The sequence below is a fragment of the Pseudomonas sp. NPDC089534 genome (assembly GCF_044749305.1).
Classification (GTDB): domain Bacteria; phylum Pseudomonadota; class Gammaproteobacteria; order Pseudomonadales; family Pseudomonadaceae; genus Aquipseudomonas; species Aquipseudomonas ekonensis.
The window spans coordinates 38487-85211 of sequence record NZ_JBIVHR010000016.1 but is presented as its reverse complement, the minus strand read 5'-3'; the positions used below and the strand labels follow the sequence as shown (position 1 = coordinate 85211).

The window sequence follows — 46725 nt, the reverse complement described above, 5'->3', positions numbered from 1 at the left end:
CCGTCGGCTGACAGGCCGCCATCGCCAGCAGGCTGGCTCCCACAGGAAACGCAGCAGCCCGAAACACCGCAATCCCCTGTGGGAGCGAGCCTGCTCGCGAGAGGCCGGCACAGCCAACATCGTTGTCGGCTGATAGGCCGCCATCGCCAGCAGGCTGGCTCCCACAGGAAACGCAGCAACCCAAAAATTCCAACAATGCCAAGAGGTGTCGCCATGCGTCCGTTGAAATCCTTGATCCCCGCCGCCCTCGCGCTGCTGTGCAGCGCCGTGGCCCAGGCCCAACCCCAGGTCAGCGTCTACAACTGGACCGACTACATCGGCGAGACCACCCTCGCCGACTTCCAGGCCAGCAGCGGGATCAAGGTGATCTACGACGTCTTCGACTCCAACGAAACCCTGGAAGGCAAACTGCTCGCCGGCCGCACCGGCTATGACGTGGTGGTGCCCTCCAACCACTTCCTGGCCCGCCAGGTGAAGGCCGGCGCGTTCCTCAAGCTCGACCGTTCGCAGTTGCCGAACTGGAAGAACCTCGACCCCAAACTGCTGGCCCTGCTGGAAAAGAACGACGCCGGCAACGAACACTCCGTGCCCTATCTGTGGGGCACCAACGGCATCGGCTACAACGTCGACAAGGTCAAGCAGGTGCTGGGCGTCGACCACATCGACTCCTGGGCCGTGCTGTTCGAACCGGAGAACCTGAAGAAACTCACCCAGTGCGGCGTGTCGATGATGGACTCGGCCGACGAAGTCTTCCCCGCCGTCCTCAACTACATGGGCCTGGATCCGCGCAGCGAAAGCCCGGAGGACTACAAGAAGGCCGAAGAGAAGCTGCTGAGCATCCGCCCCTACATCACCTACTTCCACTCCTCCAAATACGTGTCGGACCTGGCCAACGGCGACATCTGCGTGGCCTTCGGCTATTCCGGCGACGTGTTCCAGGCCGCCAACCGCGCCAAGGAGGCCAAGAACGGCGTGAACATCGCCTACGCGATCCCCAAGGAAGGCGCCAACCTGTGGTTCGACCTGCTGGCCATCCCCGCCGACGCCAGCAACCCGAAAGAGGCCCACGCCTTCATCAATTACCTGCTCGACCCGCAGGTGATCGCCAAGGTCAGCGCCTCGGTCGGCTACGCCAACCCCAACCCTGCGGCCAAGCCGTACATGGACGCTGAGCTGGTCAACAACCCTGAGGTCTACCCGTCCCAGGCGGTGCTCGACAAGCTCTACATCTCCTCTACCCCGCCCCAGTCGATCATGCGTCTGATGACCCGGTCCTGGAGCAAAGTGAAGTCGAACAAATGAATCAGTACACCCAGGAACACACCCGCTCCTACTACGCTGCCTCCGCCCGCGCGGCCACGCCCTACCCGGTGCTGGACGCGGACATCAGCGTCGACGTCTGCGTGATCGGCGGCGGCTTCACCGGCGTCAACACCGCCATCGAACTGGCGCAGCGCGGCCTCTCGGTGGTGCTGCTGGAGGGCCGGCGGATCGGCTGGGGCGCCAGCGGGCGCAACGGCGGGCAATTGATCCGCGGCATCGGCCACGACGTCGAAGGCTTCGCCCGCCACGTCGGCAGCGACGGCGTGCGCTACCTGCAACAGGCCGGGGTCGACTCGGTGGAGCTGGTGCGCCGGCGCATCGCCGAGCACGGCATCGAATGCGACCTGCGCTGGGGCTTCTGCGAGTTGGCCAACACCGCCGCGCAGTTCGAGGCGTTCAAGGCTGAGCAAGACAGCCTGGCGAAGTCAGGCTATGCCCATGAAACGCGGTTGGTGGCGCCGGAACAGATCCGCCGGCAGGTGGTGAACGCCGGGGTCTACCAGGGCGGCCTGATCGACATGGGCTCGGGGCACCTGCACCCGCTGGACCTGGTGCAGGGCGAAGCCCGGGTGGCCGCTGCTCTGGGGGTGCGGATTTTCGAGCAGAGCCAGGTGCAGGAGATCGTCCACGGCGACACCGTGCAGGTGCGCTGCGCGACCGGCACCGTGCGCGCCGGCCGCCTGGTGCTGGGCTGCAACGCGCACCTGGACGAGCTCGAACAGAAGCTCAGCGGCAAGGTCCTGCCCGCCGGCAGCTACATCATCGCCACCGAGCCCCTGTCGCCGGAGCGCGCCGCCGAACTGATCCCGCAGAACCTGGCGCTGTGCGACCAGAAAGTCGGCCTCGACTACTACCGGCTCTCGGCGGACCGCCGCCTGCTGTTCGGCGGCGCCTGCCACTATTCCGGGCGAGATCCGGCGGACATCGCCGCGTACATGCGGCCGAAGATGCTCAAGGTGTTCCCGCAACTGGCCGATGTGCGCATCGATTACCAGTGGGGCGGCAAGATCGGCATCACCGCCAACCGTTTCCCGCAGGTCGGCCGGCTCAGGCAGCACCCGAACGTGTACTACGCCCAGGGCTATTCCGGCCATGGCCTGAACGTCACCCACTGGTGCGCCAAACTGCTCGGCGAAGCGATCCATGCCGGCCACAGCCAGGGCATGGACGTGTTCAGCGGCGTGCCGCACATGACCTTCCCCGGCGGCCCGGCCCTGCGCTCGCCGCTGCTGGCGCTGGGCATGTTCTGGTATCGCCTGCGGGAAATCCTCGGCTAGGGCCACGGCACCTTCCATTTGCTCTCTCGCAAAGCACTTCTATATTGATGAAGTGCTTTTGCGTTCCTGACGCTCATTGCCAAACACACCCCCCGGAGGTCATGGATGGAGACGTCAGCCGCGAGCCCGCCGCCCGTACCCGGCTCCGCCCCGGTCAAGACCCGGCGCTTCAACGTGTCGCTGGTGTGGATCGTGCCGATCGTCGCGGTGCTGGTGGGCATCTCGCTGGTGGTGCACAACCTGATGCAGGAAGGCCCGACCATCACCGTCTCGTTCAAGACCGGCAGCGGCCTCACCGCCAACAAGACCGAAGTCAAATACCGCAACGTGGTGATCGGCCACGTGACCGACGTCGAGCTGAGCAACGACCAGAAAAGCGTCAACGCCACCCTCAAGCTGTCCAAGCAGGCCGAGACTTTCACCCGCAAGGACTCGCAGTTCTGGGTGGTGCGCCCGCGCATCGGCGCCGGCGGCGTGTCGGGCATCGACACCCTGCTCTCCGGCGACTACATCGGCGCCGACATCGGTCAGTCCGACAGCCGCGCCAAGCGTTTCACCGGGCTTGAGAACCCACCGCCGATCACCTACGGCGAGCCGGGCAAGCGTTTCAACCTGCACACCCAGGACCTGGGTTCCCTGGACATCGGCTCGCCGGTCTATTACCGCAAGATCCCGGTCGGCCAGGTCGTCGCCTACGCGCTGGACGCCGACGGCAAAGGCGTGACCGTCGAGGTGTTCATCCACGCGCCCAACGATGCCTACGTCACCGAAAACACCCGGTTCTGGAACGCCAGCGGCGTCGATGTGAACGTCGGCGCCAACGGTTTCGCGGTCAAGACCGAGTCGCTGTCCACCCTGCTGGTCGGCGGCGTCGCCTTCCGGGCACCGGAGTACAGCCCCAACGACGTGGCGGCCGAAGAGCTCAAGACCTTCGACCTGTTCGACGACCAGCAGACCGCCCTCGCCCCGCCCAACGGCAAGCCGCAGTACCTGAGCCTGCGGTTCGACCAGGCGCTGCGCGGGCTCAAGGTCGATGCGCCGGTGGAATTCCTCGGCATGGAAGTGGGCCGGGTGGTGAGCGTCAACCTGGACTTCGACGAAAAGAAACGCAGCTTCCCGGTCAACGTCGGCATCGTGATCTACCCGCAGCGCCTGGGTCAGGCCCACATCAAGATGCTCAAGGTGCTCAAGCACAATCCTGAAGACGAAGCCGCCGCCGTGCGCCTGATCGGCACCTTCGTCGAGAACGGCCTGCGCGCCCAGGCCCGCAGCGGCAACCTGCTGACCGGCCAGCTGTACATCGCCCTGGACTTCTATCCGAAGGCCGAGAAGGTCGCGTTCGACCCGACCCTGCGCCCCGTCGCGATCCCGACCATCCCCGGCAGCCTCGAACAGCTGCAGGAGAAGCTTGAGGCCGTGATCGACAAGCTCAACAAGCTGCCGGTGGAACGGATCGCCGGCAACCTCGACAGCAATCTGGTGGAGCTGCGCAAAGGCCTGACCCAGTTCAACGCCAAGACCCTGCCCGGCGTGCAGACCACCCTCGCCGACGTCAGCAAGACCCTGCAATCGGCCAGTTCGACCCTGGCCGAAGACTCACCGCAGCGCGAGCAACTGACCCGCACGCTGGATGAACTCGGACGCATGTCGCGCTCGCTGCGCGAACTCTCGGATTACCTGGGCCGACACCCCGAATCCCTGATCCGCGGACGTCCCGACAATGCCGCGCCGCTGGACCTGCAAGGGCCGCCGCGCAATTGACGAGCACAGGAGCCGTCCCATGGCCTCACCGCTGAAAACCGCCGTGTTCGCCGCATGCCTGCTGCTCGGCGCCTGCCGCAGCGACCCGATCAGCTTTCATACCCTGACCCCGGCGCAACCGGTCGCCGGCCGGTCCGGCCCGGACATCACCCTGGAAGGCGTCAGCGTGCCGCCGCAGGTCGACCGGCCGCAGATCGTCATCCGCCAAGGCAACAGCGGCCTGGCGATCCTGGAGACCGAATGGTGGGGCGCGAGCCTGGCCGATGAGTTGCGCAGCACCCTGGCGGATCAGTTGGGCAATGCCGGCAGCCCGCGCAAGGCGTCGGTGCTGATCGAGGTCCAGCGCTTCGATTCGGTGCCCGGCCAATACGCGCTGATCGACGTCAAATGGAAGCTGCGGGCCGCAGGTGGCGGCGACGGAGACCGGCTCGCCTGCCGCTCGACCTTGCAGACCCGCTCCGGGCCTTCGGTCGATGAACTGGTGAGCGCCCAGCAGAACAACGTCAAACGCCTGGCCGCGCTGATCATTCAGGCAGCGGGCGGCATGCGCGGCTGCCCGACGGCGTCCTGAACCGGCGCGGTCAGCGCCACCGTGAAGCGGCATCCGTTGGGCTCGCGGGTGGTGAGCTGCACGTCCCAGCGCTGCCGGGTGCAGATGCGCTGCACCAGCGACAGCCCCAGGCCCAGGCCTTCGCCACGGCGCTCGTCGCCGCGCACGAACGGCTGGAACATCGCCGGGCGCTGCTCCTCGGGGATGCCGATGCCGCTGTCCTCCACCACGAAGCCGCTTTCCGTCAGCGTTAGACGCACGTAACCCTTATCCGTGTAGTGCCAGGCATTGCGCAGCAGATTGCCCATCACCGACTGCAGAAAAGTCAGGTTATAGCGCTCCGAATGGGTCGGGTTCGGGTCGTAGAAAAACTCCAGGCCCTTCTCTCGGATCAACCGGCCCCAGATCTCCGCCTGGGCGTCCGCCACCTGCCTGAGCGTGGCACAGATGTCGTTGCCGGTGTCGTCCTGGGCGCGGGCCAGCATCAGGAACGTGTCCACCAGTTGGCGCATCTCATGGCTGGCCCTGGCGATGCGGTTCACCTGTGCGGCGGACCGGGTGTCCAGCGACGGATTGGCCAGCAACAGCTCGCAGGAGCCGGACAGCACCATCAGCGGCGTGCGCAGTTCGTGGCTGACGTCGGCGGTGAACAGCTTTTCCCGGCTCAGGGTCTCGCGCAGGCGCCCCAGCGTCTGATCGAACGACAGCGCCAGCTCGCCCACCTCATCGGCCGCGTAGTCCGGGTGCAGCGGCGGCGCCAGTTCCAGCAACTGATCGCGGTGGCGCACCTGACGCGCCAGGCGGATCACCGGCGCCATCACCCTGCGCGCCAGCAGGCGCCCCAGCACCAGTGCCAGCAGAACGCTCAGCAGAAAGCCGACGGTCACCACGACAAACAGCAGGTGCTCGCGTTTCTCCAGGCTTTCCTGGTCGCGCAGCAGCACGTACTTGCGCCCGCCGACCAGCTCCACCATGGCGAAGAACGCATCGTCGCCGAACGTCACCTCCTGAAAGCCCGGCGGCAATGCCGCCAGCGCCGGGGTGAGCGCCAACGGCCCCGGGCCTCCCTCGAAGTAGAAAAGTTCATCTTTTTCCGGGCGATGGTTCCACCGGCTGATGTCATCCATCGACAGCAGTCGGCGTAATCCGCCGCTCAGGGCGGTGCTCGTCAGCTTGTGCTCCACCACATGGACGGTGGCCACGATGCCCACGGCAAACACGCCCGCCACGACGGCGCTCATCAGGGCAAACACGATCACGATGCGCTTGCTCAGGCTTTGCTTGAGATCCATTCGGTTCGCTGACTCCAGGGCTTGAGCAGGCGCTTTCCGGACTGCACGGTAGGGGGACGACACACCGTCGCCCCTGATGAAGTTGAAAAAATACAACTTCAGTGCAGCCGTCAATATTTGTAAGCCTCTAACTCAAACAAAATTCGGATTTGAGTTTATTTATCAATTACTGGATTAGTTGCGGGCTTACGGCTCTGGCATTTTTTTCACATGTTCTTCACCACGCCCCGACGAGCAGCTGCGTAGTGTTCAGCCACCGTTCATGTTCGCTGTGATCAAAGTTGATTAAATAGTTGGCACTCCCCGTGCCTGACCTATTCAGAAAGTTCTAAGGGGCCAAGCCTTGGGAGAGTCCGTGCAATTTATTTCCGCCAATAATAAAGGGCGCTCTAAACATATGCGCATGCTGGTGCTGCTGGCCTGGATTCTGCCGCTGGCCGCGCTGGTCAGCGGGTTTGTCTGGTGGCCGCGCACGCCCACTTATCTGGGCAACGGGCCTGCCGAAACCAGCCGATTGATCACGGCCTGGAAGGCTGGCGAGGTGGTTGCGCTGGTGCGCCATACCGAACGCTGCGACCGTTCGGAAAACCTTTGCCTGGGCCCGGCCGACGGCATCACGCAGGTGGGTAGCGCGGCGGCGGCCGCCGTGGGGCAAGGCTTCACGCACCTGGGCATGGACCAGACCCAAGTGCTGAGCAGCCCGATGACGCGGACCGCGCAGACCGCGCACTTCATGTTCGGCCACGACGCCGCCACCCAGGAGTGGCTGGCCACCTGCGGCCCCACGCTGCGCAATGACGTGGTGGCGCGCAAGGTTGCGCAACATAACCTGGTGCTGGTGACCCACAGCGGCTGCATCAGCGATTTCGAGAAACAGACCGGGTTCCCCCACGCGGCCGCCGCCGAATACGGCAGTACCCTGTTCGCGCGCATCGACGGCAAGGGGCAACTTGAAGTACTGGGCATTGTCAACGCCGACACTTGGACACAACTTGCCCGAAAGTAATGCCGCCACAGAAACAGTGACGTTATTGGTCAGTTCGAATGCCTGTCTTTTCATTAATTTGTAAAGAAAGGTGTATTCCAGTCCGCCCAACTGGACTTCCGTCCCGTTTAGGCTTGTCTTAATCGCGAGCGCGCCTGCCTGGAGGTTGGGACGCACTCTGAATACAGGAAACATCCGTAGCCCGATCACACGCCTGCATTCATTCAACCCGATGGCCCACCGACGCAGGAACATGTCGGCGGGGCCGTTGAACCCTGCACTCCGCCCCACCAAGGCTTTGTCATGACGTCCCAAAACAATCCGCTGCGCCACGCTGCCCGCCCTATCCCCCTGAACCGCCCCGACGCCGCCTTCGAGCGCTGGGCCATCCTCGGCCTGGTCCTGGCGTTCGCCGTGTTCTACCTGCTGCCGCTGATGAACCACGGCCTGTGGATCCCGGATGAGACCCGCTACGGCCAGATCAGCCAGGAAATGCTGCAGAGCGGCAACTGGGTCGCCCCGCACTTCATGGGCATCCGCTACTTCGAGAAGCCCGCCGGCGGGTACTGGCTGATCGCGATCGGCCAGGCGATCTTCGGCGAGAACCTGTTCGGCGTGCGCATCGCCTCGGCCCTGAGCACCGGGGTCAGCGTCTGGCTGGCCTACCTGCTGGCCCGCCGCCTGTGGGACTCGCCGCGCATCAGCGCCGCCTGCGCCCTGCTCTACATGAGCTTCGGCCTGATCGCCGGCCAGGCCGGGTACGCCAACCTCGACCCGCAGTTCACCCTGTGGGTCAACCTGAGCCTGGTGGCGGTGTGGTTCGCCCTCGACAGCCAGACGCCAAGGGGCCGATTGGGCGGCTGGACACTGCTGGGGCTGGCCTGCGGCATGGGCTTCCTGACCAAGGGCTTCCTGGCCCTGATGCTGCCGGTGCTGATCGTGCTGCCTTACATGGTCTGGCAGCGCCGCTTCGGCGAACTGCTGCGCTACGGCCCGCTGGCCGTGCTGGTGGCGGCGCTGGTCAGCCTGCCGTGGGTGATCGCCGTCCATTACCGGGAACCGGACTTCTGGCGTTTCTTCTTCTGGCACGAGCACATCCGCCGTTTCGCCGCCGGCGACGCGGCGCAGCATGCCCGCCCCTGGTGGTTCTACCTGCCGCTGCTGTTCGCCTCGACCCTGCCCTGGGCGGTGCTGCTGCCGTCGACGCTCATGCGCACCTGGCGGGAACGGCGCGAGCCGAAAACCGCGTTCCTCGCCCTGTGGTTCCTGCTGCCGCTGGCCTTCTTCAGCCTCAGCAGTGGCAAGCTGCCGACCTACATCATGCCGTGCCTGCTGCCGCTGGCCCTGCTGATGGGGCACACCGTGGTGACCTGGCTGGACAACCGCAGCAGCCGCGTCCTGCGCCTGAACGGCATCATCAACACCGTGGTGGCCAGCGTCGCACTGGTGGCCCTGCTCTACCTGCAGAGCAAGCGCGAACTCTACGAAAACACCGAGATGTTCAGCCTGTCGCTGGCCTACATCGTGCTGATCGGCTGGATCATCGCCAACGCCCTGCAAACGCTGCGGCCGTTGACGCTGTGGGCGATGCCGGCGCTGGGCATCGGCCTGCTGGTGGCCCTGCTGCCGGCGGCGATGCCGGCGAAAATCGTCGACAGCAAGATGCCCGACCAATTCGTCGCCGAGCACCAGCAGGCGCTGGGCGCCACCGCTTCGCTGTTGAGCAACGACCTGGGCGCGGCCTCCGCCTTGTCGTGGCGCTTGAACCGCCCGCAGGTGGATCTGTTCAACACCGTCGGCGAGCTGAAGTACGGCCTCGACGACCCGGCCATGGCCAGCCGCAAGGTCAGCCTGGAAGGCGTCGGCCAGTGGATGAACGAAGCCCGCAAGAAAGGCTCGGTGGGCGTGGTGATGCGCGTCAACAACACCCTGGAGGAGCAGGAAATCGAACTCCTGCCGGTGGACGGCCAGCATTTCCGGCGCGGCAACCTGCACATCTTCATCTTTCCCCAGAGCCAGCCATGACCGCACGCAATGAGCGGCGCGACGACCGTCGCGCCCTGTGGCTTCTGCTGGGCGCCAGCGCCCTGATGCTGATGCTGGGCCTGGGCGGTCGCGAACTCTGGGGCGCCGAAACCCGCTGGGCCAACATCGCGTTGCAGATGCTGCAGAGCGGCGACTACTTCGACCCGTACCTCAAGGGCGGTGCCTACTACGACAAGCCGCTGCTCTCCTACTGGCTGATCACCGCCAGCACCTGGCTGACCGGTGGCCTGGGCCACTGGTCGCTGCGCCTGTCTTCGGTGCTGGCGGCGTGGCTCAGCGTGTGGCTGGTCTACCTGCTGGGCGAACGCCTGTTCCGCAAGGGCACCGGGCTGATCGCCGGGTGGATGCTGGCGACCACCTTCTATTTCGTGTTCTGGGCCCGGGTCGCCACCGCCGACATCCTCACCGTGTGCGGTGTGCTGGCGGCGGTCTGGTGGTACTGGCGCGGACCGGACGACACCCGCTTCTCGCGCTATGCGGTGTTCTGCCTGCTGCTGGCCCTGACCTCGCTGTTCAAGGGCCTGATCGGTTTCATCCTGCCGGGGCTGGTGCTGCTGCCGCACCTGCTGGAGGACGGCCACTGGAAGCGCCACCTCAACCTGCGCCTGGGCGCGGCGCTGCTGGTGGCCGGGGCGTTCTACATGACGCCGTTCCTGCTCTCGCACCTGTACGGCGCACCGAACTACGGCGAAAGCGGACTGGGCCTGGTGCTGCGGGAAAACGTGGTGCGCTTCTTCCAGCCGTTCGACAACATCGGGCCGATCTGGACCTATCTCGTCTACCTGCCGGTCTACACCCTGCCGTGGGCGCCGTGCTGGATCATTGCGCTGTGGGTGGCGGCGCGTCATTGGCGGCACATCGAGCCGGACACCCGCCGGCTGATCCAGGGCCTGGGCCTGTTGCTGCTGTTCTTCACCGCCAGTGGCAGCCGGCGCAGTTACTACGTGCTGCCGCTGGTGCCGTTCGCGCAGTTGCTCGGCGCCTGGTGGATCACCCGGCGCATGGCGGCACGCGAAGCCCAAGGGCGGTTCGGCAGCAATCGGCTCAAGGCCGGGTTCGCCGCCGCCACGGTGCTGACGCTCGGCGTGCTGGGCGTCCTTTACCCATGGACCAACAGTGGCGGCGGCGTGATCCGCTTCGGCGAAACCGTGCGCCAGCAGGCCAACCTGCAAGCGCCGCTCAAGCAGTGGGAAATGGTGATGGTCGAAGTGGACAACAAAGTGCCGATGTACCTGCAGACCGGCGGCGCCCCCTTCTACTACGTGCAGGAGACCCAGGATTTCCCCCGCGCCGGTGACACCGCCGCGCTGATGGCCTGGCTGGAACGCACCAGCGGCCGCCACTGGGATCCGCAGCGCACGATCATCGTGGCGCAGTACCGCAGCGGCGACCCGTTGCCGTTGGACTACCTGGGCGCTGACCACCAGATCGTGACCACCACACCCACCCGCGGCGAACAGGTGTTCCACGTTCGCCAGGACCAGAGCGTGGCCTACATCCCCCGCACCTGACCGACAGCGCTTCTGTGTGACGCACGGCAACCCTGCAATGGCCGAGTGACTGCTAACCTGAATGGCAATGACATGTATTAACGGTTTGTTTGACGTTTTTTTCTCATTTGCCTCTCTACATTGCCAGCCACCCGACATTTGCAACTCATTCGCATTGCTGTACGCGCGACGGGTTGCCGATCACGTCCAACCACAGGAGCTGTCCCGCCATGAGTCCACGCGTCCCGTCCTTCCTGAAACTCGCTGCGCTCACTGCCGCACTGTTGGGTGCCGGCCATGCCGTTGCCGCCGACTCGGTCGGCATCGTGGTCTACAACGCCCAGCACGAGACCCTGACCAAGGCCTGGGTCGCCGGTTTCACCGAAGAGACCGGCATCCCGGTGACGATACGCAACGGCGACGACACCGAGATGGGCAACCAATTGGTGCAGGAAGGCAAGGCCTCGCCGGCGGACGTGTTCCTCACCGAGAACTCCCCGGCCATGGTGCTGGTGGACAACGCCAAGCTGTTCGCGCCGGTGGCCCCGGCCACGCTGGAGCAAGTGGACGCCGCTTACCGCCCGGCCCATGGCCAGTGGGTCGGCATCGCGGCCCGCTCGACCGTGTTCGTCTACAACCCAGCCAAACTGGCGGAAAAGGACCTGCCCAAATCCTTGATGGATCTGGCCGACCCGGCCTGGAAAGGCCGCTGGGCCGCCTCCCCGGCCGGCGCGGATTTCCAGGCCATCGTCGCCGCCGTCCTGCAGCAGAAAGGCGAAGCCGCCACGCTGGATTGGCTCAAGGCCATGAAAACCAACGCCACCGCCTACCGCGGCAACAGCGCGGTGCTCAAGGCGGTGAACGCCGGGCAGATCGACAGCGGCGTCATCTACCACTATTACAGCTTCGTCGATCAGTCCAAGACCGGCGAAAACAGCAAGAACACCGCCCTGCACTACTTCCGGCACCAGGATCCGGGCGCCTTCGTGAGCATTTCCGGCGGTGGCGTGCTGGCGTCCAGCAAGCACCAGGAAGAAGCGCAGGCGTTCCTCAAGTACATCACCGGCAAACAGGGCCAGGAGGTGCTGCGCACCGGCAAGTCGTTTGAGTACGCCGTGGGCAAGGACGCCGGTTCCAACCCCAAACTGGTGCCGTTGAAGGATCTGGACGCGCCGAAAGTCGATGCGTCGAAGCTCGACAGCAAGAAAGCCGTCGAACTGATGACCCAGGCCGGACTGTTGTAATTGATGCCCGAACCTCTACCGGCGGGGGTCGCTGCGGCGCCGCCCGCCAACCTGTCACGCCGCAGCCGCGCCCTCAACGGGCGCGGCGGTTCGTGGGTGGTCGTGCTGGCGGTGGCGGTGTCGCTGATGTCGCTGCTGCCGATCGCGTTCGTGATCGGCGTGTCGTGGTACACCGGTTGGGCGACCATCGAAGCGCTGGTGTTCCGACCCCGCGTGGCCGAACTGCTGATCAACACCGTGCTGCTGGTGCTGATCACCTTGCCCATCTGCATCGTGCTCGGCACGGCGCTGGCCTGGCTCACCGAACGCACGAACCTGCCGGGCCGGCGGATCTGGTCGCTGCTGGCGGTCGCGCCGCTGGCGGTGCCGGCCTTCGTGCACAGCTACGCCTGGGTCAGCCTGGTGCCGTCGATCCACGGGTTGCCGGCCGGGGTGCTGGTGTCCGTGATCGCCTATTTCCCGTTCCTCTACCTGCCGATCGCGGCGACGCTGCGGCGCCTGGATCCGGCCATCGAAGACGTGGCCGAGTCCCTCGGCCTGAAGCCCCGGGCGGTGTTCTTCCGGGTGGTGCTGCCGCAACTGCGCCTGGCCATCTGCGGCGGCGCGTTGCTGGTGGGCCTGCACCTGCTGGCCGAATACGGCCTGTACGCGATGATCCGCTTCGACACGTTCACCACGGCGATCTTCGACCAGTTCAAGTCCACCTTCAACGGCCCGGCCGCCAACATGCTGGCCGGAGTGCTGGCGCTGTGCTGCCTGGCGATGCTCACCGTCGAGTCCGCCGCCCGGGGCCAGGCCCGCTATGCGCGGGTCGGTTCCGGCAGTGCCCGGGAGCAGCGCACCGTGCGGTTGCGCCCGGCCACGGCTGCCTTCGGCCTGATCCTGCAAACGGTGACCTGCCTGCTGGCCTTGGGCGTGCCGCTGCTCACGCTGGGGCGGTGGCTGATCGCCGGCGGCGCCGAGGTCTGGCAAGGCGACGAGCTGCTGCCGGCCCTGCTCCAGACCCTGTCCTTCGGCGTGACCGGCGCGCTGCTGACCAGCCTCGCGGCGATCCCCATCGCCTGGCTGTCGATCCGTGCCCCCGGCAAGCTGCAGCGGCTGCTCGAAGGCTGCAACTACATCACCAGCGCATTGCCGGGGATCGTCGTGGCCCTGGCCCTGGTCACCGTGACGATCCATTTCGCCCGGCCGATCTACCAGACCACCCTCACCGTGCTGCTGGCGTACCTGCTGATGTTCCTGCCCCGGGCGCTGGTCAGCCTGCGCGCCGGTTTCGCCCAGGCGCCGGTGGAGCTGGAGAACATCGCCCAGAGCCTGGGCCGTTCGCCGCTGCGCGCCTTGTGGCTGATCACCCTGCGCCTGGCCGCACCCGGTGCGGCGGCGGGCGCGGCGCTGGTGTTCCTGGCGATCACCAACGAACTCACCGCCACCTTGCTGCTCGCGCCCAACGGCACGCGCACCCTGGCCACCGGTTTCTGGGCCATGACCAGCGAAATCGACTACGCCGCCGCAGCGCCCTACGCCCTGCTGATGGTGATCCTGTCGCTGCCGCTGACGGCCATCCTCTATCACCAATCCAGGCGCAGTGCCGGCCGATGAACGCCCTCGAACTCAAGTCCCTTCGCAAAACCTTCGGCGCACAGACGGCGCTGGACGACGTCAGCCTGTCGGTGCCCACCGGCAGCCGCACGGTGATCGTCGGCCCGTCCGGCTCCGGCAAGACCACCCTGCTGCGCATGATCGCCGGCTTCGAATTCCCCGACGCCGGCAGCCTCACGCTCAACGGCCAGACGCTGGTGGACAGCACCCATGCCGTGCCGGCCTACCAGCGCCAGATCGGTTATGTGCCGCAGGACGGCGCGCTGTTCCCGCACATGACGGTGGCTGCCAACATCGGCTTCGGCCTGGCGGACACCGGCGCCGCCCGCAGCGAACGGATCGCCGAACTGATGGACAGCGTGGCGCTGGACGCCGACATGGCCACGCGCTGGCCGCATGAGCTGTCCGGCGGCCAGCAGCAGCGGGTGTCGCTGGCCCGGGCGCTGGCCCAGCAACCGCGGCTGATGCTGCTCGATGAGCCGTTCTCCGCCCTCGACACCGGCCTGCGCGGCGCCATGCGCAAGATGGTCGCGCGCCTGCTGGAGGCGGCCGGCGTGACCACCATCCTGGTCACCCACGATCAGAGCGAGGCGCTGTCGTTCGCCGATCAGCTGGCGGTCATGCGCGGCGGACGGCTGGTGCAGTCCGGCCACCCGATGGACCTGTACCGCTACCCGGGCGACGAGCAGACCGCGCGTTTTCTCGGCGAAGCGGTGGTGATGCCCGCGCGGATCGAGGCCGGCTGGGCCGATTGCGACCTGGGCCGGGTGCCGGTCAACAGCAACGGCTTCTGCGGCGATGCGCAGATCATGCTGCGCCCCGAACAGTTGCAGCTTTCCGATGCGGCCGATGCGCAGGGCTGCAACGCCGTGGTCACCGAGCGGGACTTCGGCGGCAACACCTGCACCCTGACCGTGGAACTGCGCCCGCCGGCGGCCACGGACACCGGGCGCTCATTGCTGGTGCGCAGCTCCGGCATGCACGCGCCGCCGGCCGGCAGCGCCGTGCAGCTGTCGGTGCTGGGGGCGGCCCACGTCTTCGACGCAGAGTGACCGGAGGTCGAGCGTGATCAGAGGTCGAAGCGGTCCACCGCCCGCCGCCGCTCATTGTCGTCGCGCATATCGTAGTTGGCGGTGGTCTGGATGTTGCTGTGGTGGGCCAGCTTCTGCGCGATCGACAGGTCGTGCTCCTCGATCACCCGGGTGATGAACGAGCGGCGGAAGTCGTGGGGCATGATCTTCACCCCGACCTGTGTGCCGCGCTGGCGGGCGATGTAGTAGATCGCGTGCTTGGTGATGCGCTCGCGGGTGATGTGGCTGCCGCGCCGGATGCGGTTGAACAAGAACGCGTCGTCGCGCTCGCCTTCCTTGAGCTGCGAACGGCGCAGTTCGAGCCAGGCGTCGAGCTTGGCGAACGCCCAGGCCGGCGCGTACTTGATCAGTTGCTTGTTGCCCTTGCCGGTGACGCACAGGCTGCGTTCACTGAAGTCGACCTGATGCAGGTCCAGGTCCACCGACTCCGACTTGCGCATGCCGGTGCCGTACAGCAACGCGATGATCGCCGCGTCGCGCAGCCCCTGCGGACGCGGGTCGGCGGCGCAGACTTCCATCAGTTCATGGATCAGGGTGCGTTTCAGATTGCGCCCCTGGGACAGCCGTGTGCCGGCGATGCCTTTGACCGAACGCATCTTCAACAGATGTTCGTGACTGATCAGACTCATGCGCCAGGCTTCATTCATGACACCGCGAACGGCATTCACATACAGCGAAGAAGTGTTCGGCGCGTAGTTGTCGGCACGCAATGCGGCGACCAGCGCAACAACATCTTCCGGTTGCAGCGCATGCCAGGGAATGTCCTCGACATTCACGTCTTCAAAACCGAGACGGTCGGCGGCGTCTTGCAGCACATAGCGCATGGTGAGTTGGCTGGAGGGCGCCAGACGCGCCAGATACAGGGACATCGGGCTGGTTGCGGAATCTTTTGAAGGTGCAGCGGGTAAGTCGATCAAACGAAAGGCCTTGAATAAAAACGGTTCAGTACTGCAACTAACAACTGTAATGAGACTGATCTAAAGAGCGTTTTTCTGTAGGACTTTTCCGCAAAAAAACGCGATAAACGGTAGAAGTCTGAACACTGGCTGTATGACTTTGAGATAAACGATTCGCCGACCGGTTTTTCATATTCCTTTCACAAAATCGAGCATAACCTTAAGTTCGATTGATCCTCAGCCGGCACCGCCCAACCTGCCGGGCAACGCCTGAAAAGTCAACCAAACCCCGACGTCATGTTGTTTTGGCAACTCCTTGATGCGAAGACTTTTTTTGCGTCTACGCTGGGATTGGATCCAACAGGAAACAGATCAGTCATTTTTTTTCGCAGCGAGGTGCTCATGAGTCAGGCGTTTCTCCCCTTCTCCCGCCCGAGTATCGGCGACGAGGAAATAGCAGCCGTCGAACAGGTCCTGCGTTCAGGCTGGATCACCACCGGCCCGAAGAACCAGGCACTCGAAGAGCAATTCGCGCAATACGTCGGCTGCCGCCATGCGGTGGCGCTGTCGTCGGCCACCGGCGGCATGCACATCACCCTGCTGGCCCTGGGCATCGGGCCCGGCGATGAGGTCATCACGCCCTCGCAGACCTGGGTCTCCACCGCCAACATGATTTCGCTGCTCGGCGCCAAGCCGGTGTTCGTCGATGTCGACCGCGACACCCTGATGACCGACGCCGCCCGCATCGAAGCCGCCATCACCCCGCGCACCAAGGCCATCATCCCGGTGCACTACGCCGGCGCCGCGTTCGACCTGGATCCGCTCTACGCCCTGGCCGACAAGCACGGCATCGCGGTGATCGAAGACGCCGCCCACGCCGCCGGCACCCGCTACAAGGGCCGCCATGTCGGTTCCACCGGCACCGCGATCTTCTCGTTCCACGCGATCAAGAACATGACCTGCGCCGAAGGCGCGATGTTCGTCACCGACGACGAAGCCCTGGCCAACCGCGTGCGCATGCTCAAGTTCCACGGCCTGGGCGTCGACGCCTACGACCGCCTCACCCATGGCCGCAAGCCTCAGGCCCAGGTGATGGAACCGGGCTTCAAGTACAACCTGGCCGACATCAACGCCGCCATCGCCCTGGTGCAGCTGAAGCGGCTGGACGCGATCAACGCCCGCCGCACCGAACTCGCCACCCAGTACCTGCAACGCCTCGAAGGCCTGCCGGTGCAGCCGTTGACGGTGCCGACCTACGCGCAACAGCACGCCTGGCACCTGTTCATCCTGCGCATCGACAGCGAACGCTGCGGCCTGGACCGCGAGGCCTTCATGAAAGGCCTGCAGGACCTGGGCATCGGCACCGGCATCCACTTCATCGCCACCCACCTGCACACCTGGTATCGCCAGCGTGACCCCGATCTGTATCTGCCCCACACCGAATGGAACTCGGCGCGGCTGTGCTCGATTCCGTTGTTCCCCGACATGACCGGCCAGGATCTTGACCGCGTCGTCGGGGCCATTGAACACGTACTGGAAAAACGCCCGTGAGACCTTACCCAATCCATTGTGTGTCGATCGTCATCCCGGTCTACAACGAAGAGGAAAGCCTGCCGGAGCTGCTGCGCCGCACGGCCGCCGCTTGCGCGCAACTCAAGCACGAGTACGAAATCGTGCTGGTGGACGACGGCAGCCGCGACCGCTCCGCGCAATTGCTCGAAGACGCGGCCCAGGCCCCGGACAGCCCGTTCGTGGCGGTGATCCTCAACCGCAACTACGGCCAGCACGCGGCGATCATGGCCGGTTTCGAACAGTGCAAGGGCGACGTGGTGATCACCCTCGACGCCGACCTGCAGAACCCGCCGGAAGAGATCCCGCGGCTGGTGGCCGAAGCCGAGCGCGGCTACGACGTGGTCGGCACCGTGCGCAACAACCGCCAGGACTCGGCCCTGCGCCGCTGGCCGTCGAAGCTGATCAACCTCGCCGTGCAGCGCTCCACCGGCGTGGCGATGAGCGACTACGGCTGCATGCTGCGCGCCTACCGCCGCACGGTCATCGACGCGATGCTGGCCTGCCGCGAGCGCAGCACGTTCATTCCGATCCTGGCCAACAGCTTCGCCCGCCACACCACCGAGATCGTCGTGGCCCACGCCGAACGTGAGCACGGCGACTCGAAGTACAGCCCGATGCGCCTGATCAACCTGATGTTCGACTTGATCACCTGCATGACCACCACACCGTTGCGCCTGCTCAGCATCGTCGGCTTCACGATGGCGGGCCTGGGCCTGCTGTTCGCCTTCGCGCTGATCGTGCTGCGCTTGGCGCTCGGCGCCGGCTGGGGCGGCGACGGCCTGTTCGTGCTGTTCGCGGTCTTGTTCGTGTTCACCGGCGGCCAGTTCATCGGCATGGGGCTTCTGGGTGAATACCTGGGCCGCATGTACAGCGACGTGCGCGCCCGTCCGCGCTTCTTCATCGAGAAGGTGCTGCGCAGCCATCCGGCCGCGCCGGCCCCTGCCGTGACCGTCGACGGTCTCTCCTCTGCCCAAAATCAAAACTCCACTTCCGATCAGGTTCTCTCATGAGCGCAAAAACTGTTGTCTTCGCCTATCACGATATCGGCTGCGCCGGCATTCAAGCCCTGCTCGACAGCGGTTTTGACATTGCGGCGGTGTTCACCCACGCCGACGATCCGAAGGAAAACGCGTTCTACGCATCGGTCGCGCAACTGTGCGCCGACAAAGGCATCCCGGTGCACGCGCCGGAAGACGCCAACCATCCGCTGTGGGTCGAGCGCATCGCCAAGCTCAATCCCGAATACATTTTCTCGTTCTACTACCGCAACCTGCTGAGCGAGGCCCTGCTGGCCACCGCTTCCAAGGGCGCGTTCAACCTGCACGGCTCGCTGCTGCCGCGCTACCGCGGCCGTGCGCCCGCCAACTGGGTGCTGGTCAACGGCGAGACCGAGACCGGCGTCACCCTGCACCGCATGGTCAAGCGCGCCGACGCCGGCGCCATCGTCGCCCAGCAACGGGTGGCCATCGAGCGCAGCGACACCGGCCTGAGCCTGCACGCCAAGCTGCGCACCGCCGCCGGCGACCTGCTGCGCGATACCCTGCCGGCCCTGCTGCAAGGCAAAACCACCGAAACCCCGCAGGACGAGTCCAAGGCCACCGTGTTCGGCCGCCGCACCCCGGCGGACGGCAAGCTGCTGTGGAGCAAGCCGGCCGAAGAACTGTTCAACCTCGTGCGCGCCGTCACCCAGCCTTATCCGGGCGCGTTCTGCGCCGTGGGCGAGCACAAGCTGATCGTCTGGAGCGCCGACGTCGTCCAGGGCAACGAAGGCCAGGCGCCGGGCCGTGTGATCAGCACCGATCCGCTGCGCATCGCCTGCGGCCAGGATTCGCTGGTGATCAAATCCGGCCAGCGCAACGACAACGGCCTGTACCTGCGCGGCCCGCAACTGGCCGCCGAGCTGGGTCTGGTGGACGGTTCGCTGCTGCGCGGCGCCGAGTCCGGCCGTGGCCCGCGCCGCACCCGCGTGCTGATCCTGGGCGTCAACGGCTTCATCGGCAACCACCTGTCCGAGCGCCTGCTGCGTGACGACCGCTACGAAGTCTATGGCCTGGACATCGGCTCCGACGCCATCGACCGCCTGCGCGACCACCCGCGTTTCCACTTCGTCGAGGGCGACATCAGCATCCACTCGGAATGGATCGAGTACCACATCAAGAAGTGCGACGTGGTGCTGCCGCTGGTGGCCATCGCCACGCCGATCGAATACACCCGCAACCCGCTGCGCGTGTTCGAGCTCGACTTCGAGGAAAACCTGCGGCTGGTGCGCTACTGCGTCAAGTACAACAAGCGCGTGATCTTCCCGTCGACCTCGGAAGTCTACGGCATGTGCCAGGACCCGAACTTCGACGAAGACAGCTCCAACCTGGTGGTCGGCCCGATCAACAAGCAGCGCTGGATCTACTCGGTGTCCAAGCAACTGCTTGACCGCGTGATCTGGGCCTACGGCCAGAAAGGCCTGAACTTCACCCTGTTCCGTCCGTTCAACTGGATGGGCCCGCGCCTGGACCGCCTGGACTCGGCCCGCATCGGCAGCTCCCGCGCCATCACCCAGCTGATCCTCAACCTGGTGGAAGGCACGCCGATCCGCCTGTTCGACGGCGGCGAGCAGAAACGCTGCTTCACCGACATCGCCGACGGCGTCGAAGCCCTGGCGCGGATCATCGACAACGACAACGACGTCTGCAACGGCCAGATCATCAACATCGGCAACCCGGAAAACGAAGCCAGCATCCGCCAGTTGGGCGAAGAGCTGCTGCGTCAGTTCGAAGCCCACCCGCTGCGCCACAACTTCCCGCCGTTCGCCGGTTTCCGCGACGTGGAAAGCAAGGCGTTCTACGGCGGCGGCTACCAGGACGTGTCGCACCGCAAGCCGAGCATCGCCAACGCCAAGCGCCTGCTGGACTGGACGCCGACCGTGGAGATGCGCGAGACCATCGGCAACACCCTGGACTTCTTCCTGCGCGAGGCGATGCTCGAAGTCGCCCAGCGCCCTAAAGAAGAAGCGCGCTGATGCAGGCAGGCTTGCGTATTGATGTCGATACCTTCCGCGGCACCCGTGAAGGCGTGCCGCGCCTGCTGGACATCCTCGACGAGGCGCAGGTCAAGGCGACGTTCTTCTTCAGTGTCGGCCCGGACAACATGGGCCGGCACCTGTGGCGCCTGATCCGCCCGCAGTTCCTGTGGAAGATGCTGCGCTCCAACGCCGCCGGCCTGTACGGCTGGGACATCCTGCTGGCCGGCACCGCCTGGCCGGGCAAGCCGATCGGCCGCGAACTCGGGCACCTGATGCGCCGCGCCCGCGACGCCGGCCACGAAATCGGCCTGCACGCCTGGGACCACCATGGCTGGCAGGCCAATGCCGGGCGCTGGAGCGACGCGCAGCTGATCGAACAGATCCGCCGTGGCGTGGACACCCTCGGCGACATCGTCGGCGAAAAGATCCAGTGCTCCGCCGCTGCCGGTTGGCGGGCGGATGAGCGGGTGATCGAAGCCAAGCAGGCCTTCGGCTTTCGCTACAACAGCGATTGCCGCGGGCAGCAGGTGTTCCGCCCCCTGCTCGCCGACGGCTCGGCAGGCACCCCGCAGATTCCGGTGGACCTGCCGACCTTCGACGAGGTGGTGGGCCCGACCGTGGCGGCCAAGGACTTCAACGCGTTCATCCTCGACCGGTTCCGCGACCGGCAACTCAACGTCTACACCATACATGCCGAAGTAGAAGGGATTCTGATGGCTCAGGATTTTAGACAGCTGCTGGCCGATGCACGCCAGCGCGACATTGCGTTCCGACCGTTGGGCGACCTGTTGCCCGAGTTCTTGAACACACTGCCCCTGGGCCGTGTGCAACGGGGTGCCCTGGATGGCCGCGAAGGCTGGCTGGGAGTGCAAGGGGCATGAGCAAGCGCTTGGCGTTGCCGCTGTTGCTGGTGCTTTTTCTGCTGGCTTACCTGCTGCCGTTGGGCAGCCATGGCCTGTGGATCCCCGACGAGACCCGGTACGCGCAGATCAGCCAGGACATGCTGCTGAGCGGCAACTGGGTGTCGCCGCATTTCATGGGGCTGCGCTATTTCGAGAAGCCGATCGCCGGCTACTGGATGATTGCCCTCGGCCAGGAACTGTTCGGTCAGAACCTGTTCGGCGTGCGCTTCGCCTCGGCCCTGAGCACCGGTCTGAGCGTGTTGCTGTGCTTTTTGGTGGCCCGGCGGCTGTGGAGCGATCCGCGCAAGAGTTTCGCCTGCGCCCTGCTTTACATGAGTTTCACCGTCGTGGCCGGCCAGGCCGGTTACGCCAACCTCGATCCGCAATTCACGTTCTGGGTCAACCTGAGCCTGGTGGCCCTGTGGTTCGCCCTCGACAGCCGCACCACCGGCCAACGCCTGGCGGGCTGGTCGGTGCTGGGCCTGGCCTGCGGCATGGGGTTCATGACCAAGGGCTTTCTGGCCTGGGCGTTGCCGGTGCTGATCGCCTTGCCATGGATGCTGTGGCAGAAACGCTGGCGCGAACTGCTGGTCTTCGGGCCGGTGGCCATCGTCGTGGCGATCGCCGTCAGCCTGCCGTGGGTGCTGGCCGTGCACGCCCAGGAACCGGACTACTGGCGGTTCTTCTTCTGGCACGAGCACATCCGCCGCTTCGCCGGCGACGACGCCCAGCACGACGCGCCCTGGTGGTTCTACATTCCGTTGCTGCTGGCGTTCAGCCTGCCTTGGGCCGGGCTGTGGCCGACGGCGGTGCGCCAGGCGTGGCAGACCCGCCGCGAGCCGGCCATCGCGTTCCTCGGCCTGTGGCTGGTGATGCCGCTGCTGTTCTTCAGCCTGAGCAACGGCAAGCTGCCGACCTACATCCTGCCGTGCCTGCTGCCGCTGGCCCTGCTGCTGGGCCATGTGCTGGCCGAGCGCCTGCGCCTGGAGCAAGGCCGGGCGCTGGGGTTCAACGGGCTGCTGAACATGGCGCTGGGGGTCGTCACCCTCATCGCCCTGGTGTACGTGCAACTGAAAAAGCCGCTGTACGACCATGAACTGCACAGCCTGGTGCTGGTGTTCATCGGCCTGACCGGCTGGATCATCAGCAACCTGCTGCAGGCGTTCCGCCCGTTGCAGTGCTGGGCGGCCCCGGCGTTCGGCAGCCTGCTGTTCATCGCGCTGCTGCCGGCGGCGCTGCCCAAGTCGGTGGTGGCCAACAAGACCCCGGACCAATTCATCCTGCATCACCAGGACGAACTGGCCGGCACCACCCACCTGCTGAGCAACGACCTGGGCGCGGCCTCGGCGCTGGCCTGGCGCCTGCAACGCCCGAACGTGGCGTTGTACAACACCGTAGGCGAACTGAAATATGGCCTGGCCTATCCTGAGGGCATCGAGCGGCGGATCGACTCTTTCCGGGTGGAACAATGGATGCGCGAAGCCCGCCGGACCGGTTCGGTCGGCGTGGTGATGCGCGTCAAGGGGCAGGATGAACTGGACGAAATCGATCGTCTTCCCAAGGACGGCGTCCACTACGAACAGGGCAACCTGGTGATCATGATCCTGCCGAAGGTGGCGCCATGAGCCTGTTGCTGCTGTTGGCCGCGTGCCTGCTGACCTGCCTGGGCCAGGTGGCGCAGAAATACGCCGTGGAGAGCTGGCGCGGCGTCGACTCGTCCTGGGCCGACAAGCTGCGCTCGCCGTGGCTGTGGCTGGCGCTGTTCGCCCTGGGCTCGGGCCTGCTGGTCTGGCTGCTGGTGCTGCAGCGCATGGACGTGGGCATCGCCTACCCGATGCTCAGCCTCAACTTCGTGTTCATCACCCTGATCGCCCGCTTCGTGTTCCGTGAGCCCATCGACCGCCGCCACTGGTTCGGCGTGGCGCTGGTGATCGGCGGCGTGGCGTTGCTGGGGCAGCAGTCATGAGCCAGAAGCGCGGAATCGCATTTGCCCTGGGCAGCGTGCTGCTGGTCAGCGGCGCGCAGCTGGGCATGCGCTGGAGCATGACGCGCCTGCCGCAGCCCGAGCAGTGGCTGGCGGCGCTCGGCGCCGGCGGCATCGATCTGACCGCGCTGGCCGTGGTGGCCGCCGCGATCCTGGCCTACGCCTTGTCGATGCTCTGTTGGCTCGCCGCCCTGCGCGACCTGCCGCTGGGCCGGGCCTACTCGCTGCTGAGCGTCAGCTACGCGTTGGTGTACCTGCTGGCAGCCAGCCTGCCGCTGTTCAACGAATCCTTCAGTTTCCCGAAATCCCTGGGCGTGGCGCTGGTCATGCTCGGCGTCATCACCATCAATACTCGTCCGGCACGTGCGCCTGAATTGAGGAGTACCCCATGAAAATCACAGTATTCGGTAGCGGTTATGTCGGTCTGGTGCAGGCGGCCGTGCTGGCCGAAGTCGGCCATGACGTGGTGTGCATGGACATCGACGAGAAGAAAGTCGAGCTGTTGCGCCAAGGCCACGTCAGCATCTTCGAGCCGGGGCTTGCCAGCCTGGTGCGCGAGGGCCTGGACGGCCAGCGGCTGCAGTTCACCAGCGACGAAAAACTCGCGGTGCAGCACGGGCAAGTGGCGTTCATCGCCGTCGGCACGCCGTCCCAGGAGGACGGCTCGGCCGACCTGCGCTACGTGCTGTCGGTGGGCGACGCGGTGGCCCGCCACCGTGAGAAGCCGCTGATCCTGGTGGAAAAATCCACTGTCCCGGTGGGCACCGGCGACACCCTGCGCGCGCACATCGAAAAGGCCCTGGTCAAGGCCGGCAAGCTGCTGCAGTTCGATATCGTGTCCAACCCCGAATTCCTCAAGGAAGGCTCGGCGGTCAGCGATTGCCGCCGCCCGGACCGGATCGTCATCGGCTGCGAACGCGAAGACGTGCGCGATGTGATGCGCGACCTGTACTCGCCGTTCAACCGCAACCACGACCGCATCATGTTCATGGACCTGCGCAGCGCCGAACTGACCAAGTACGCCGCCAACTGCATGCTGGCGACCAAGATCAGCTTCATCAACCAGATCGCCGAACTGGCCGAGCACCTGGGGGCCGACATCGAGTCGGTGCGCCAAGGCATCGGCGCCGACACGCGCATCGGCTACCACTTCATCTACCCCGGCTGCGGATACGGCGGCTCGTGCTTCCCCAAGGACATGCGCGCCCTGATCCACAGCGCCGAGGAAGCCCATTGCTCCAGCGACCTGCTGCAAGCGGTGGAGGCCATCAACCAGCGCCAGAAGCACAAGCTGTTCGAGCGCATCAACGCGTTCTACAAGGGTGAACTGCGCGGCAAGACCTTCGCCCTCTGGGGCCTGGCGTTCAAGCCCAACACCGACGACATGCGCGATGCGCCGAGCCGGGTGCTGCTCGAATCGCTGTGGGCCGCCGGCGCCAACGTGCGGGCGTTCGACCCCGAAGCGATGCAGGAAACCCAGCACCTGTACCCGGACGAGTCGAAGCTGATGCTGATGGGCACCCCCGAATCGGTGCTGGCCGGTTCCGACGCGCTGATCATCTGCACCGAATGGCAGCAGTTCAAGGCGCCGGACTTCGACCTGATCAAGCAGCGCCTCAAGGATCCGGTGATCTTCGACGGCCGCAACCTGTACGACGCCGAACGCCTGGCCCGCAACGGCTTCCATTACTTCCCGATGGGCCGGGGCGAATCGCGCACGCTGCCGATTCCGTTCCAGCAGTGGCCACACACTTCGGACGTCGCTTGACCGCGCTGTCGCCTGCCGTCCGCCGGCAGTCCCTGATCGCGGGGCTGCTGGCGTTGCTGCTGTTCATCGCCGGGGTGTACGGGCAGGCCCCCATCGGTTTCGATTCGCGGTTCGTGCTGTTCGCCCAGGAGATGCTGCGCCACGGGCCGACGGTCTTCCCCACCACCTACGGCGAGCCGTATGCCGATTACTCGGCGCTGTCGACGCTGTTCGTCTGGCTGCTGTCCCTGCCCTTCGGTGCGGTCAACAGCCTGACGGCCTGGCTGCCCAGCGCCGTGGCGGGCGCGGTGACCGTGACCTTGATGTACCGCCTGCTGGCGGTGCATTCGGTTCGCTGGGCGCTGACCGCCGTCGCGTTGCTGATGCTGACCGTCACCTTCGTCACCGAAGTGCGGGCGGTGTCCCAGGACCTGATGCTCGCGGCAGTGGCGATGGTGGTGTTCTACCTCGGCTACGCCCATGACCATTTCGGCGCCGGCCGGCGCTGGCCGCTGATCTTTGCGTTGCTGCTGCTCGGTTTCGGCATCCGCGGCCCCATCGGCCTGGTGGTGCCGACCGGCATGCTGTGCAGCTACTACCTGCTCGAACGCCAATGGGCGCGGCTGCTGCTGTTCGGCGTGCTGGCCTCGGTGCTGTTGGCGGCGTGCGTCGGCCTGCTGCTGTGGCTGGCCAAGGTCAGCGGCGGCCCGGCGTTCGTCCAGGACGTGATCCGCATGCAGTTCATGGGGCGCATGGACGGCAGCGAAGGCGTCAGCGGCTCGCTCTACTATTTCACCAGTTCGCTGGGCAACTACGCGCTGGCCTATCCGCTGGCGTTGCTGGCCCTGGCGGCGGCGTGGCTGAGCAAGCCCCGCCAGCGCGGGCCGGCCTTGCGCCTGGTGCAGTACTGCGCGGCGGCGGGGTTGATCGTGATGGTCGGCCTGTCGATCCCGCAGGCGAAAAAGGCCCGTTACCTGCTGCCGATGCTGCCGATGGCGGCGATCATTGCGGCGTATCCGTTCCAGGTCGCCCATGGCCGGGTGTTCGCTTGGCTGCGCGGGGTGATTCAAGGGCTGTGGCTGGTGACGCCGGGGCTGCTGATGGTGGCTCTGCTGGTTGCCCGCAAGAAGTTTCCGGAGCACCTGACCGGTGAGCTGCCGGTGCTGATCGTGCTGGGCGCCCTGCAACTGGCGGCGCTGTCGCGGCTGTGGCGGCCCCGCTGGCGGGCCGAGACGCTGGCCTTCAGCGCCGTGCTGGCGTTGTGGGCGGTGTATGCGCTGGTGTTCGAACCGGTGGAGCGCCAGCTCTACGACACCCGCACCTTCAGCCGGGCCGTGCTCGCCCAGGTGGAGCAGAACCCTGCGCCGCTGGTGCTGCAAGGCATGGGCAAGGACGCCAAGGCCATCAAGTTCATGGTCAACGTCGAGAAGGACCTGCAGCCGCAGTTCAGCGATTCCGTCCAGGCGTTGGAAACCCTCAAGGGACCGGCCTGGCTGATGATGGACCGCAGCGACTATCAGACCTTGAAAGGCACGCCCCTGGGCGATGCGCCGCCGGTGCTGAGCGGCCGCTTCGACAAAAACGACTATGTGCTGCTGTGGCTGAAGCCGTAACCTGCGGGTTTTCCCTGCGACTGGAGCGGTTTCTTCCATGACATTCAGCGTACGCCCGGCCCGTGAATCGGACGCCTGCGCCCTGCCCGACCTGGAGCGGTCGGCGGCGCAGCTGTTCCGCCTCGACCCGTCCCTGGCGTGGCTGGCCGACGCCCCGGTGCCGGACGCCGAGGAGCACCGGCAGGCCATCCGAGCGTCACGGGTGTGGGTGGCGCAAAGCAATGACGGGCAACTTTCAGGCTTTCTGCGGGCGGTGGAAACCGACCGTCAACTGCATATCGAGGAACTGTCCGTCAGCCAACACTTTCAGGGTCAAGGCATCGGCCGCAAGTTATTGTCGGCGGCCATTGAACTGGCGCGCCGCGAACAACTTGCCGCGGTGACTCTGACGACCTTTCGTGATGTGCCGTGGAATGCGCCGTTCTATCAACGGATGGGGTTCGAGTTGTTGGGCCCGGAACAAACCGGCCCGCGTCTGAGCGAAGTTCTGAACAACGAAATCGCCCACGGATTGCCCGGCGAGCGCCGTTGCGCAATGGCGCTGACGCTGGGCTGACATCAGGCCGACGCCTTCAGGTCGACGCCCAACGCGTGGGCGAACGCCTTCACCAAGGGGCTGCGCACGGTGTTGTGGCGCAGGATCAGGCTGAACGGCGTGTCGATGTTGATCACCTGGGGGCGCACCGCCCGGAACTGCCCGGCCGCCACCCACGCGGCGGCGTAATGCTGAGGCAGGAAACCCACGAAACGCCCGGTCTTGATCAGCAGCGCCACGGCTTCGACCTGGGTCGCCGATGCGGAAAAACTGTCGTAGCGCGCATGGTTGAGCTTGTCCCGATGGATCGCGTACCGGTGGTTGATGCAGGCATGATCCAGCAGCACGTCGCTGCCCATCTGCGCCTCGGGCATGTCGAACAGCGGGTGGCCGACCGCGCAATAGACTTCCGAGCGTTCCTCATACAACGGGTAATAATCAAACTCTTCGCGCCGTTGATAGACCGGAACGATTCCGGCAACTAAGCGACCTTCCACCACCCCTCTTTCGACTTCATCCAGCTGGGTCGCCTGAAGTTGAAACCTTACTTTCGGCGACTCTTCATTCATGCGTTTAAGCGCTGCAACTAACGGCGAATTAACGTCACTGATCGTATTATCGATGACCCCCACTCCAAGATCACCGATCAGTTCATTCTGCGCTGAACTAAGCCGATCCCGAAAGTTGTCGACCGAGGCGAACAGGTCAATCGAGGCCTGATACACCAGACGCCCTTCTTCGGTCAGGTGGAACCCCTCGCGACCACGGGTGCACAGGCGCATGCCGATGCGGATCTCAAGGTCGGATATCTGCTTGCTGATGGCCGCAAGGCCCACGTTCAGCTCGTTCTGCGCGGCACTGAAGCCACCGGCCTCGACCACGGCCTTGAACACCTTGAGCAGTTTGAAATCCAGTCCGCTGAGGGCCAGCGGCGCCCGGTGGGCGGTCTTCACCGGTGGGTTTCCGGAATTGGAAAGTGGGGTTTCCATAATGCTGATTTACCTCTGGCGCAATGTTCAACAATCTGTGTCCAACAACAAAAACATCGCCGACCAATAATAATGAACACAGAAAACAAGGCTTGGCAACCGCCAAAAAATCCCGCACATCAGTGCCAACTCACTGATCGCAAAACATTAAAAGCTGACACTTCGATCAGCTCTCGCGACATTGCAACTGCCCTCTTGAAAACTGCTTTGGCCTGATTCCGTCCGCTGTTTTTTTCAGCGTGACCGGCAGGCCGTGCACACCGATTTCAGTTCGCGTTACCGACGAGGAAAACAACACATGTCTCAAGCCACCGACCGTCTCTGGGGCGCCCGTTTCAAAAGCGGCCCTTCCGCTGCCCTGGCGGCCCTGTCCCGTTGCCCCGAGCGCTATTTCCGCCTCACCCCGTACGACCTGGCGGGCTCCAAGGCCCATGCCGGCGAACTGCAGCGGGCCGGCCTGCTCGACGGGCAGGAAACCCGCACGATGATCGAGGCCCTGGACGGCATCGGTGCCGATTTCGCCGCCGGGCGCATCGCCCCGACCCTGGACGACGAAGACGTCCACACCTTCATCGAGCGCCTGCTGACCGAACGCCTCGGCGCCCTCGGCGGCAAGCTGCGCGCCGGGCGTTCGCGCAACGACCAGACCGCCAACGACCTGCGCCTGTTCCTGCGTGATCACGTGCGCACCCTGGCCGTGGAAGTCCTGGCCCTGCAACAGGCGCTGGTGGATCAGGCCGAACAGCACGTGGAAAGCATCTGCCCCGGTTTCACCCACCTGCAGCAGGCCCAACCGATCGTGTTCGCCCATCACCTGCTGGCCCACGCCCAGTCGATGCTGCGTGACGTGCAGCGGCTGGCGGACTGGGATGCGCGCACGTCGCTGTCGCCCCTGGGCGCCGCAGCCATGGCCGGTTCCGCCATCGCCCGCCAGCCGCAGCAGTCGGCCAAGGAAATGGGCTACGCCGGCGTCTGCGAGAACTCCATCGACGCCGTGGCCAGCCGTGACCACGTCGCCGAATTCCTGTTCATCGCCAGCATGCTGGGGATCAACATCTCGCGCCTGGCCGAAGAGTTCTGCCTGTGGTCGTCGCGCCAGTTCCGCTGGGTCGACCTGGACGATGCCTACGCCACCGGCAGCTCGATCATGCCGCAGAAGAAAAACCCGGACATCGCCGAACTGGCGCGGGGCAAGGCCGGACGCCTGATCGGCAACCTGACCGGCCTGCTGTCCACCCTCAAGTCCCTGCCGCTGTCGTACAACCGTGACCTGAGCGAGGACAAGAACGGCGTGCTCGACAGCGTCGACACCCTGCTGCTGGTGCTGCCGGCCATGGCCGGGATGGTCGCGACCATGACCGTCAACGTCGAGGAACTGCGGCGCCAGGCGCCGATGGGCTTCACCCTCGCCACCGAAGTCGCTGACTGGCTGGCGGTGCGCGGCGTGCCGTTCAAGGAAGCCCACGAGATCACCGGCGCCCTGGTGCAGGCCTGCGAGAAGCACGGCATCGAGCTGTGGGAAGCCTCGCCGGCCCTGCTGGCGGAAATCGACCCGCGCCTGACCGCCGACGTGCGCGACAGCCTGACCCTGGAAGCCGCCATCGCCGCCCGCAGCGGCTGGGGCGGCACCGCGCCGCAGCAGGTGCGCGAACAGATCGGCCGGCTCAAGACCGCCCTCGCGGCGCAGCAGGCGTGGACCGAAGACTACCGGGGCTTCCGCCTCTAGCAGCCACACCAAAAAACCTGTGGGAGCGAGCCTGCTCGCGATAGCGCCGGGTCAGGCAACCGCGATGTTGAAGGCGCCACCGCCATCGCGAGCAGGCTCGCTCCCACAGGGGAATGTGTTGGATTTGACAGTACAGTTCGGAGAAACACCATGAGCCAGACTCAGGCAGAACGACTCCAGGCGGAGCGCAAACTGGCGGAGAACCAGTTCGACATCACCCAGTACCAGCATGTGCCGCGGCGCTACTACGGGCGGATCTTTTTCGCCACCGTGATCGTCATCGCGCTCGTCGGCCTGGTGCGGGCCTTCGCCGAGGGCAAGATCGAATGGTCGTACATCGGCCAGTTCCTCACCTCCGAAGCGATCATGTGGGGCCTGTTCAACACCATCGTCATGGCCGTGCTGGCCATGGCCCTGGGCATCGTGTTCGGGGTGATCACGGCGATCATGCGCATGTCGGCCAACCCGATCCTGCGCTACGTGGCGCTGACCTACACCTGGCTGTTCCGGGGCACGCCGCTGATCCTGCAGCTGCTGCTGTGGTTCAACCTGGCGCTGATCTTCCCCACGGTCGGCATTCCCGGCCTGTTCGAGCTCGACACCGTGAGCCTGATGACGCCGTTCGTGGCCGCCCTGCTCGGCCTGAGCATCAACCAGGGCGCCTACACCGCCGAAGTGGTGCGCGCCGGCCTGCTGTCGGTGGACACCGGCCAATACGAAGCGGCCAAGTCGATCGGCATGCCGCGCTTGCAGGCGCTGCGCCGGATCATCCTGCCCCAGGCCATGCGCATCATCATTCCGCCGGTGGGCAACGAATTCATCGGCATGGTCAAGATGACCTCGCTGGCCAGCGTCATCCAGTACTCGGAACTGCTCTACAACGCCCAGAACATCTACTACGCCAACGCCCGGGTGATGGAGCTGCTGATCGTCGCCGGCATCTGGTACCTGGCCACCGTCACAGTGCTGTCCTTTGGTCAAAGCCGCCTGGAACGCCGTTTCGCTCGCGGCGCCGGCAAGCGCTCGTAAGCCGCGCAGGAGAATCGAACATGAGAAGCATCGTCAAGGCCGTGGCCCTGAACAAGTATTACGACCAGTACCACGCCCTCAAGGACATCAACATCGAGGTCGAGCAAGGCGAGGTGCTGTGCATCATCGGCCCGTCGGGCTCGGGCAAGAGCACCCTGCTGCGCTGCGTGAACCAGCTGGAGAAGATCGACAAGGGCGGCCTGTGGGTCGACGGCGAACTGGTGGGCTACCGCGTCGTCGGGCACAAGCTGCACGAACTGACCGAGACCCAGATCGCCCGCCAGCGCCTGGCCACCGGCATGGTGTTCCAGCGCTTCAACCTGTTTCCGCACATGACTGTGCTGCAGAACATCATCGAAGGCCCGTGCCAGGTGCTCAAGCGTTCGCCCAAGGAGGCCCACGAAGAGGCCCTGGAACTGCTGGCCCGGGTCGGCCTGGCCGACAAGCGCAACAGCTACCCGATCGAACTGTCGGGCGGCCAGCAGCAACGGGTGGCGATCGCACGCTCCATGGCCATGCGGCCCAAGCTGATGCTGTTCGATGAACCCACTTCGGCACTCGACCCGGAACTGGTCGGTGAGGTGCTGTCGGTGATGCGCGATCTGGCGCAGACCGGCATGACCATGATCGTCGTCACCCATGAACTGGGCTTCGCCAGGGAGGTTTCCAACCGCATGGTGTTCATGGACGGCGGCCAGATCGTGGAGGCTGGAAGCCCCGAAGAAATACTAATAAGCCCGCAAAACCCGCGCACCCAAAGCTTCATTTCTGCCGTTCGAACCTAAGGCCCCCTTGGCCTTCACAACACTCATAAGAGAACGTCCATGAAGAACTTCGTCATTCCAGCAGTACTCGCTTCGTTCATGTCCTGCGGTTTCGCCACCGCCGCCGACTTGCCGGCCAGCATCAAGGCCAAGGGCGAGATCGTCGTGGCGATCATGCCCAACTACCCGCCGATGGATTTCAAGGACCCGGCCACCAACCAACTCACCGGCCTGGACTACGACCTGGGCAACGCCCTCGCCGAGCGCCTGGGGGTCAAGATCAAATGGCAGGAGACCGGCTTCGAGCAGATGATCAACGCCCTGACCACCGACCGCGTGGACATGGTGCTGTCGGGCATGACCGACACCGCAGAGCGCCAGGCCAGCGTGACCTTCGTCGACTATTTCACCAGCGGCCCGCAGTTCTACACCTTGCAGAAGAACGCCGCGACCAACGAGATCATCGACCTGTGCGGCAAGAAAGTCGGCACCAGCCGCCGCACCACCTTCCCGGCGGAGATCGCCGAGTGGAGCAAGGCCAACTGCGAGGCGGCGGGCAAGCCTGCGATCAACGTGATCGGCACCGAGGGCTCGGCCGACGCCCGCGCACAGCTGCGCCAGAGCCGGATCGACGCGGCGATGCAGGGCAGCGAAACCCTGTCGTACCTCAAGACCCAGGAAAAGGACATGTACAAGACCGTCGGCCAGCCGATCTCCGTGCAGTTCACCGGCCTTGGCGTGAGCAAGAAAAAGCCTGAGCTGAGCGAGGCGGTGAAGGTCGCGCTGCAGAGCATGGTGGATGACGGCAGCTACGGCGCGATCCTGAAGAAGTGGGACCTGGAACTGGGCGCGATCAAGAACGTGACCGTCAACGCCGGCAAGTGAGCCTGCGGGAGCGGGCCTGATCGCGATGCTGATGCCGGATGTGCCGGCCTCATCGCGGGCAAGCCCGCTCCCACAGGAATCCCGGTCGTACACAGAACCCGGGCCCGACATTTAACCCTGTGGGAGCGGGCTTGCCCGCGATAGGGCCGGATCAGGCGACATCGCCGGCCAATGACACACCGCAAAGCCGCCCCCGCAAGGTCTTGTGTTTATCCATTGATGGTTGGAGTGCCTGTGATGTCCTCCCCGCTTCCCCCCACCTGGCCCGACGGCCGCAAAGCCTGTCTGGCGCTGGCCTTCGACCTCGACGGCCCCACCGGCGATGCCATGCTCAACGGCTCGATCTGGCGCAAGCCCGAGTATTTCGGCTTCGGCGGCTACGGCCCTTACCGTGCCTTGCCGCGCCTGCTCGACCTGCTAGACGCGTTCAGGCTGCCGACCACGTTCTTCGTCCCGGCCTGGGTCGTGGAGAACTGGCCAAGGCAATGCCAGGCCATCGTCGAGCGCGGCCATGAAGTGGCCTACCACGGCTACAAGCACGAATCCTTCTACGCCCTGACGCTCGACGAGCAGCAGGCCGTCATGCAGAAATCCCGCGAGGTGTTCTGGCAGCACCTGCACATCCGCGCCGAGGGTTTCCGCACCCCGTCCGGCGACTGGCGCGCCGAGACCCCGAAGATGCTCGCCGACAACGGCGTCATCTATTCCAGCAGCATGCGCGGCGACGACCGCCCGTACCTGGTCGACGTGCCCGGCCACGCCACGCCGCTGGTGGAGATCCCCGGCCGCTGGGAAATGGACGACTACGCCTCCCTGGCCTACACCCGCGCGCCGAACTTCCCGTCCGGCCTGGACCGCACCGCCAGCTACGCCCTGACCCTGGACAACTGGCAACGCGAGTACGACGGCGCGATGGACGAAGGGCTGTGCCTGACCACCCTGTTCCACCCGAAAATCACCGGCAAGCCAGGGCGCATCCTGCTGCTGGAACAACTCTTCGAACACATGCGCGAGCGTGACGACGTGTGGTTTGCCACCTGCCGCGACGTCGCCCGCTGGTGGCTCAAGGAGCATCACCATGACTGACGCCACCGTCTGGCCCGACGGCCAGCGCTGCGCCGTGGCGCTGACCGTCGACTACAACGACATCCACGGCATCCTCACCCAGGCTCCTGAAGTGGCCGGGCGCGACAAGACCTTGTCGGTGTGGCGCTACGGCACGCAACGGGGCGTCGAACGGCTGCTGCGGCTGTTCCAAGAACTGGGGGTGACCGCCACCTGGTTCGTCCCCGGCATCGTCGCCGAGGAAAACCCGCAGCACATCGCCGCGATCCTGGCCGGCGGACACGAAATCGCCTGCGCCGGCTACCGCCACCAGGACTACGACACGCTGGACCTGGCGGCGCAACGCGCAGACGTGGCCAAGGGCTGCGCGGCGCTGCAAGCGTTGACCGGCCAGCGCCCGAGCGGTTTCCGAATCCCCGCCGGCAACGGCGCGCCGGGGTTCATCGAAGCGCTGCGCGACGAAGGCATTCGCTGGTCGTCGTCATGGCGCGGCGACGACCTGCCGTTCGCCCACCCGACGGCGCCGGATGTGATCGAGCTGCCGCTGCACTACGAACTGGAAGACGAACCCTACTTCGCCTTCAACCTGAGCCCCGCCGTGCCGCCGGCCCAATCGCGGATCGCCTCGTACAGCCACACGTTGGGCAACCTGCTGATGGACTTCGCCGGTTTCCACCGCTTCGGCCTGTGCTACGTGCTGCGCCTGCACCCGGAAATCATCGCCACGCCGGGCCGGATCGGCGTGCTGCGCGAACTGCTGGAAAGCATCCGCCAGCACGGCGACGTGTGGATCGCCAGCGGTGCCGACATCGCCCGATGGTGGGCGCAGAAGGCGGAAACGGTGGGCGCGGATCATCCCGCCTCGGTGTATGAGCGGCATTATCGGGATTACCTCGCATGACAGAATCGATGCAGCGGTTGGCGCGGTTCTGCGTCGAGACCCGGTTTGAAGCACTGCCCGATGCGCTGGTGGCCCAGGCCAAGCGGCACATCCTCGACACCTTCGGCGCGGCGCTGGCCGGGGCAGACAGCGCCGTGGCGCTTCAGGCGCAACGGCTGTTCGCCAGCGACCCCGGAACCGTGCCGGTCTGGGGCACCTCACGGCGGGTCGGCGCCGGCCATGCCGCGTTGCTCAACGGCATCGCCGCCCACGCGCTGGAGCTGGACGACACCGGCGGCTGCGACCACTCCGGCGCCGTGGTGCTGCCGGCGGCGATGGCCGCGCTGGCGTTGGCGGAGCGCCCGGTGAGCGGTCGCGAATTCATCACCGCCGTGGTGATCGGCTACGAGATCGGCCGGCGGGTGCTGGAAGCCTGCGGCAGCTACTCGGCCCACAACGGCGCCGGCTGGCACTCGACCGCCACCTGCGGGGTGTTCGGCGCGGCGGCGGCCAGTGCGCGGATCCTCGGCCTGGACGCGGCGCAGACCGTGTCGGCGCTGGGCATCGCCGGCAGTTTCAGCGGCGGTCTGTGGGCGTTCATCCACGACGGTTCGCAGAGCAAGAAGCTGCACAGCGGCCGCGCCGCCGAAGGTGGGCTGCTTGCCGCCCGCTTCGCCCGCGAGGGGATCAGCGGGCCGTCGCAACTGTTCGATGACGTGTGGGGCGGCTTTCTCAAGACCCTCGCGCCCGGCACCGCGCAACCGGCGGCGCTGGAGGCGGACCTGGGCCGGGTGTGGAAACTCGCCCGCTGTTCGATCAAGCCGTATGCGGCGTGCCGCGGGACGCATTCGGCGATCGATGCGCTGGGGCTGTTGATGGAGCGGCTGGCGGTCGGGGCGTCTCAGGTGGAGGACGTCCAGGTGCGCCTGTGCGGCTTTTTGCAGGACATGTGCGGCGGGCGCGACACCGCTTCGCTGGCGGCGGCGCAGATGAGCCTGCCCTACGCCCTCGCGGCGCGGCTGGCGCACGGGCATTGCCGGCTCTCGGCCTACGACGACGCCCGGCGCGACGATCCGGACATTGCCCGGTGGATGACGCGGATTCGCCTTGAAGTGGACGGGCAACTGTCCGAGGATGGCGAGCCGGTCGTCAGCGTGCGCACCGTGGACGGGCGCGAGGCGAGCCTGTGCGTCGAGGTGCCGTTGGGCGCGCCGGGCAATCCGCTGAGCGATGCGGCGCTGGAGGAAAAGTTCTTCAGCCTGGCGCTGCGGGTGTTGCCTCAGGATCGGGCCGAAGGGTTGCTGGAGCGGTTGCGGAATCTGGAGTCGCTGGAATCGGTATCGGGGCTTGAGCGGTGGCTGACGTGATTGTTGAGTTGCCGGTTCTGGCCTCTTCGCGAGCAGGCTCGCTCCTACAGGGTTTTGCGGCGAGCTCAGGTTCTGCATCCGGCCGGGATTCCTGTGGGAGCCAGCCTGCTGGCGATGGCGATCCGACAGGCAACATCGGGGCTAGATGTGCAGGCCTCATCGCCAGCAGGCTGGCTCCCACAAGGGTTATGTGCCCGGCTCTGATTCTGCGTCCGGCCGGGATTCCTGTGGGAGCCAGCCTGCTGGCGATGAAGGCCACGCGGTTTCCAGTCGAGCAAAACACTATCTGAATAAGGACATTTGATTTTCCGTGGCCAAGTATTCGCTCGTTATCCGCCGTCTGATGATCGTCTCGCTGACCATCGTCGTCAGCCGCGCCATCACCAGCCCCCTGCTCACCCTGTTCCTGAGCCAGAAGCTGGGCCTCAACCAACAGGACGTCGGCCTGCTGCTGGGCATCGCGGTGTTCATCGCCACCCTGCTCGCGCTGTACGGCGGCTACATCATCGACCGTCTGGAAAAGCGCCGGCTGCTGATCCTGGCGATGCTCTCCAGCGCCGTCGGCTTCGTGCTGCTGACGTTCGCCCACAACCTGTACCTGACCACCGCCACGCTGGTGATCACCGAAACCGCCTCGGCGCTGTTCCTGATCGGCTCCAAGGCGATCCTCAGCGAACACCTGCCGATCAACCAGCGGGCCAAGGCCTTCTCCCTGCGCTACACCCTGACCAACATCGGCTACGCCACCGGCCCGATGCTCGGGGTGGTGATCGCCGGGGTGTATCCGATCGCGCCGTTCCTGATCGCCGCCGCCATCGCCTTCGCCAGCATCTTCCTGATGGTCGGCATCCCCAAGGACGCCAACCCCGTGGCCGTGATCGGCCAGCCCCAAAGCTTCCTCAAGACCCTGGTCACCCTGAAGAACGACCGCACCCTGATCATGTTCACCTGCGGCTGCCTGCTCAGCACCGTGGTGCACGGCCGCTTCACCCTGTACCTGTCGCAGTACCTGCTGGTGGTCGAGGACTCGCAGCAGGCCCTCAAGACCATGGCCGCCCTGCTCGCCTGCAACGCCATCGCGGTGATCCTGCTGCAATACCAGATCGGCCGGTTCCTCAGCCGGGAAAAGCTGCGCTACTGGATCGTCGCCGGCACCGGCCTGTTCATCGCAGGCCTCATCGGCTTCAGCCTGGCCGACAGCCTGGTGAGCTGGTGCGTCGCGATGTTCATCTTCACCCTCGGCGAGATGATCATTTACCCGTCCGAATTCCTGTTCGTCGACACCCTGGCCCCGGAGGAACTGCGCGGCAGCTACTACGGCGCGCAGAACCTGGCGGCCCTGGGAGGCGCCCTGAGCCCGGTGATCTGCGGCTTCCTGCTGATGCACACCCCGGCGCCGACCATGTTCTACGCCTTGAGCGCGTTGACCGCGATGGGCGGCTTCCTGTGCTTCATGAGCGGACGGCGGGTGGCCTTACTGCAAAAATAATGCACTGAAACTGCATTTATATGAATTTGTCAGCATCCAGTTTGCTTGGCACACTGTGCGCGTTCCTCCCCCAATAGTTGGAACGTTTCGAAGGACTTTCCGGATTCGACGGACAAGTCCTTTTTTTTGCCTTGCGCTTTTCCGTCCGCCCCAAGAGGAACACCTGTCCATGCTCGCCCGCTGGTTGCCCGCCGCCGTCAACACCCGTCCCACCGAATGGAGCCGAGCCGCCATCGGCATGGCCTTGGGCACGCTGGTCAGCGTCTGGGTGTGCAGCCAGGTGTTCGGCATCCAGGCCGCCTACCATGTGATGGGCCCGCTGGGCGCCTCGGCGGTGCTTCTGTTTGCGGTGTCCTCCGGCGCCCTGGCGCAACCGTGGTCGATCGTCGGCGGCTACCTGTGCGCCGGCACGGTCGCGCTGCTGGTGGCCCATGTGCTGGGCCGCACCCTGGGCAGCGCTTGCCTGGCGGCCGGCATGGCGCTGATCCTGATGTGCTGGCTGCGCTGCCTGCACCCTCCGGCCGGTGCGGTGGCCCTGACGATGGTGCTGGCCGATCCCGCCACCGTCGCCATGGACTGGACGGCCCTGGGGCCGGTGATGCTCAGCGCGGTGAGCCTGGTGGCCTGCGCGCTGGCCTACAACAACCTGACGCGCATCCGCTACCCCAAGCGCCCCGCCGAACCGGCCCCCGCCGTCGCCCCGGTCGACGCCCTGGCCATCACCGCCGAAGACCTGAAACGGGCGCTGGCCGACATGGAAGCCTTCATCGACGTCACCCCGCAGGACCTTGAGCAGTTGATCCATGCCAGCGAGCTGCATGCCAAACGGCGCAGCATCGGCGAAGTGCTCGGCGGTAAGGCCTGACCTCCAGCCGATCTCACGCCGCCGCTTGCTGCCGCGCCGGCACCGCCAGCGGCACCGCCCGCACCGACGCCCCGGCCGTCAGCCCCAGCGTGCCGGCGGTCTGCGCATCGACGATCAAGGTGCCCGCCGCCACCCGCGCCCGCGCGGCCGTGATCTTGCAGTCGGCGAACCCACGGTTGTGGATCAGCCAGGTGTCCGCCGCGTCCCCCGGTGTGCCGAGGCTCAGTTGCAGCACCTGGCTGTCGCGCACGGCGCGGATCTGGCCGGTGTCGCATTCGATCAGCGGACCGCCGTCGAAAATGTCGATGTAGTCGCGGTGCTCGAAGCCTTCGGCCTTGAGCATGCCCAGCGCCGGTTCGGTGTTGGGGTGGACGCGGCCGATCACCGCGCGGGCGGCTTCCGGCAGCAGGCAGGTGGGCAGCGGGAACTTGGGCATCAGTTCGGCGATGAAGGTCTTGTTGCCCAGGCCGGTGAGGTAATCGGCGTCGGCGAAATCCATTTTGAAGAAGTGCCGGCCCAACCCTTCCCAGAACGGCGACACCCCGTTCTCGTCCGAATAGCCGCGCATTTCGGCGATGACCTTGTCGCCGAAGCGCTCGCGGAACTCCGCCAGGAACAGGAACCGCGCCTTGGACAGCAAGCGGCCGTTGACGCCGCTGCGGTGGTCGGCGTGCAGGAACAGCGAGCACAGCTCCGATTGGCCGGTCATGTCGTTGCCCAGAAACAGCGTGGGCAGTTGCTGGTTGATGCCGAGGTTCTTCGACGCCGCCACGAACAGCCCCAACCGGTAGTTGTACCAGGGCTCGCGCAGGCCCACCGCGCCGGCCAGCGCGCAGATGCCGATGGCCTCGCCTTGCGGGTTCTGCAGCACGAACAGGTAATCGGCATCGGCCCGGGAGGCTTCTTTGGCGAAGGTTTTCGCCGCCCAGTCCAGGCGCTGGCGCAAACGGGCCGCGTCGGCGGGCAAGGTGGTCAAACCGGCGCCGGCGCTGTGGGCCAGGGCCAGCAAGGCGGGCAAGTCATCGGGGGTGGCGGGACGGACGATCATCGGGTGTGCTCCTTGGCGGTCAGCGGTTGCGGCTCGCGTTTTGGGAAAAACACTTCGGCCAACATGCAGCGTGCGCTGCCGCCGCCGATGCGTTCGATGGTGTCGATGTTCACCGGCAGCGGCGTGGCCAGGCTTTCGAGGGTGCGGCGCTGGGCGGGATCCAGCGATCGCCACGCGGTGCGCGACATCACCAGCAGCGGCTCGCCGGCGGCGTTGCGGACTTCGAGCATGTTGCCGGCGAAGGATTCGAGCTGGGCCCAGTCCAGGGCGATCACCTGCTTGCCGGTCTCCTCCAGCCGCGCGCGCAGCGCCTGGCGCTCGCCGGCATGGGCGACACTGTCCAGGCAGGCCACGGCCAACCGGGTGCCGACGCTCATCATCACGTTGGTGTGGTAGATCGCCACGCCCTGGCGGTCGACGGCGTTGAAGGCGCACAGCGAATAGCCCAACTGCTCGACCGCCTGCTCCAGGGCATGGCCGTGGGTGCGCGTGGAGTAGCCGGCGTAGCAGATGCGCTGCTGACGGTCGAGCACCATGCTGCCGGTGCCCTCCAGAAAGACCTCTTGGCGCTCCAGCCCGGAAAGATCCACCAGGCGCTCGACCCGGTAGGTTTCGCCCAGCCAGTCGAGCACGCCTTTGTCGCGTTCCAGCCGGCGGTTCTGCCCTTGCATCGGGTACAGCACCAGCGTGCCGTCGGGGTGGCTGCTCCACCAGTTGTTGGGGAAGATCGAGTCGGGGGTGTGCGGGGCTTCGCGGTCGTTGTGCACCAGCACCTCGACCCCGTGCCCGCGCAGTGCGGCGACATAGCCGTCGAATTCCTGCAAGGCCTTGAGCTGCACGTCTTCGGCGTGCTCCGCCGGGCGCTGGAAGCGGTTGTTCGCCGCCGTGTCCTGGTTGAAGGAGAAGCGTGTCGGGCGAATCATCAAAACGGTGTTGGTGGTCTGCATGGGCACGGAACCGATGAGGGTTGGGAGGTGCCCATTGTCTGTTCCGGCCCGGAGCAAACCCGGTTGTTGCGCCGACCGCCAGTGATGGAAACGGTCGAAATCGGCTGTTTGCCCAGCCGATTCGGCAGGCGCCCGGACAAAAAAAACCGCAGCCTGCGGGCTGCGGTCTTGGTGTCGGATCGGCTCACTCCATGGTGGTTTTGACCGTCGCCAGTTCCGGGTGGCTGACCAGTTTGTCGATGTGCAGGTCCGGGTCGTCGAACCACACCTCGGTCAGCACCCGGTAGTGTTCCATGTCCCGGCAGCGCATGCGCAGGCTGTAGTCGAACGCGCCGCTGACCAGCCGGCATTCGAGCACCTGCGGGCAGGCGCGCACCTTGGCCTCGAAGGCTTTCTGCGCCGCCCGCCCGCTCTGGTTCGACAGCGCCACCAGCACCAGCAGCGACAGCCCCGGCGTCAGTTTCTTCTCGTCGAGAATCGCCCCGTAGCCCCGGATGACGCCAAGCTGTTCAAGCTTGCGCACCCGTTCCAGGCAAGGCCTGGGCGTCAGGTGCACGCGCTCGGAGAGCTTTTGATAGGTGATGCGCCCTTCGTGGCGCAGCACTTCGATGATGGCCTGATCGATCCGATCAAGCACGATCGTCAGATCGCGGATGTCCGCCATGTATCCCTTGCCTCACTTCAAACGACCCGATAGGAATTGCTGCAAACGCTCGCTGCGCGGCCGGTCGAGCAGGCTCGCGTCGCCCTGCTCCTCCACCCGTCCCTGGTGCAGGAACAGCACCTGGCTGGACACCTGCCGGGCAAAGCCCATTTCGTGGGTGACCATCAGCATGGTGCGCCCCTCTTCGGCCAGGGCCTGAATCACTTTCAGCACTTCGCCGACCAGTTCCGGATCCAGCGCCGAGGTAGGCTCGTCGAACAGCAGGATCTCCGGCTCCACCGCCAGCGCCCGGGCGATGGCCACCCGCTGTTGCTGGCCGCCGGAGAGGAACGCCGGGTACTGCTGCGCCACCCGCTGCGGCAGGCCGACCTTGTCCAGGTAGGCCAGTGCCCGTTCTTCGGCTTCCTTGCGGCTTTCGCCCAACACCCGGCAGGGCGCAAGCACGATGTTCTCCAGCACGGTCAGGTGGCTCCACAGGTTGAAATGCTGGAACACCATCGCCAGACGCGTGCGCAGCGACTGCAACTGTTTGGGGTTGGCCACCCGCATGCCGCCGGCACCCTGCCGGGTGAGGATCCGCTCGCCGTCCAGGGTGATGGCGCCCTCGTCCGCCCGCTCCAGAAAGTTGATGCAACGCAGCATAGTGCTTTTGCCCGAACCGCTGGCGCCGATCATGCTCACCACATCGCCGGCCCGCGCGTTCAACGAGACGCCCTTGAGCACTTCATTGTCACCGAAGCGCTTGTACAGATTTTCTACCGTCAGCTTATACATGGATGAATCTCCGGGAGCCGCCCCGGACCGGCGCGGCTCTGGGTAAAAAAGATCAGTGGGCCGGGCCGAGGAAGTTCAGCCAGCGCCGCTCCGTCAGGCGGAACGCGCCGACCAGGCCGAACGACAGCGCGAGGTACAGCAGGCCGGCGATGCCGAACGCCTGAAAGGTCATGAACGTCGCGGCGTTGGCGTCCCGGGCGACCTTGAGGATGTCGGGGATGGTGGCCGTGAACGCCACCGAGGTGGCGTGCAGCATCAGGATCACTTCGTTGCTGTAGTACGGCAGCGCCCGGCGCAGCGCCGACGGCAGGATCAGCCGCCGGTACAGGCGCCAGCCGCTGAGGCCGTAGGCGTGGGCCGCTTCGATCTCGCCGTAGGGGATGCTGCGGATCGCCCCGGCGAAGATCTCCACGGTGTAGGCGCAGGTGTTCAGGGTGAAGGCCAGCAACGTGCAGTTCATCGCATCGCGGAAAAACGCTTCGAGCAGCGGCTGCGAGCGCACCGCGGCGATGCCGTAGATCCCGCTGTAGCAGATCAGCAACTGGATATACAGCGGCGTGCCGCGGAACACGTAGGTGAACAGCTGCACCGGCCAGCGCACCACGCCCAAGCGCGAGACGCGCATGACCGCCAAAGGCAGCGACAGGCAGAACCCCATCGCGATGCTCGCCACCAGCAGCCAGAGGGTCATCGCCAGGCCGGTCAGGGCCTCGCCGTCGCTGAACAGGAAGGGTTTCCAGTATTCGGCTATCAGTTCGATCATCGCGCCATCCCCCGCACGCCCTGGTTGTAGCGGCGCTCCAGCGCGCGCAGCACGTAATTGGAGGCGCTGGTGATCAGCAGGTACAGCGCCGCCGCCAGCAGCAGGAAGTCGAGCATGTTGAACGTGCTCTTGCCCGCTTCCTGGGCCACCTTGACCAGGTCCGACAGGCCGATGATCGACACCAGCGCCGTGGCCTTGAGCAGCACCAGCCAGTTGTTGCCCAGGCTCGGCAAGGCGAAGCGCATCATCTGCGGGAACACCACGAAACGGAAACGCTGCCAGCGGTCGAGGCCGAAGCTCGCGGCGGCCTCCTGCTGACCCCGCGGCACGCTGAGGATCGCCCCGCGGAAGGTCTCGGTGAAATACGCGCCGTAGATGAAGCCGAGGGTGACGATGCCGGCCACGAACGGATCGATCTCCAGGTACGGCCAGCCCATCAGTTCGGTGAGGCTGCTCACCCAGCCCTGCAGGCTGTAGAAGATCAGCAGCATCAGCACCAGGTCCGGCACGCCGCGGATCAGCGTGGTGTAGAACGTCGCCGGCAGGTTCAGCAGCTTGAGCGGCGACAGCTTGGCCGCCGCCCCCAACAGGCCCAGGGCCATGCTCACCAGCAGCGCCAGCGCCGACAGTTGCAGGGTCACCCATGTGCCGTGCAGCAACAGCGGGCCGTAGCCTTGCAGGCTCGACAGATCGAGCCCGATCCAACTCAGGAAGTCATTCACGCCAGTCACCTGTCGTTTGCCGCCCGCCTCCGTGCGCTGCGCGCTTGGACAGCACACAGGGCGCGGCGGGCGCGGGGATCAGTTGTTGTAGAGGTCCAGGTCACCGAAGTGCTTGCGCTGGATCTGCGCGTAGATGCCCTTGTCATGCAGGGCCTGGATGGCGGCGTTGAGCATGCCCTTGAGTTCGTCGTTGCCCTGGCGCACGCCGATGGCGATGTCCGACGGGATCAAGGGGTCGCTGATGCCTTCGCTGTTCTGGAACGGCGCGCCCTGGGGCGACGCGAGGAAACTCATCTGCGCCTGCAGCTTGTCCTGGATCGACGCGTCGAGGCGGCCGAACACCAGGTCGGCGTAGACCTGATCCTGATTCTGGTAGGCCCGCAGCTTGACCCCGGCCGGCCCCAGGCGCGCCTTGGCGTAGGCTTCCTGGATCGTGCCCTGCATGTAACCGAGGGTCTTGCCCTTGAGGGATTCGCCGGTGGGCAGCAGGCCCGAGTCCTTGCGGGTGACGATGGCGGTGGGCCCGGCGTACAGGCGGTCGGTGAAGTCGATCTGCTTCTTGCGCGCGTCGGTCACGGTCATCGACGACTCGATGGCATCGAACTTGCCGGCCTTGAGCGCCGGGATCAGCCCGTCGAAGTCATTGCTGACCCACACGCACTTGACCTTCAGCTCGGCGCAGATCGCATTGCCCAGATCGACGCCGAAGCCCTGCACGCCGCCGTCGGCGGTGGTCGATTCAAAGGGCGGGTAACTGGGGTTGACGCCGAACCGCAGCTCTTTCCATTCCTTCGCATAGGCGCCGGAGGTGCAGCACAGCAACGCGAGTACGGACACGCTCAGCCATTTGGTTTTCATCTTCTTGAGTCCTGATCTGTCTGGAATTGTCGCGGCCGCGCCGGTCGGCCGCCTTTATGGGCAGGAACAGAAAGTCGATGCGGCTCGCGCCGCAACAGCGTTCTTGTTGTTTTTGTTCCGGGACATGCGTGATGCCCGTGCTGAAACCCTTGGCGCAGAGCGCTCGGGATCCGGGGGCCAGAATGCCAACAGACGGTCGGCGGCAGGTGTCGTATGGGGCGGCGGCGACCCCTCTATTGTGCTGATAACGGCGCCTTCACAGCCGATTCTGTCGCAGACGCCGAAGATCCGGGGCCAACGGCCGCGCACCGCACCCGGCATGACAAAAATGCAGACAGCCCCTGCACAGATCCCGGTTGTGCACGGCAAATTTGCACTGTTACGATCCGGCAACGCTCGCGCGCGAGCCCACCGTACACACCGCACAAAAAACAATAAAAGCAGGGAGTTACTGATGACTGCTCAGGCTTCATCCCCGCGGACGCCGTCCATGGATGCCACACAGAACGACGTGCTGGCCGAGGTTCGCAATCACATCGGTCACCTGACCCTCAACCGCCCCGCCGGCCTCAACGCCTTGACCCTGGACATGGTCCGCCAGTTGCAGCGGCACCTGGACGCCTGGGCCGGCGACGACCATGTCCGCGCCGTCGTGCTGCGCGGCGCCGGCGAGAAAGCGTTCTGCGCCGGCGGCGATATCCGTTCCCTCTACGACAGCCACAAAACCGGCGACACGCTGCACGAAGACTTCTTCGTCGAGGAATACGCCCTCGACCTGACGATCCACCGCTACCGCAAGCCGGTGCTGGCGCTGATGGACGGCTTTGTCCTGGGCGGCGGCATGGGCCTGGTGCAAGGCGCGGACCTGCGGGTGGTCACCGAGAAAAGCCGCCTGGCGATGCCGGAAACGGCCATCGGTTACTTCCCGGATGTCGGCGGCAGCTACTTCCTGCCGCGCATCCCCGGCGAGCTGGGGATCTACCTGGGCGTCACCGGGGTGCAGGTCCGCGCCGCCGATGCGCTGTACTGCGGGTTGGCGGACTGGTATCTGGAAAGCGCCGGGCTCGCGGCGCTCGACGACCGGCTCGACAGCCTCGAATGGCGCGACACGCCGCTCAAGGATCTGCAGAGCCTGCTGGCCCGGCACGCCGTGCAGACCCTGCCCGACGCGCCGCTGCAGGCCCTGCGTCCGGCCATCGACCATTTCTTCGCGTTGCCTGACGTGCCGAGCATCGTCGAGCAGTTGCGGGCCGTGACCGTCGCCGACAGCCACGAATGGGCGACCGCCACCGCCGACCTGATGGAGACCCGTTCGCCGCTGGCCATGGCCGTGACCCTGGAGATGCTGCGCCGGGGCCGTCACCTGAGCCTGGACAACTGCTTCGCCCTCGAACTGCACCTGGACCGGCAGTGGTTCGAGCGCGGCGACCTGATCGAGGGCGTACGCGCCCTGCTGATCGACAAAGACAAATCCCCACGCTGGAACCCGCCCACCCTCAAGGCGCTGGACGCCGGGCGGGTCGCGGGTTTCTTCCACGGTTTCGCAGAGAGCGGGAGCTGAGCCATGCACGATCTCGAATTGACTGAAGAACAGGTAATGATCCGCGACATGGCCCGGGACTTTGCCCGCGGCGAAATCGCACCCCACGCGCAAGCCTGGGAAAAGGCCGGCTGGATCGACGACGGCCTGGTGGCGAAGATGGGCGCACTGGGCCTGCTGGGCATGGTGGTGCCGGAAGAATGGGGCGGCACCTACGTCGACTACGTCGCCTATGCCCTGGCGGTGGAAGAAATCTCCGCCGGCGACGGCGCCACCGGCGCGTTCATGAGCATCCACAACTCGGTGGGCTGCGGCCCGGTGCTCAACTACGGCAGCGAAGCCCAGAAAGAAACCTGGCTGACGGACCTGGCCAGCGGCCAGGTCATCGGCTGCTTCTGCCTGACCGAACCCCAGGCCGGCTCCGAAGCGCACAACCTGCGCACCCGCGCCGAACTGCGCGACGGCCACTGGGTGATCAACGGCGCCAAGCAGTTCGTCAGCAACGGCAAGCGGGCCAAGCTGGCCATCGTGTTCGCGGTGACCGACCCGGAGCTGGGCAAGAAAGGCCTCTCGGCGTTCCTGGTGCCCACCGACACGCCGGGCTTCACCGTTGACCGCAGCGAACACAAGATGGGCATCCGCGCCTCGGACACCTGCGCCGTGACCCTCAGCGATTGCCGCATCCCCGAGGCCAACCTGCTGGGCGAGCGCGGCAAGGGCCTGGCCATCGCGTTGTCCAACCTTGAGGGCGGCCGCATCGGCATCGCCGCCCAGGCCCTGGGCATCGCCCGCGCGGCCTTCGAGGCGGCGCTGGCCTATGCCCGTGAGCGCGTGCAGTTCGGCACGCCGATCATCGAACACCAGAGCATCGCCAACCTGTTGGCGGACATGCACATGCAACTGAATGCCGCCCGGCTGATGATCCTGCACGCCGCCCGCCTGCGCACCGCCGGCAAGCCGTGCCTGTCCGAGGCCTCGCAGGCCAAGCTGTTCGCCTCGGAAATGGCCGAGAAGGTCTGCTCGTCGGCGATCCAGATCCATGGCGGGTACGGGTATCTGGAGGATTACCCGGTGGAGAAATACTACCGGGACGCGCGGATCACCCAGATCTACGAAGGGTCGAGCGAGATCCAGCGCATGGTCATCGCCCGCGAGCTGAGGCACTACCCGCTCTGAAACAAAAAGACCGCAGCCTGCATAAGGCTGCGGTCTTTCTCTGAAAGGTGTCGGGTCGGCGGCATTTGTGTCGGCTGACACTCCGCTATCGCGAGCAGGCTCGCTCCCACATGGGTTTTGTGTTGCAACTCAAACTGTGGGAGCCAGCCTGCTGGCGATGGCGGTGGGTCATCGACATCTCTGTCGGCTGACACTCCGCCATCGCGGGCAAGCCCGCTCCCACAGGACTTGTGCCTGGCACATCATCGGTG

At 65.7% G+C, this 46725-nt stretch carries 41 protein-coding genes; 31 read left to right on the top strand and 10 right to left on the bottom strand.

The features are described 5' to 3' along the window. Positions 1 to 213 precede the first annotated feature (213 nt). The 4 genes from ACIP0B_RS07285 to ACIP0B_RS07270 all read left to right on the top strand — a co-directional run bounded on the left by ACIP0B_RS07285 (position 214) and on the right by ACIP0B_RS07270 (position 4932). Complete coding sequence (locus tag ACIP0B_RS07285) at positions 214 to 1302, top strand: polyamine ABC transporter substrate-binding protein (protein WP_400830838.1); 1089 nt, start codon at positions 214 to 216, stop codon at positions 1300 to 1302. Beyond that, on the top strand, positions 1299 to 2600 hold the full coding sequence (locus ACIP0B_RS07280) for an NAD(P)/FAD-dependent oxidoreductase (protein ID WP_400830837.1): 1302 nt from the start codon (positions 1299 to 1301) through the stop codon (positions 2598 to 2600). Before ACIP0B_RS07285 ends, ACIP0B_RS07280 begins: the two co-directional genes overlap by 4 nt. 105 nt (positions 2601 to 2705) lie before the next feature. Continuing rightward, a complete protein-coding gene (locus ACIP0B_RS07275; RefSeq protein WP_400830836.1) occupies positions 2706 to 4361 on the top strand; it encodes an intermembrane transport protein PqiB in 1656 nt (551 codons plus the stop codon). A gap of 19 nt (positions 4362 to 4380) precedes the next feature. Then, entirely contained in the window at positions 4381 to 4932 is a 552-nt protein-coding gene (locus tag ACIP0B_RS07270) for a membrane integrity-associated transporter subunit PqiC (protein ID WP_400830834.1), read from the top strand. Here ACIP0B_RS07270 and ACIP0B_RS07265 read toward each other — a convergent pair. Beyond that, positions 4890 to 6203, bottom strand: a complete 1314-nt coding sequence (locus ACIP0B_RS07265) for a sensor histidine kinase (RefSeq protein ID WP_400830833.1) — start codon at positions 6201 to 6203, stop codon at positions 4890 to 4892. The genes ACIP0B_RS07270 and ACIP0B_RS07265 overlap by 43 nt on opposite strands. 397 nt (positions 6204 to 6600) lie before the next feature. Between ACIP0B_RS07265 and ACIP0B_RS07260 the strand changes: the two genes are divergently transcribed. From ACIP0B_RS07260 to ACIP0B_RS07235, 6 genes are all read left to right on the top strand, one after another. Then, entirely contained in the window at positions 6601 to 7209 is a 609-nt protein-coding gene (locus ACIP0B_RS07260) for a histidine phosphatase family protein (RefSeq protein ID WP_400830843.1), read from the top strand. Between the two features lie 282 nt (positions 7210 to 7491). Beyond that, positions 7492 to 9213, top strand: coding sequence for a lipid IV(A) 4-amino-4-deoxy-L-arabinosyltransferase (arnT, locus tag ACIP0B_RS07255; protein WP_400830831.1), 1722 nt, complete (start codon positions 7492 to 7494; stop codon positions 9211 to 9213). After that, on the top strand, positions 9210 to 10745 hold the full coding sequence (locus ACIP0B_RS07250) for an ArnT family glycosyltransferase (protein WP_400830830.1): 1536 nt from the start codon (positions 9210 to 9212) through the stop codon (positions 10743 to 10745). The genes arnT (ACIP0B_RS07255) and ACIP0B_RS07250 overlap by 4 nt, the downstream gene beginning before the upstream one ends. A 209-nt stretch (positions 10746 to 10954) precedes the next feature. Next, positions 10955 to 11968 carry an iron ABC transporter substrate-binding protein gene (locus ACIP0B_RS07245; RefSeq protein WP_400830829.1) on the top strand — a complete coding sequence of 338 codons (1014 nt, stop codon included), beginning with the start codon at positions 10955 to 10957 and terminating at the stop codon, positions 11966 to 11968. Between the two features lie 3 nt (positions 11969 to 11971). Further along, positions 11972 to 13567, top strand: coding sequence for an ABC transporter permease (locus tag ACIP0B_RS07240; protein WP_400830827.1), 1596 nt, complete (start codon positions 11972 to 11974; stop codon positions 13565 to 13567). After that, the gene (locus tag ACIP0B_RS07235) at positions 13564 to 14619 is read left to right on the top strand and encodes an ABC transporter ATP-binding protein (protein ID WP_400830826.1); all 1056 of its coding nucleotides are present in this window, start codon (positions 13564 to 13566) and stop codon (positions 14617 to 14619) included. Before ACIP0B_RS07240 ends, ACIP0B_RS07235 begins: the two co-directional genes overlap by 4 nt. Positions 14620 to 14636: 17 nt before the next feature. On the opposite strand, the gene xerC is transcribed toward ACIP0B_RS07235, so the two are convergent. Continuing rightward, positions 14637 to 15527: a tyrosine recombinase XerC gene (xerC, locus tag ACIP0B_RS07230; RefSeq protein WP_400830825.1), complete on the bottom strand. Its 891-nt coding sequence runs from the start codon at positions 15525 to 15527 to the stop codon at positions 14637 to 14639. Between the two features lie 429 nt (positions 15528 to 15956). Here xerC and arnB point away from each other — a divergent pair, with 429 nt between their 5' ends. Genes arnB through ACIP0B_RS07180 form a run of 10 tightly spaced genes read left to right on the top strand, consistent with a single transcriptional unit; the run spans position 15957 to position 26944 of the window. After that, positions 15957 to 17105 (top strand): UDP-4-amino-4-deoxy-L-arabinose aminotransferase, encoded by a 1149-nt coding sequence (gene arnB / locus ACIP0B_RS07225; protein WP_400830823.1) that lies wholly within the window; start codon positions 15957 to 15959, stop codon positions 17103 to 17105. Further along, positions 17102 to 18136 carry an undecaprenyl-phosphate 4-deoxy-4-formamido-L-arabinose transferase gene (arnC, locus tag ACIP0B_RS07220; RefSeq protein WP_400830822.1) on the top strand — a complete coding sequence of 345 codons (1035 nt, stop codon included), beginning with the start codon at positions 17102 to 17104 and terminating at the stop codon, positions 18134 to 18136. The genes arnB and arnC overlap by 4 nt, the downstream gene beginning before the upstream one ends. Beyond that, the gene (gene arnA, locus ACIP0B_RS07215; RefSeq protein ID WP_400830821.1) at positions 18133 to 20139 is read left to right on the top strand and encodes a bifunctional UDP-4-amino-4-deoxy-L-arabinose formyltransferase/UDP-glucuronic acid oxidase ArnA; all 2007 of its coding nucleotides are present in this window, start codon (positions 18133 to 18135) and stop codon (positions 20137 to 20139) included. The genes arnC and arnA overlap by 4 nt, the downstream gene beginning before the upstream one ends. Next, positions 20139 to 21023, top strand: coding sequence for a 4-deoxy-4-formamido-L-arabinose-phosphoundecaprenol deformylase (arnD, locus tag ACIP0B_RS07210; RefSeq protein ID WP_400830820.1), 885 nt, complete (start codon positions 20139 to 20141; stop codon positions 21021 to 21023). The genes arnA and arnD overlap by 1 nt, the downstream gene beginning before the upstream one ends. Continuing rightward, the gene (arnT, locus tag ACIP0B_RS07205; RefSeq protein ID WP_400830819.1) at positions 21020 to 22669 is read left to right on the top strand and encodes a lipid IV(A) 4-amino-4-deoxy-L-arabinosyltransferase; all 1650 of its coding nucleotides are present in this window, start codon (positions 21020 to 21022) and stop codon (positions 22667 to 22669) included. The genes arnD and arnT (ACIP0B_RS07205) overlap by 4 nt, the downstream gene beginning before the upstream one ends. Next, positions 22666 to 23010 (top strand): 4-amino-4-deoxy-L-arabinose-phosphoundecaprenol flippase subunit ArnE, encoded by a 345-nt coding sequence (gene arnE, locus ACIP0B_RS07200; RefSeq protein ID WP_400830817.1) that lies wholly within the window; start codon positions 22666 to 22668, stop codon positions 23008 to 23010. Before arnT (ACIP0B_RS07205) ends, arnE begins: the two co-directional genes overlap by 4 nt. Next, a complete protein-coding gene (gene arnF / locus ACIP0B_RS07195) occupies positions 23007 to 23420 on the top strand; it encodes a 4-amino-4-deoxy-L-arabinose-phosphoundecaprenol flippase subunit ArnF (RefSeq protein ID WP_400830816.1) in 414 nt (137 codons plus the stop codon). Before arnE ends, arnF begins: the two co-directional genes overlap by 4 nt. Next, positions 23417 to 24796, top strand: a complete 1380-nt coding sequence (locus tag ACIP0B_RS07190) for a UDP-glucose dehydrogenase family protein (RefSeq protein ID WP_400830815.1) — start codon at positions 23417 to 23419, stop codon at positions 24794 to 24796. Before arnF ends, ACIP0B_RS07190 begins: the two co-directional genes overlap by 4 nt. Then, positions 24793 to 26388 (top strand): ArnT family glycosyltransferase, encoded by a 1596-nt coding sequence (locus ACIP0B_RS07185; RefSeq protein ID WP_400830813.1) that lies wholly within the window; start codon positions 24793 to 24795, stop codon positions 26386 to 26388. The genes ACIP0B_RS07190 and ACIP0B_RS07185 overlap by 4 nt, the downstream gene beginning before the upstream one ends. Before the next feature lie 37 nt (positions 26389 to 26425). Further along, on the top strand, positions 26426 to 26944 hold the full coding sequence (locus tag ACIP0B_RS07180; protein WP_400830812.1) for a GNAT family N-acetyltransferase: 519 nt from the start codon (positions 26426 to 26428) through the stop codon (positions 26942 to 26944). A 2-nt stretch (positions 26945 to 26946) separates the two neighbouring features. Here the strand turns inward: ACIP0B_RS07180 and ACIP0B_RS07175 are convergent, their stop codons facing one another. Continuing rightward, positions 26947 to 27912: a LysR family transcriptional regulator gene (locus tag ACIP0B_RS07175; protein WP_400830811.1), complete on the bottom strand. Its 966-nt coding sequence runs from the start codon at positions 27910 to 27912 to the stop codon at positions 26947 to 26949. Positions 27913 to 28210: 298 nt separating this feature from the next. Here ACIP0B_RS07175 and argH point away from each other — a divergent pair, with 298 nt between their 5' ends. The 9 genes from argH to ACIP0B_RS07130 all read left to right on the top strand — a co-directional run bounded on the left by argH (position 28211) and on the right by ACIP0B_RS07130 (position 37982). Beyond that, the gene (gene argH / locus ACIP0B_RS07170) at positions 28211 to 29638 is read left to right on the top strand and encodes an argininosuccinate lyase (protein WP_400830809.1); all 1428 of its coding nucleotides are present in this window, start codon (positions 28211 to 28213) and stop codon (positions 29636 to 29638) included. Between the two features lie 150 nt (positions 29639 to 29788). Further along, on the top strand, positions 29789 to 30667 hold the full coding sequence (locus ACIP0B_RS07165) for an amino acid ABC transporter permease (RefSeq protein WP_400830808.1): 879 nt from the start codon (positions 29789 to 29791) through the stop codon (positions 30665 to 30667). Positions 30668 to 30687: 20 nt separating this feature from the next. Then, positions 30688 to 31452, top strand: a complete 765-nt coding sequence (locus tag ACIP0B_RS07160; protein ID WP_400830806.1) for an amino acid ABC transporter ATP-binding protein — start codon at positions 30688 to 30690, stop codon at positions 31450 to 31452. Between the two features lie 39 nt (positions 31453 to 31491). Further along, a complete protein-coding gene (locus tag ACIP0B_RS07155) occupies positions 31492 to 32316 on the top strand; it encodes an ABC transporter substrate-binding protein (RefSeq protein WP_400830805.1) in 825 nt (274 codons plus the stop codon). A 237-nt stretch (positions 32317 to 32553) separates the two neighbouring features. Then, a complete protein-coding gene (locus ACIP0B_RS07150; protein WP_400830804.1) occupies positions 32554 to 33402 on the top strand; it encodes a polysaccharide deacetylase in 849 nt (282 codons plus the stop codon). Next, positions 33395 to 34282 (top strand): polysaccharide deacetylase, encoded by an 888-nt coding sequence (locus ACIP0B_RS07145; RefSeq protein WP_400830802.1) that lies wholly within the window; start codon positions 33395 to 33397, stop codon positions 34280 to 34282. The genes ACIP0B_RS07150 and ACIP0B_RS07145 overlap by 8 nt, the downstream gene beginning before the upstream one ends. After that, positions 34279 to 35628 carry an MmgE/PrpD family protein gene (locus ACIP0B_RS07140; protein WP_400830801.1) on the top strand — a complete coding sequence of 450 codons (1350 nt, stop codon included), beginning with the start codon at positions 34279 to 34281 and terminating at the stop codon, positions 35626 to 35628. The genes ACIP0B_RS07145 and ACIP0B_RS07140 overlap by 4 nt, the downstream gene beginning before the upstream one ends. A gap of 310 nt (positions 35629 to 35938) precedes the next feature. After that, on the top strand, positions 35939 to 37117 hold the full coding sequence (locus tag ACIP0B_RS07135; protein WP_400830799.1) for an MFS transporter: 1179 nt from the start codon (positions 35939 to 35941) through the stop codon (positions 37115 to 37117). A 169-nt stretch (positions 37118 to 37286) separates the two neighbouring features. Continuing rightward, positions 37287 to 37982, top strand: coding sequence for an HPP family protein (locus ACIP0B_RS07130; protein ID WP_400830797.1), 696 nt, complete (start codon positions 37287 to 37289; stop codon positions 37980 to 37982). 13 nt (positions 37983 to 37995) lie between these two features. Here the strand turns inward: ACIP0B_RS07130 and astA are convergent, their stop codons facing one another. The 7 genes from astA to ACIP0B_RS07095 all read right to left on the bottom strand — a co-directional run bounded on the left by astA (position 37996) and on the right by ACIP0B_RS07095 (position 43758). Continuing rightward, positions 37996 to 39030: an arginine N-succinyltransferase gene (astA, locus tag ACIP0B_RS07125; RefSeq protein ID WP_400830796.1), complete on the bottom strand. Its 1035-nt coding sequence runs from the start codon at positions 39028 to 39030 to the stop codon at positions 37996 to 37998. Further along, the gene (ctlX, locus tag ACIP0B_RS07120; RefSeq protein WP_400830794.1) at positions 39027 to 39977 is read right to left on the bottom strand and encodes a citrulline utilization hydrolase CtlX; all 951 of its coding nucleotides are present in this window, start codon (positions 39975 to 39977) and stop codon (positions 39027 to 39029) included. Before ctlX ends, astA begins: the two co-directional genes overlap by 4 nt. Before the next feature lie 184 nt (positions 39978 to 40161). Then, the gene (locus tag ACIP0B_RS07115) at positions 40162 to 40641 is read right to left on the bottom strand and encodes an Lrp/AsnC family transcriptional regulator (protein ID WP_400830792.1); all 480 of its coding nucleotides are present in this window, start codon (positions 40639 to 40641) and stop codon (positions 40162 to 40164) included. A gap of 12 nt (positions 40642 to 40653) precedes the next feature. Next, positions 40654 to 41415, bottom strand: coding sequence for an ABC transporter ATP-binding protein (locus ACIP0B_RS07110; RefSeq protein ID WP_085639621.1), 762 nt, complete (start codon positions 41413 to 41415; stop codon positions 40654 to 40656). Between the two features lie 52 nt (positions 41416 to 41467). After that, positions 41468 to 42178, bottom strand: coding sequence for an ABC transporter permease (locus ACIP0B_RS07105; protein ID WP_400830789.1), 711 nt, complete (start codon positions 42176 to 42178; stop codon positions 41468 to 41470). Then, positions 42175 to 42900 (bottom strand): ABC transporter permease, encoded by a 726-nt coding sequence (locus ACIP0B_RS07100; protein WP_400830787.1) that lies wholly within the window; start codon positions 42898 to 42900, stop codon positions 42175 to 42177. Before ACIP0B_RS07100 ends, ACIP0B_RS07105 begins: the two co-directional genes overlap by 4 nt. 78 nt (positions 42901 to 42978) lie before the next feature. Continuing rightward, positions 42979 to 43758, bottom strand: a complete 780-nt coding sequence (locus ACIP0B_RS07095; protein WP_400830785.1) for a transporter substrate-binding domain-containing protein — start codon at positions 43756 to 43758, stop codon at positions 42979 to 42981. 454 nt (positions 43759 to 44212) lie between these two features. On the opposite strand from ACIP0B_RS07095, the gene ACIP0B_RS07090 reads away from it, so the two are divergent. Beyond that, on the top strand, positions 44213 to 45319 hold the full coding sequence (locus tag ACIP0B_RS07090; RefSeq protein ID WP_400830783.1) for an enoyl-CoA hydratase/isomerase family protein: 1107 nt from the start codon (positions 44213 to 44215) through the stop codon (positions 45317 to 45319). Between the two features lie 3 nt (positions 45320 to 45322). Further along, entirely contained in the window at positions 45323 to 46474 is a 1152-nt protein-coding gene (locus ACIP0B_RS07085) for an acyl-CoA dehydrogenase family protein (protein WP_400830781.1), read from the top strand. The last annotated feature ends 251 nt before the right edge of the window (positions 46475 to 46725 follow it).

Excerpts from the sequence above, each read along its gene's own strand:
- ACIP0B_RS07260 (WP_400830843.1), top strand. The coding sequence starts at position 6,601 with ATGCGCATGCTGGTGCTGCTGGCCTGGATTCTGCCGCTGGCCGCGCTG.
- ACIP0B_RS07190 (WP_400830815.1), top strand. The coding sequence starts at position 23,417 with ATGAAAATCACAGTATTCGGTAGCGGTTATGTCGGTCTGGTGCAGGCG.
- ACIP0B_RS07240 (WP_400830827.1), top strand. The coding sequence starts at position 11,972 with ATGCCCGAACCTCTACCGGCGGGGGTCGCTGCGGCGCCGCCCGCCAAC.
- arnD (WP_400830820.1), top strand. The coding sequence starts at position 20,139 with ATGCAGGCAGGCTTGCGTATTGATGTCGATACCTTCCGCGGCACCCGT.
- ACIP0B_RS07265 (WP_400830833.1), bottom strand. The coding sequence starts at position 6,203 with ATGGATCTCAAGCAAAGCCTGAGCAAGCGCATCGTGATCGTGTTTGCC.
- ACIP0B_RS07250 (WP_400830830.1), top strand. The coding sequence starts at position 9,210 with ATGACCGCACGCAATGAGCGGCGCGACGACCGTCGCGCCCTGTGGCTT.
- ACIP0B_RS07140 (WP_400830801.1), top strand. The coding sequence starts at position 34,279 with ATGACAGAATCGATGCAGCGGTTGGCGCGGTTCTGCGTCGAGACCCGG.
- arnA (WP_400830821.1), top strand. The coding sequence starts at position 18,133 with ATGAGCGCAAAAACTGTTGTCTTCGCCTATCACGATATCGGCTGCGCC.
- ACIP0B_RS07180 (WP_400830812.1), top strand. The coding sequence starts at position 26,426 with ATGACATTCAGCGTACGCCCGGCCCGTGAATCGGACGCCTGCGCCCTG.
- ACIP0B_RS07160 (WP_400830806.1), top strand. The coding sequence starts at position 30,688 with ATGAGAAGCATCGTCAAGGCCGTGGCCCTGAACAAGTATTACGACCAG.
- ACIP0B_RS07105 (WP_400830789.1), bottom strand. The coding sequence starts at position 42,178 with ATGATCGAACTGATAGCCGAATACTGGAAACCCTTCCTGTTCAGCGAC.
- ACIP0B_RS07175 (WP_400830811.1), bottom strand. The coding sequence starts at position 27,912 with ATGGAAACCCCACTTTCCAATTCCGGAAACCCACCGGTGAAGACCGCC.
- ACIP0B_RS07110 (WP_085639621.1), bottom strand. The coding sequence starts at position 41,415 with ATGTATAAGCTGACGGTAGAAAATCTGTACAAGCGCTTCGGTGACAAT.
- ACIP0B_RS07280 (WP_400830837.1), top strand. The coding sequence starts at position 1,299 with ATGAATCAGTACACCCAGGAACACACCCGCTCCTACTACGCTGCCTCC.
- arnT (WP_400830831.1), top strand. The coding sequence starts at position 7,492 with ATGACGTCCCAAAACAATCCGCTGCGCCACGCTGCCCGCCCTATCCCC.
- ACIP0B_RS07115 (WP_400830792.1), bottom strand. The coding sequence starts at position 40,641 with ATGGCGGACATCCGCGATCTGACGATCGTGCTTGATCGGATCGATCAG.
- argH (WP_400830809.1), top strand. The coding sequence starts at position 28,211 with ATGTCTCAAGCCACCGACCGTCTCTGGGGCGCCCGTTTCAAAAGCGGC.
- arnT (WP_400830819.1), top strand. The coding sequence starts at position 21,020 with ATGAGCAAGCGCTTGGCGTTGCCGCTGTTGCTGGTGCTTTTTCTGCTG.
- ACIP0B_RS07235 (WP_400830826.1), top strand. The coding sequence starts at position 13,564 with ATGAACGCCCTCGAACTCAAGTCCCTTCGCAAAACCTTCGGCGCACAG.
- astA (WP_400830796.1), bottom strand. The coding sequence starts at position 39,030 with ATGATCGTCCGTCCCGCCACCCCCGATGACTTGCCCGCCTTGCTGGCC.
- ACIP0B_RS07275 (WP_400830836.1), top strand. The coding sequence starts at position 2,706 with ATGGAGACGTCAGCCGCGAGCCCGCCGCCCGTACCCGGCTCCGCCCCG.
- ctlX (WP_400830794.1), bottom strand. The coding sequence starts at position 39,977 with ATGCAGACCACCAACACCGTTTTGATGATTCGCCCGACACGCTTCTCC.
- ACIP0B_RS07245 (WP_400830829.1), top strand. The coding sequence starts at position 10,955 with ATGAGTCCACGCGTCCCGTCCTTCCTGAAACTCGCTGCGCTCACTGCC.
- ACIP0B_RS07285 (WP_400830838.1), top strand. The coding sequence starts at position 214 with ATGCGTCCGTTGAAATCCTTGATCCCCGCCGCCCTCGCGCTGCTGTGC.
- xerC (WP_400830825.1), bottom strand. The coding sequence starts at position 15,527 with ATGTCCCTGTATCTGGCGCGTCTGGCGCCCTCCAGCCAACTCACCATG.
- ACIP0B_RS07130 (WP_400830797.1), top strand. The coding sequence starts at position 37,287 with ATGCTCGCCCGCTGGTTGCCCGCCGCCGTCAACACCCGTCCCACCGAA.
- ACIP0B_RS07150 (WP_400830804.1), top strand. The coding sequence starts at position 32,554 with ATGTCCTCCCCGCTTCCCCCCACCTGGCCCGACGGCCGCAAAGCCTGT.
- arnF (WP_400830816.1), top strand. The coding sequence starts at position 23,007 with ATGAGCCAGAAGCGCGGAATCGCATTTGCCCTGGGCAGCGTGCTGCTG.
- ACIP0B_RS07085 (WP_400830781.1), top strand. The coding sequence starts at position 45,323 with ATGCACGATCTCGAATTGACTGAAGAACAGGTAATGATCCGCGACATG.
- ACIP0B_RS07095 (WP_400830785.1), bottom strand. The coding sequence starts at position 43,758 with ATGAAAACCAAATGGCTGAGCGTGTCCGTACTCGCGTTGCTGTGCTGC.
- arnE (WP_400830817.1), top strand. The coding sequence starts at position 22,666 with ATGAGCCTGTTGCTGCTGTTGGCCGCGTGCCTGCTGACCTGCCTGGGC.
- ACIP0B_RS07090 (WP_400830783.1), top strand. The coding sequence starts at position 44,213 with ATGACTGCTCAGGCTTCATCCCCGCGGACGCCGTCCATGGATGCCACA.
- ACIP0B_RS07165 (WP_400830808.1), top strand. The coding sequence starts at position 29,789 with ATGAGCCAGACTCAGGCAGAACGACTCCAGGCGGAGCGCAAACTGGCG.
- ACIP0B_RS07270 (WP_400830834.1), top strand. The coding sequence starts at position 4,381 with ATGGCCTCACCGCTGAAAACCGCCGTGTTCGCCGCATGCCTGCTGCTC.
- ACIP0B_RS07145 (WP_400830802.1), top strand. The coding sequence starts at position 33,395 with ATGACTGACGCCACCGTCTGGCCCGACGGCCAGCGCTGCGCCGTGGCG.
- arnB (WP_400830823.1), top strand. The coding sequence starts at position 15,957 with ATGAGTCAGGCGTTTCTCCCCTTCTCCCGCCCGAGTATCGGCGACGAG.
- ACIP0B_RS07155 (WP_400830805.1), top strand. The coding sequence starts at position 31,492 with ATGAAGAACTTCGTCATTCCAGCAGTACTCGCTTCGTTCATGTCCTGC.